The 56459-nt window shown below is 68.7% G+C and carries 51 protein-coding genes, 1 tRNA gene and 1 pseudogene; 19 read left to right on the top strand and 34 right to left on the bottom strand.

The genetic code is table 11. The features are described 5' to 3' along the window. Positions 1-288: 288 nt before the first annotated feature. Entirely contained in the window at positions 289-735 is a 447-nt protein-coding gene (locus QJS31_RS26165; protein ID WP_282786281.1) for a hypothetical protein, read from the top strand. Continuing rightward, the gene (locus QJS31_RS26160) at positions 732-2063 is read left to right on the top strand and encodes an ADP-ribosylglycohydrolase family protein (RefSeq protein WP_306357981.1); all 1332 of its coding nucleotides are present in this window, start codon (positions 732-734) and stop codon (positions 2061-2063) included. The genes QJS31_RS26165 and QJS31_RS26160 overlap by 4 nt, the downstream gene beginning before the upstream one ends. A gap of 553 nt (positions 2064-2616) precedes the next feature. On the opposite strand, the gene QJS31_RS26155 is transcribed toward QJS31_RS26160, so the two are convergent. Further along, positions 2617-3939, bottom strand: a complete 1323-nt coding sequence (locus QJS31_RS26155; protein WP_039818075.1) for an acetyl-CoA C-acetyltransferase — start codon at positions 3937-3939, stop codon at positions 2617-2619. A 161-nt stretch (positions 3940-4100) separates the two neighbouring features. Here QJS31_RS26155 and QJS31_RS26150 point away from each other — a divergent pair, with 161 nt between their 5' ends. After that, positions 4101-5459 carry a 3-oxoacyl-ACP reductase gene (locus tag QJS31_RS26150; protein ID WP_282781835.1) on the top strand — a complete coding sequence of 453 codons (1359 nt, stop codon included), beginning with the start codon at positions 4101-4103 and terminating at the stop codon, positions 5457-5459. Beyond that, positions 5459-6325, top strand: coding sequence for a MaoC/PaaZ C-terminal domain-containing protein (locus QJS31_RS26145; protein WP_282781841.1), 867 nt, complete (start codon positions 5459-5461; stop codon positions 6323-6325). Before QJS31_RS26150 ends, QJS31_RS26145 begins: the two co-directional genes overlap by 1 nt. A gap of 356 nt (positions 6326-6681) precedes the next feature. Here QJS31_RS26145 and QJS31_RS26140 read toward each other — a convergent pair whose 3' ends face one another. The 3 genes from QJS31_RS26140 to gnd form a co-directional block, all read right to left on the bottom strand. Further along, entirely contained in the window at positions 6682-7290 is a 609-nt protein-coding gene (locus QJS31_RS26140) for a TetR/AcrR family transcriptional regulator (RefSeq protein WP_282781834.1), read from the bottom strand. A gap of 136 nt (positions 7291-7426) precedes the next feature. Then, positions 7427-8596 carry a glycoside hydrolase family 3 N-terminal domain-containing protein gene (locus tag QJS31_RS26135; RefSeq protein ID WP_306357980.1) on the bottom strand — a complete coding sequence of 390 codons (1170 nt, stop codon included), beginning with the start codon at positions 8594-8596 and terminating at the stop codon, positions 7427-7429. 202 nt (positions 8597-8798) lie between these two features. Continuing rightward, positions 8799-9827, bottom strand: a complete 1029-nt coding sequence (gene gnd, locus QJS31_RS26130) for a phosphogluconate dehydrogenase (NAD(+)-dependent, decarboxylating) (protein WP_282781839.1) — start codon at positions 9825-9827, stop codon at positions 8799-8801. Between the two features lie 334 nt (positions 9828-10161). Between gnd and QJS31_RS26125 the strand changes: the two genes are divergently transcribed. Then, a complete protein-coding gene (locus QJS31_RS26125) occupies positions 10162-11958 on the top strand; it encodes a VanW family protein (RefSeq protein WP_306357979.1) in 1797 nt (598 codons plus the stop codon). Between the two features lie 239 nt (positions 11959-12197). Here QJS31_RS26125 and QJS31_RS26120 read toward each other — a convergent pair whose 3' ends face one another. Beyond that, a complete protein-coding gene (locus tag QJS31_RS26120) occupies positions 12198-14024 on the bottom strand; it encodes an acyl-CoA dehydrogenase (RefSeq protein ID WP_282781837.1) in 1827 nt (608 codons plus the stop codon). Between the two features lie 403 nt (positions 14025-14427). Between QJS31_RS26120 and QJS31_RS26115 the strand changes: the two genes are divergently transcribed. The 3 genes from QJS31_RS26115 (at position 14428) to QJS31_RS26105 (ending at position 16643) form a co-directional block, all read left to right on the top strand. Next, entirely contained in the window at positions 14428-15057 is a 630-nt protein-coding gene (locus QJS31_RS26115; RefSeq protein ID WP_282781829.1) for an alpha/beta family hydrolase, read from the top strand. Positions 15058-15131: 74 nt separating this feature from the next. Beyond that, positions 15132-15986 carry an alpha/beta fold hydrolase gene (locus tag QJS31_RS26110; RefSeq protein ID WP_306357978.1) on the top strand — a complete coding sequence of 285 codons (855 nt, stop codon included), beginning with the start codon at positions 15132-15134 and terminating at the stop codon, positions 15984-15986. 39 nt (positions 15987-16025) lie between these two features. Next, the gene (locus QJS31_RS26105) at positions 16026-16643 is read left to right on the top strand and encodes a dihydrofolate reductase family protein (RefSeq protein ID WP_195121204.1); all 618 of its coding nucleotides are present in this window, start codon (positions 16026-16028) and stop codon (positions 16641-16643) included. On the opposite strand, the gene QJS31_RS26100 is transcribed toward QJS31_RS26105, so the two are convergent. From QJS31_RS26100 to QJS31_RS26075, 6 genes are all read right to left on the bottom strand, one after another. Next, positions 16640-17332 carry a class I SAM-dependent methyltransferase gene (locus tag QJS31_RS26100; RefSeq protein WP_282781823.1) on the bottom strand — a complete coding sequence of 231 codons (693 nt, stop codon included), beginning with the start codon at positions 17330-17332 and terminating at the stop codon, positions 16640-16642. The two genes, QJS31_RS26105 and QJS31_RS26100, sit on opposite strands and share 4 nt — an antisense overlap. Positions 17333-17442: 110 nt before the next feature. Next, a complete protein-coding gene (locus QJS31_RS26095) occupies positions 17443-18552 on the bottom strand; it encodes a DUF4185 domain-containing protein (protein ID WP_372341773.1) in 1110 nt (369 codons plus the stop codon). 155 nt (positions 18553-18707) lie between these two features. Next, on the bottom strand, positions 18708-19466 hold the full coding sequence (locus QJS31_RS26090) for a crotonase/enoyl-CoA hydratase family protein (RefSeq protein ID WP_282781753.1): 759 nt from the start codon (positions 19464-19466) through the stop codon (positions 18708-18710). A 9-nt stretch (positions 19467-19475) separates the two neighbouring features. Beyond that, positions 19476-20249, bottom strand: coding sequence for an alpha/beta fold hydrolase (locus QJS31_RS26085; RefSeq protein ID WP_306357977.1), 774 nt, complete (start codon positions 20247-20249; stop codon positions 19476-19478). A gap of 35 nt (positions 20250-20284) precedes the next feature. Beyond that, complete coding sequence (locus QJS31_RS26080) at positions 20285-21196, bottom strand: sterol desaturase family protein (RefSeq protein ID WP_306357976.1); 912 nt, start codon at positions 21194-21196, stop codon at positions 20285-20287. A gap of 70 nt (positions 21197-21266) precedes the next feature. After that, positions 21267-22313 (bottom strand): helix-turn-helix transcriptional regulator, encoded by a 1047-nt coding sequence (locus tag QJS31_RS26075; RefSeq protein ID WP_306357975.1) that lies wholly within the window; start codon positions 22311-22313, stop codon positions 21267-21269. 66 nt (positions 22314-22379) lie between these two features. Between QJS31_RS26075 and QJS31_RS26070 the strand changes: the two genes are divergently transcribed. From QJS31_RS26070 to QJS31_RS26060, 3 genes are read left to right on the top strand one after another with little or no spacing between them, the layout of a single operon-like run. Next, entirely contained in the window at positions 22380-22604 is a 225-nt protein-coding gene (locus QJS31_RS26070; RefSeq protein WP_282781745.1) for a hypothetical protein, read from the top strand. After that, positions 22591-22887: a hypothetical protein gene (locus QJS31_RS26065; protein ID WP_282781743.1), complete on the top strand. Its 297-nt coding sequence runs from the start codon at positions 22591-22593 to the stop codon at positions 22885-22887. The genes QJS31_RS26070 and QJS31_RS26065 overlap by 14 nt, the downstream gene beginning before the upstream one ends. A 42-nt stretch (positions 22888-22929) precedes the next feature. Next, positions 22930-23256, top strand: coding sequence for a hypothetical protein (locus QJS31_RS26060; RefSeq protein ID WP_282781741.1), 327 nt, complete (start codon positions 22930-22932; stop codon positions 23254-23256). Positions 23257-23315: 59 nt separating this feature from the next. Here the strand turns inward: QJS31_RS26060 and QJS31_RS26055 are convergent, their stop codons facing one another. After that, on the bottom strand, positions 23316-23618 hold the full coding sequence (locus tag QJS31_RS26055; RefSeq protein ID WP_282781739.1) for a DUF1905 domain-containing protein: 303 nt from the start codon (positions 23616-23618) through the stop codon (positions 23316-23318). A gap of 9 nt (positions 23619-23627) precedes the next feature. Further along, positions 23628-23807: a hypothetical protein gene (locus tag QJS31_RS26050; RefSeq protein WP_282781738.1), complete on the bottom strand. Its 180-nt coding sequence runs from the start codon at positions 23805-23807 to the stop codon at positions 23628-23630. Positions 23808-23980: 173 nt separating this feature from the next. Between QJS31_RS26050 and QJS31_RS26045 the strand changes: the two genes are divergently transcribed. Next, positions 23981-24559 (top strand): bifunctional 2-polyprenyl-6-hydroxyphenol methylase/3-demethylubiquinol 3-O-methyltransferase UbiG, encoded by a 579-nt coding sequence (locus QJS31_RS26045; protein ID WP_306357974.1) that lies wholly within the window; start codon positions 23981-23983, stop codon positions 24557-24559. A gap of 42 nt (positions 24560-24601) precedes the next feature. Here QJS31_RS26045 and QJS31_RS26040 read toward each other — a convergent pair whose 3' ends face one another. Continuing rightward, a complete protein-coding gene (locus tag QJS31_RS26040) occupies positions 24602-24733 on the bottom strand; it encodes a hypothetical protein (protein ID WP_306357973.1) in 132 nt (43 codons plus the stop codon). Between QJS31_RS26040 and QJS31_RS26035 the strand changes: the two genes are divergently transcribed. Next, positions 24723-25013, top strand: coding sequence for a hypothetical protein (locus QJS31_RS26035; RefSeq protein ID WP_282781734.1), 291 nt, complete (start codon positions 24723-24725; stop codon positions 25011-25013). The genes QJS31_RS26040 and QJS31_RS26035 overlap by 11 nt on opposite strands. 186 nt (positions 25014-25199) lie before the next feature. Here QJS31_RS26035 and QJS31_RS26030 read toward each other — a convergent pair whose 3' ends face one another. The 5 genes from QJS31_RS26030 to QJS31_RS26010 form a co-directional block, all read right to left on the bottom strand. Further along, entirely contained in the window at positions 25200-25454 is a 255-nt protein-coding gene (locus QJS31_RS26030; protein WP_282781733.1) for a hypothetical protein, read from the bottom strand. A gap of 303 nt (positions 25455-25757) precedes the next feature. Then, the gene (locus tag QJS31_RS26025; RefSeq protein ID WP_282781731.1) at positions 25758-26186 is read right to left on the bottom strand and encodes a hypothetical protein; all 429 of its coding nucleotides are present in this window, start codon (positions 26184-26186) and stop codon (positions 25758-25760) included. Further along, on the bottom strand, positions 26183-26353 hold the full coding sequence (locus tag QJS31_RS26020; protein WP_282781730.1) for a hypothetical protein: 171 nt from the start codon (positions 26351-26353) through the stop codon (positions 26183-26185). The genes QJS31_RS26025 and QJS31_RS26020 overlap by 4 nt, the downstream gene beginning before the upstream one ends. Beyond that, positions 26350-26523 (bottom strand): hypothetical protein, encoded by a 174-nt coding sequence (locus QJS31_RS26015; RefSeq protein WP_282781728.1) that lies wholly within the window; start codon positions 26521-26523, stop codon positions 26350-26352. The genes QJS31_RS26020 and QJS31_RS26015 overlap by 4 nt, the downstream gene beginning before the upstream one ends. Before the next feature lie 2 nt (positions 26524-26525). Continuing rightward, positions 26526-26777: a hypothetical protein gene (locus QJS31_RS26010; protein ID WP_306357972.1), complete on the bottom strand. Its 252-nt coding sequence runs from the start codon at positions 26775-26777 to the stop codon at positions 26526-26528. A gap of 174 nt (positions 26778-26951) precedes the next feature. On the opposite strand from QJS31_RS26010, the gene QJS31_RS26005 reads away from it, so the two are divergent. Beyond that, entirely contained in the window at positions 26952-28148 is a 1197-nt protein-coding gene (locus tag QJS31_RS26005; protein ID WP_306358020.1) for a helix-turn-helix domain-containing protein, read from the top strand. Here the strand turns inward: QJS31_RS26005 and QJS31_RS26000 are convergent. Together QJS31_RS26000 and QJS31_RS25995 are read right to left on the bottom strand one after the other, a co-directional pair. Further along, complete coding sequence (locus QJS31_RS26000; protein ID WP_306357971.1) at positions 28141-28869, bottom strand: putative quinol monooxygenase; 729 nt, start codon at positions 28867-28869, stop codon at positions 28141-28143. The genes QJS31_RS26005 and QJS31_RS26000 overlap by 8 nt on opposite strands. Before the next feature lie 11 nt (positions 28870-28880). After that, a tRNA-Gly gene (locus QJS31_RS25995) sits at positions 28881-28951 on the bottom strand. 214 nt (positions 28952-29165) lie between these two features. Here QJS31_RS25995 and ctaD point away from each other — a divergent pair. Continuing rightward, positions 29166-30917 carry a cytochrome c oxidase subunit I gene (gene ctaD, locus QJS31_RS25990; RefSeq protein WP_306357970.1) on the top strand — a complete coding sequence of 584 codons (1752 nt, stop codon included), beginning with the start codon at positions 29166-29168 and terminating at the stop codon, positions 30915-30917. Between the two features lie 24 nt (positions 30918-30941). Then, entirely contained in the window at positions 30942-31520 is a 579-nt protein-coding gene (gene dcd, locus QJS31_RS25985; protein ID WP_282781718.1) for a dCTP deaminase, read from the top strand. Positions 31521-31642: 122 nt separating this feature from the next. On the opposite strand, the gene QJS31_RS25980 is transcribed toward dcd, so the two are convergent. Together QJS31_RS25980 and QJS31_RS25975 are read right to left on the bottom strand one after the other, a co-directional pair. Beyond that, entirely contained in the window at positions 31643-31819 is a 177-nt protein-coding gene (locus QJS31_RS25980) for a hypothetical protein (RefSeq protein WP_306357969.1), read from the bottom strand. Between the two features lie 6 nt (positions 31820-31825). Beyond that, positions 31826-32179 (bottom strand): YdcF family protein, encoded by a 354-nt coding sequence (locus tag QJS31_RS25975; RefSeq protein ID WP_306357968.1) that lies wholly within the window; start codon positions 32177-32179, stop codon positions 31826-31828. A gap of 534 nt (positions 32180-32713) precedes the next feature. On the opposite strand from QJS31_RS25975, the gene QJS31_RS25970 reads away from it, so the two are divergent. Beyond that, complete coding sequence (locus tag QJS31_RS25970; protein WP_306357967.1) at positions 32714-34087, top strand: Hsp70 family protein; 1374 nt, start codon at positions 32714-32716, stop codon at positions 34085-34087. A gap of 1220 nt (positions 34088-35307) precedes the next feature. Here QJS31_RS25970 and QJS31_RS25965 read toward each other — a convergent pair. The 3 genes and pseudogenes from QJS31_RS25965 to QJS31_RS25955 all read right to left on the bottom strand — a co-directional run. Next, a pseudogene (locus QJS31_RS25965) lies at positions 35308-36582 on the bottom strand (YibE/F family protein); the annotation flags it as partial. 464 nt (positions 36583-37046) lie between these two features. Further along, complete coding sequence (locus QJS31_RS25960) at positions 37047-38297, bottom strand: pyridoxal phosphate-dependent aminotransferase (protein ID WP_282785682.1); 1251 nt, start codon at positions 38295-38297, stop codon at positions 37047-37049. A gap of 161 nt (positions 38298-38458) precedes the next feature. Beyond that, positions 38459-39472: an XRE family transcriptional regulator gene (locus QJS31_RS25955; protein WP_282785900.1), complete on the bottom strand. Its 1014-nt coding sequence runs from the start codon at positions 39470-39472 to the stop codon at positions 38459-38461. Positions 39473-40055: 583 nt separating this feature from the next. Here QJS31_RS25955 and QJS31_RS25950 point away from each other — a divergent pair. After that, positions 40056-40505 (top strand): hypothetical protein, encoded by a 450-nt coding sequence (locus tag QJS31_RS25950; protein ID WP_282785901.1) that lies wholly within the window; start codon positions 40056-40058, stop codon positions 40503-40505. Positions 40506-40570: 65 nt separating this feature from the next. Here the strand turns inward: QJS31_RS25950 and QJS31_RS25945 are convergent, their stop codons facing one another. From QJS31_RS25945 to QJS31_RS25935, 3 genes are all read right to left on the bottom strand, one after another. Continuing rightward, positions 40571-41332, bottom strand: coding sequence for a copper homeostasis protein CutC (locus tag QJS31_RS25945; protein ID WP_282785902.1), 762 nt, complete (start codon positions 41330-41332; stop codon positions 40571-40573). 647 nt (positions 41333-41979) lie between these two features. Beyond that, positions 41980-42813 (bottom strand): lytic polysaccharide monooxygenase, encoded by an 834-nt coding sequence (locus QJS31_RS25940; protein ID WP_282785903.1) that lies wholly within the window; start codon positions 42811-42813, stop codon positions 41980-41982. 232 nt (positions 42814-43045) lie between these two features. Beyond that, positions 43046-46345, bottom strand: coding sequence for a (Fe-S)-binding protein (locus QJS31_RS25935; RefSeq protein ID WP_306357966.1), 3300 nt, complete (start codon positions 46343-46345; stop codon positions 43046-43048). A 384-nt stretch (positions 46346-46729) separates the two neighbouring features. Between QJS31_RS25935 and QJS31_RS25930 the strand changes: the two genes are divergently transcribed. After that, on the top strand, positions 46730-47404 hold the full coding sequence (locus tag QJS31_RS25930; protein WP_282782664.1) for a hypothetical protein: 675 nt from the start codon (positions 46730-46732) through the stop codon (positions 47402-47404). 366 nt (positions 47405-47770) lie between these two features. Here QJS31_RS25930 and QJS31_RS25925 read toward each other — a convergent pair whose 3' ends face one another. The 5 genes from QJS31_RS25925 to QJS31_RS25905 form a co-directional block, all read right to left on the bottom strand. Then, positions 47771-48613, bottom strand: a complete 843-nt coding sequence (locus tag QJS31_RS25925) for an NRDE family protein (protein WP_282782666.1) — start codon at positions 48611-48613, stop codon at positions 47771-47773. Between the two features lie 158 nt (positions 48614-48771). Further along, a complete protein-coding gene (locus QJS31_RS25920; protein ID WP_282782668.1) occupies positions 48772-50097 on the bottom strand; it encodes a S1 family peptidase in 1326 nt (441 codons plus the stop codon). A 112-nt stretch (positions 50098-50209) separates the two neighbouring features. Further along, on the bottom strand, positions 50210-51574 hold the full coding sequence (locus QJS31_RS25915) for a S1 family peptidase (protein WP_306357965.1): 1365 nt from the start codon (positions 51572-51574) through the stop codon (positions 50210-50212). Between the two features lie 105 nt (positions 51575-51679). Then, positions 51680-52798 (bottom strand): hypothetical protein, encoded by a 1119-nt coding sequence (locus QJS31_RS25910; RefSeq protein WP_306357964.1) that lies wholly within the window; start codon positions 52796-52798, stop codon positions 51680-51682. Between the two features lie 50 nt (positions 52799-52848). Next, positions 52849-56289, bottom strand: a complete 3441-nt coding sequence (locus QJS31_RS25905) for a LuxR C-terminal-related transcriptional regulator (RefSeq protein ID WP_306357963.1) — start codon at positions 56287-56289, stop codon at positions 52849-52851. Positions 56290-56459: the final 170 nt, after the last annotated feature.

The following is a 56459-nucleotide window of genomic DNA, read 5'->3' as shown; positions in this document are numbered from 1 at the left end:
CGTTGGTCCCTGCCTCGAGGGTACCCCGCGACGCGCCGGTTCACCCGCAAGGACGGCGGTGAGTGACACCGTCTCGCGTCGTCCCCGTGTTCTGGGTGTTACCGGCACGTTCGCGCATGCGCACCGGTCGGTACGAACCAGCTGCGGATCGAACACTGTTTGCGAACGATTCACCCAAACCCGTGGCGACCGAACGGGACGGGGTCTTCACTGGATTCGTCGGCCTCGCACCGACGATCGACAATGCCGTCGCCGCGGGAGTATTTCGAGCATCGAGGTGTGTGGATAGTGCGGTTGGAGGAACTGACCACCCCGCAGGACTGGGCGCATGTGTACCGCTCCCTGTTCGGCCTGCCGCATGTCCACGTGACCACGCCGGGGTTCGTGGTGCTACCCCTCGTCGACACCGTCGCGGCGCTGAACACCCCGGAACCGTTGGGGGCGTTGATACTCGGTGAACTGACGGTGCGCGGCATCCCCGGCCCGGTGCTGGTGCGCGAAAAACCGCCGCGCCGGACGTTCCTCGCGGTCTTCGATGGGTACCCCACGGTGGAATGCATCGAACAGTTGGAGCGCAACAGCGTGGATATCGGGCCCCACCGCAGCAATGTCATCCTGCCGACCGGTTTCGGCCGCCACACCCACGAGGGTCGCTGGTGGGCGCGCGCACCCCAACGCGATGAATCGCTGCCGCTGCTGTCGGAGGTGCTGGCCGCCGCGAAAGCGGTGCTGTGAACCCGATCCAGACCGCGTTCTTCGGTCACCACGAGGCCGATCCGCGCGCCCTGCTGCACTACGAATGGCATCAGCGACACGAATCCGGTTGGGCGGTGGACGAGTTCGAGCAGGAGATGCTCGAACTCACCGACACCCAGCGGCCGGTTCCGGCGGCGTGCTGGCGGCTGCTGGACCGCATCGAGGCCGCCGAGCGGGTGCCGGAGTGGCCGTACACGGAGTGGGAGGATCCGCGCGAGCCGGAGCCCGCGGTGCCCGCGCCCGCGCCCGCGGTATCGGTCGCCGAGCTGTCGGACCGGGTGCGCGGCGGATGGTTGGGCCGCTGTGTCGGCTGCACGCTCGGCAAGCCGCTGGAGAACGGATTCGTCTGGACGCCACGACATATCCGCGACTATCTGGAGCCGATCGGCCGGTATCCGCTGCGCGACTATGTTCCGGTGCGGGAGCCGATGCCCGAAGGGTACGAATTGCATTGGACCTGGCGGGAATCCACGCTCGGCAATATCGCGGGCTGTCCGCGTGACGACGACATCGACTACACCATTCTCGGCCTGCACCTGATCGAACGGCACGGCACCGAGTTCACCCCCGACGATGTGGCGGCGCTGTGGCTGGAACATCTCCCGTTCCTGCAGACCTACACCGCCGAACGCGTCGCCTACCGCAACCTCATCGACGGTTACCTGCCGCCCGCGACCGCCACCCATCGAAATCCCTACCGCGAGTGGATAGGCGCGCTGATCCGCGCCGACATCTACGGTTACGTCTGTCCCGGCGAACCGGCCCGCGCCGCCGCCCTGGCCGCCCGCGATGCCTCGCTGTCGCACACCGGCAACGGCGTCTGGGCCGCGAGCTGGGCCGCCGCGCTCACCGCCGCCGCCTTCACCGCCCCCGATCCCGAGACCGCCCTGGCGGCCGCGCAGGCCGTCGTCCCAGCGCGCTCCCGCCTCGCGGTGGCGCTCGCCGAGGTGGCCGACGATCGTGCCCGCGACCTGACCTGGAACCAGGCCGTGGCCGCCATCCACGCCCGCCACGGCCACTACAACTGGGTGCACGCCATCGGCAACGCCTGCCTGATCAGCGCCGGACTGCTCTGGGGCGAAGGCGATTTCACCCGGACCATCGCCCTCACCGTGCAGGGCGGCTGGGACACCGACTCCACTACCGCCACCGCGGGCTCGGTGGCGGGCATCCTCACCGGCGCCCACGCCATCCCCACCCATTGGACCGCCCCTCTCCAAGACCGCGTCCACAGCTCGGTAGCCGGTTACTGCGACCCCCACATCACCGACCTGGCCACCCGCACCCTCACCCTTCTCACACACTGATTCCCGGCCCCCTGTCGCCCCGCCCAGGCACCTGTACCGCTGCGCTTGGGCAGTCTGCGCCAGCGGCGCAGGGTGGGCAAGCGCAGCACACTCCAACCACGCGCTTATCCCCCCGCACAGCTTCGCCCCCCAGCCCACCCGCACAGCTTCGCCCCCCCAGCCCACCCGCACAACTCCGCCCCCAGCCCACCCGCGCAGCTCCAACCCCCGGACCGCCCGTGCGTCCCGCGCGATCCCCGGACCGTCTGAGCGGCTTCGATCCCGAACTGCGCGAGCGTCCCGCGATCCCAGACTGCCTGACCGGCGGTTGGGTTGCTGTCGATCGCGACGCTGCCCTGCTGCGTCGTGGCCATGGCGCTGCCGCTGCTCGGCATGGGCGAGAAGACCGTGGAGATGGATCGGCGGCTGAACGGCTTCGAGCCGACTGCCCGAGTAACCCCGAATCCGGATCGCCGCGCGACCTCGAATCCCGCACCGCGGCACCCGGTCCCGCATATGCGACGGGCGGCCCCGGTTCACCCGAACCGGGGCCGCCCGCGTAACTCCGGACCGTCTACCGCTCGACGATCGCGACCACACCCTGGCCGCCCGCCGCGCAGATGGAGACGAGCGCCCGGCCCCCGCCCTTCTCCTCCAGCAGCTTGGCGGTCTGCGCGATGATGCGCCCACCGGTGGCGGCGAACGGATGGCCCGCCGCCAGCGAGGATCCGTTCACGTTCAGCTTGGTGCGGTCGATCGGCCCCAGCGCGCCGTCCAGGCCCAGCCGCTCCTTGCAGTACTGGTCCGACTCCCACGCCTGCAGGGTGGCGAGCACCACGGAGGCGAACGCCTCGTGGATCTCGTAGTAGTCGAAGTCCTGCAGCTTCAGCCCGTTGCGCGCCAGCATGCGCGGCACCGCGTAGGTGGGGGCCATCAGCAGACCGTCCGGCCCGTGGATGTAGTCGACGGCCGCGACCTCCGAATCCACCAGGTAGGCAAGCGGCTTCAGGTTGTGCGCGGCGGCCCACTCCTCGGAGCCGAGCAGCACCGCGGACGCGCCGTCGGTGAGCGGGGTGGAGTTGCCCGCGGTCATGGTGGCGTCGCCCAGCTTCACGCCGAAGACCGGCTTCAGGGTGGACAGCTTCTCGATGGTCGAGCCGGGTCGCAGGTTGTCGTCGCGGGTAAGCCCGAGGAACGGGGTGACCAGGTCGTCGAAGAAGCCGCGGTCGTAGGCGGCCGCCATGTTCTTGTGCGACAGGTAGGCCAGCTCGTCCTGCGCCTCGCGGGCGATGCCGAACTCCTTGGCGGTGATGGCGGCGTGCTCACCCATGGACAGCCCGGTGCGCGGTTCGGCATTGCGCGGGATCTCGATGCCGACCATGGACGGGCGCAGGCGGCCGACCAGCTTCACGTAGTCGGAGTTCTTGCGGGCGCGGTTGGCGTCGAGCATCCACTCGCGCATGGATTCGCTGACGCCGATCGGCGCGTCGGAGGTGGTGTCGGTGCCGCCGCCGATGCCGGATTCGATGCGGCCCAGCGCGATACCGTCGCCGACGGTCACGATGGACTGCAGGCCGGTGCCGCAGGCGAGCTGCAGGTCGTGGGCGGGGGTGTAGGGGGACAGGGTGGAGCCGAGCACGCTCTCCCGGATCATGCCGTGCTCACCGACGCGCTTGAGCACCGCGCCGCCGACGACCATGCCGAGGCGCTCGCCCTGCAGGCCGTACCGGGCGACCAGTCCGTCCAGCGCCGCGGTGAACATGTCCTGGTTGGAGGCGTGCGCGTACTTGCCGTCGGAGCGGGCGAACGGAATCCGGTTGCCGCCGAGGATGGCGACGGGGCGCGCCTGCTTGGTGTTCTTGGCCGCGGCCTTCGCCGAACGGGCTTTGGTGGTCACTCGAGTCTCCAGTGTCTCGTCGGGGTCCGGCATGCCCGGTCGGTGGGATCGGGCCTGGTTTACATTAAACTTACTCTGGAGTAAGTTCATTGTCGACACCGTACCCGCCCATGTGCGCGACATCGCTTCCGGGCACCGACGAGAAGAGAAGGTAGGAACCAGTGGCTGCCAGCAAGAGCAAGGGCGCTCCCAACCTGTACGGATCGTTCATCCACTCCGCCCCCGGCGCGTTCCTGGCGAGCAAGCTGGGTCTGCCGCAGCCGGAGACCCTGCGCCGCTACCGGGCCGGTGAGCCCGCGCTGCCGGGTCCGGTACTCGTCGGCGGCAAGGGTCGCGTCGCCGACGCCGTGCGGAACCTGCTCTCGGACTACACCTTCGTCGATGCGGTGTCGCCGGGCGTGAAGTTCGGCGCGCTGGTCTTCGACGCCACCGGCATCCGCACCATCGAGGAGCTCGAGCAGCTGTACGAGTTCTTCCAGCCCGCCATGCGCAGCATCGCTCCCTCCGGCCGTGTGCTGGTGGTCGGCACCACCCCCGAGCTGGCCGCGTCCGTGGACGAGCAGATCGCCCAGCGCGCGCTCGAGGGCTTCACCCGCTCGGTCGGCAAGGAACTGCTGCGCGGCGCCACCTGCAACCTGGTGTACCTGCACCCGGAGGCCGCGGCCGCCGCCACCGGCCTGGAGTCCACCCTGCGCTTCATCCTCTCGGCCAAGTCGGCCTTCGTCGACGGCCAGGTCTTCCGCGTCGGCAAGGACGACTCCACCGCCCCCGCCTCCTGGGACAAGCCCCTGGACGGCAAGGTCGCCGTGGTCACCGGCGCGGCCCGCGGTATCGGCGCGACCATCGCCGAGGTGTTCGCGCGCGACGGCGCGACCGTGATCGTGGCCGACATCCCCGCCGCCGGTGAGGCGCTGGCCGAGACCGCCAACAAGGTCGGCGGCACCGCGCTGGCTCTCGACGTCACCGCCCCGGACGCCGCGGAGAAGATCGCCGAGTTCGCCACCGAGCGCTTCGGCGGCGTCGACATCATCGTGCACAACGCCGGTATCACCCGCGACAAGCTGCTCGCCAATATGGACGAGGGCCGCTGGAACTCGGTCATCAACGTGAATCTGGCCGCTCCGCACCGCATTACCGAGGGCCTGGTGGCCAAGGGCGCGCTCAAGGAGGGCGGCCGCGTGATCGACGTGTCCTCCATCGCCGGTATCGCGGGCAACCGCGGCCAGACCAACTACGGCGCCTCCAAGGCCGGTGTCATCGGCATGGTGAACGCCGAGGCTCCGAAGCTGGCGGAGAAGGGCATCACCATCAATGCGGTGGCCCCGGGCTTCATCGAGACCGCCATGACCGCCGCCATTCCGCTGGGCACCCGCGAGGCGGGCCGCCTGCTGTCCTCGCTGCTGCAGGGCGGTCAGACCGTGGATGTGGCCGAGACCATCGCCTACTTCGCGTCCCCGGCCTCGAACGCGGTGAGCGGCAACGTGGTTCGCGTCTGCGGCCAGGCCCTGATCGGAGCATGATGACCGAGACCATCACGCTCACCGAAACCCCGAAGAACAGCAGCCTTTTCGTCAAGGCGGCGCTGGGGGCCATTCCGGTGCCGGGTCTGTCGAACCGGCCGTCCACCCTGCCCGACCGGGTGGTGAAGTTGCGGGGGCTGCGGGTCGATCCCGATCACCTGTCGGCGTACTGCCGGGCCACCGGTCTGCGCTTCGGCGACGCGCTGCCGCTGACCTACCCGTTCATCCTGAGCTTCCCGCTGGCCATGCAGCTGGTGGTGGCCCGCGACTTCCCGTTCGTCGCGGTGGGCGCGGTGCACGCGCAGAACCTGATCGAGCGCACCCGCGACATCTCGGTGTCGGAGCCGCTGGATTTCGAGACCCATATCGAGAACCTGCGCGAGCACCCCAAGGGCCTGCTGGTGGACGCCGTCACCGCGGTGAGCGTCGGCCGTGAGCAGGTGTGGCGGCAGGTCACCACCTTCCTGCACCAGCAGCGCACCTCGCTGTCGGGCGGCCCTAAGCCCGAGCCCAAGCCGGACGAGGTGCCGCCGCCGCCGATGCGCCAGACCCGGGTGGATCAGCAGATGATCAACCGGTACGCCGCGGCGTCGGGTGACCACAACCCCATCCACACCTCGGTGTTGGGGGCCAAGGCGTTCGGCTTCCCGAAGCCCATCGCGCACGGCATGTGGTCGGCGGCGAACGTGCTCGCCAATATCGAGGGCCGTGTCCCCGGCAAGGCCACCTACGACGTCAAGTTCGGCAAGCCGATCCTCCTGCCCTCCACGGTGAACGTCTACGCCGACCAGGTGGAAGGCGGTTGGGACCTGGCCCTGCGCCACCCGAAGAAGGGGTACCCGCACCTGACCGCTACGCTGCGTTGAGTTGCCGGGCGGTCGGATCTCTCGACCGCCCCGCGCGAAGCTCGACCCCGGACCAGGGGGACCGGAGCCGCGCACCGTCCCAACCGAATGTCGGCTCGCAGGGGTATCGACATCCGGTTCGGTGACACGGTGCGCGGCTCTGTGCTTTCACCCCCGATCACAGCGCCTCGCACATCCCGGATCCGGGTCGGAGGCGCTCGCATCACGATCCCGCGAGCGCCGCCCCCGGCTCGGTCGCCCGCTGCCGCTTCGCACCGGCGGCCCGCCCCCGCTCGGGCGCGGTGCCGCCATATGTGCGGCGAGTGCGCAGGCCCGGCCGTACTCGTCGAATCCACACTCCGCTCGGCGGGAACTCGCTACTCGGCGGACGGTTCGGGTTTGCGCCCCGCCAGACCGCGCCAGGCCAGGTTGTCCAGCAGGTCGACGGCCTGGCGGACCTCCACCTCACCGCTGGCGACCCGGTCGGCGATGGCCTCGCCCGCCCCGATCACCGCGACGGACACGATCTCGAAATTGGTGCCCGGTTCGGCGTACTTGGCGCTGGATTCCAGCAGTTTGGCGGTGAGTTCGATGATCCGGTCGCGGCTGTTGATGATGTCCGGCGCGAACGGTTGCTGGTTCAGCGCCTGCCGGTAGAGCACCTGCCAGGACAGCCGGTTGTTGTCCACGTAGGACAGGAAGGCCTCGAGGCCCGCCCGCAACTGCTCGTGCGGGGTCAGTTTGGGGTTGCCCGCCACCGCGACGGCCTCGATGAAGCGCATGCTCTCGCGGTGGATGCAGGCGCGGAACAATTCGTCCTTGGAGCCGTAGTACAGGTACAGCATGGGCTTGGAGATCTTGGCCTCGGCCGCGATCGCGTCCATGGAGGTGTCGTGATAGCCCTTGTGCGAGAACACCGTTACGGCGGCGTCCAGCATCTGCTGCTCACGAACCGCCCGGGGTAGCCGCTTCGTTCCGCCTGCCATCCACACTCCTAGGACATGTCGAAACCCTTATCTTACTCCATGGTAAGTTCCGCGAGCTCAACATTGCGGAAGATTCGCTCGCGATACGCACCGTGCAGCGTCGATAAGGGCTTCTCGGTCGCCGGTCGTCCAGACGTCAGCAGCGCGGCCCAGTGCCCTTGAACCTTGCCATGCGCAGTACCGAGGCATCCACCTGGCTACCCGGCAGACGGCCACTGGCGACCGCCTGCTCGAGTCGGTCGAGCACGCTCGTCACCGCGTCTGTGGTAATCCACAGGGCATTGTCCGCCCCCGCGACCAGGGCGGATTCCACCGCCTCCGCGATCGACATGCGGCTGGTAATGGCCGCCATGCCGCCCAGATCGTCGGTGAATATCACTCCGTCGAAGGGTGCCGCACCGTAGCCGGTACCGGTGCGCAGCAGTGCCATCACCTCGGGACTGATACTCGCGGGCACATTCGGGGTGGTGAGTCCGGGCACATCGAGATGTCCGATCATGACCGCCGCACCGGATTCGATCAGCCCCCGAAACGGCACCAGATCGCGGTCCAGCAGCTGTTCCAGCGGCGGCGTGCGCACCGCGCCGGTGTGCGAATCGCCCGACCCCGCGCCGTGGCCCGGGAAGTGCTTCATGACCGTGCCCACCCCGGCCTCGTTCATGGCCCGGATGAACGCCCCGGCGTACTCCGTGACCACCTGGGGATCGTCGGAGTAGGACCGGTCGCCGATCACCGAGTCGTCGGGCTGGCTGCTCACGTCCACATCGGGCGCGAAGTCCACGGTGATGCCGAGCGCCTTCATCTTCCGGCCGCGCTCCAGGCTGAGCTGGTAGTACTCCTCCACACTCATGGTCTGGGCGACCACCCGCGCCGACGGGGCCGAGCCGATGAGGTCGCGCAGCCGCGACACCCGCCCGCCCTCCTCGTCCACGGTCACCATGAGCGGGGTGCGCGACGCCGCCAGCACCGCGTCGATCTGGTGCTGGGCCAGCAGCGCCTTATCGGTCCAGCCGCCCACGAAGATGCCGCCCACCTGCTCGGTGCGCACCACGTTCTCCGCGTCCGCGGCGTCGGTGACGCCCACGGTGATCAGCTGCGCCAGCTTCTGCCGCAGCGTGAACTGCGCCAGGTAGCCCGCGGCGCAATCCTGTTGCGCCGCAGTGCTGGTCGTTTCGGTGGTGGTGTCGGTGGCACCGGTGGTGGTGGCGGTCCGGTCTGCGGCGGTCTCGCCACCGCCACCGCCACCGGAGCATGCGGTCAGCACGACCGCGGCCATGGCGAGCACGATCCCGGGGAAGATGCGCATGCCCCGACGGTAGCCGCCACCGGCACGGCCGCCCACCCCGACTCCAGGGTGCTGTCGCGCGTCGGTGGGGTCGAGGTGGCGCGCGCCGCCGTATCCACCCGAGCCGAATGCCGGGTACGCGGGGACGGTCGGCGCGACCGCGGTGATGTGTCGGCGGATGTGCGGGGCCCCGTCGGCGCGACCACGGTGATCCGCGTGGCGGCTACTTCCCGGGTAGTTCATGGTGCCCGCCGAACGCCTGGCGCATGGCGGAGAGCACCTTGTCGGCGTACAGCGATTCACCGCGCGAGGAGAAGCGCTGGAAGAGCGCGGCGGCGAGCACGGGTGCGGGCACCCCCTCGTCGATGGCGGCGTCGAGGGTCCAGCGGCCCTCACCGGAGTCGGAGACGCGACCGCCGAAGGAGTCCAGGTTCGGGTCGGCGTGCAGTTCGGCCGCGGTGAGGTCGAGCAGCCAGGAGGCGACCACCGAACCGCGCCGCCACACCTCGGTGACCTCGGGGATGTCGATGTCGTAGCAGTAGTGCTCGGGATGTTCGAGCGGCGTCACCTCGGCGGAGTGCTCGACATCCCGCTGCTTGCCCACATTCGCCTTGTGCAGGATGTTCATGCCCTCGGCGTAGGCGGCCATGGCCCCGTACTCGATGCCGTTGTGCACCATCTTCACGAAGTGGCCCGCGCCCGCTGGGCCGCAGTGCAGATAGCCCTGCTCGGCGGGCGACGGTTCGCCGGTGCGGCCGGGGGTGCGCGGTGCGGCCTCGACCCCGGGGGCGATGGACTTCAGCAGGGGTTCGAGGTATTCCACCTGTTCGGCCTCGCCGCCGATCATCAGGCAGAAGCCGCGGTCGCGGCCGAACACGCCGCCCGAGGTGCCGATGTCCAGGTAGTGAATCCCCTTGGGCCGCAGCGCTTGCGCCCGTGCGATGTCCTCGTGGTAGCGGCTGTTGCCGCCGTCGATGATGATGTCGCCGGGCTCCAGCAGGTCGGCGAGCTGGTCGATGACCGCGCCGGTGGCTCCGGCGGGGATCATCACCCAGACCACGCGGGGGGTCTCCAGCATGGCCACGAACTTCGGCAGGTCGGTGGTGCCGGAGAAGCGGTCGCCGAGTTCCGCGCCGAGCTCGTCGACATGCGGGCCGTTGCGGTCGTATCCCACCGCGGTGTGCCCGGCGGCGGCGATGCGGCGCACGATATTGGCGCCCATCCGGCCCAGGCCGATCATTCCCAGCTGCATACTCATCTCCCTCGAGTCGTCTCGATCCTCGGCGTGGCCGAGCGCTGCGGTAGCAACCTCCTCGATTGTCCCGCTCGCCGGTTTCGGGTTTTTTCCGGGATTCCCGGGCGCGGGGTGTAACGCATGCTGACGGGGCTCGATAGAGAGGGTGGCTCCGTGCTGTTGCCAGACCCCCGACCCGGCAACCGCACGGGGCTCTTTCCTTGTTCAGTGACCTGTTGCACAGGGTTTGCCGTGGGCCAGGGAATCGTCGGATGCCGGTGTCTCCCACTATGGTGTGCGGTGAACTCGCGTGCGCGGGTGCCCTTTTCTCCGACCATCGGGAGGGTGGTTCGTGACCAGCGGATCCAGTACCGGCCGCCACACGCCGACTCGGAACACCGGTCCGGAGCCCGCGCCCGGTACCCGGTTCCTCGACTCGGCCACCGCCCGCCGCGCCGGAATCGCAGCCGGTGTGCTGATGGCGCTGTCCGGTATCGCCTACGCCGCGGACTGGGCGATGTCCTCCGGCGAGGTGCCGCGCGGGGTCCAGGTGGCGGGCATCGATATCGGCGGCATGGACCGCGCCGCCGCGCAGTCGGTCCTGGAGCTGGAGCTGAACAGCCGCGCCACCCAGCCGCTGACCGTCCGCGTCGGCGACGAGAGCGCGACCTTCGTGCCCGCCAATGCCGGTCTGGGGGTGGACTGGACCGCCACCTGGGACCGGATCGGCGGCCAGCCGCTCAACCCGTTCGTCCGGCTGGCGTCGCTGTTCACCGATCGTGCGGTGTCCCCGGTCGCCGATGTCGACGACGCGGCGCTGGATCGGCAGGTGCAGGAGCTGCGCGCCTTCGATCTGCAACCGGTCGAGGGCACAGTGCGTTTCGAGGACGCCAGACCCGTGCCGGTGTATCCGGTGCCGGGTCGGGTACTGGACGCACCGGCCGCCCGCACCACCCTGCTCGAGCACTGGGCCGACGGCGGCGTCCTGGACCTGCCGGTGATCTCGACCCGCGCGGAGGTGACGCGGCAGGGCGTGGACACCGCGGTGAGCACCCTCGCCGAACCCGCCGTGCAGTCACCGGTGACCTTCACCGGCAAGGGCGGCAACGGGACCCTCGAACCCGCGCAGCTCGCGACCGTGCTGCGCTTCACCCCCGACGGTCACGGTGGTCTGGCCCTCGCCTACGACAACGATGCCGCGATCGCCGCGCTCGCACCGCAGCTGGCGCCGACCGAGGTGGAGCCGAAGGACGCCACCTTCGAACCCGGCGGCAACCGACTCACGCTGGTGCCCGCCGTGGTGGGCGACAAGATCTCCTGGCCGAAGACCCTCGAGGCGCTCCCGCAACTGGTGAGCGCCACCGGTGAGCGCACCGCGGCGGTGGTCTACGAGCCGGTGCAGCCCGAGCTGACCACCGAGGCCGCCGAGAAGCTGGGCCTGGTCGAGGTGGTGGGCTCGTTCACCACCGGCGGATTCAGCGGGCCGTCCGGCGTCAATATCCGCACCGTGGCCGCCAAGGTGAACGGTGCGATCGTGCTGCCCGGAGATACCTTCTCGCTCAACGGTTTCACCGGTACCCGCGGGGCCGCCGAGGGCTATGTGGAATCCGGAATCATCGACAAGGGCCGCCCCAGCACCGCGGTCGGCGGCGGTATCAGCCAGTTCGCCACCACGCTCTACAACGCCGCCTACTTCGCCGGTATGGAGGACGCGGGGCACACCGAGCACAGCTACTACATCTCGCGCTATCCGGCCGCGCGTGAGGCCACGGTCTTCGACGGCGCGATCGACCTCCAGTTCCGCAACAACACCCCCTACGGCGTCTACATCGAGGCCAGCGCCGACAGCTCCACCGTCACCGTGCGCCTGTGGAGCACCAAAACCGTTGATGTGGAATCCATCCCGGGTCCCCGCACCAAGGAGACCGAACCCACCACCATCACCCTCCCCAAGGGCGACGACTGCATCGCCACCGAGGGCGCGCCCGGTTTCACCACCTCCGACACCCGCGTCATCCGCGACTACCGCACCGGCAAGGAGATCTCCCGCCACACCCGCACGGTGAAGTACGACCCCATCCCGGTCGTGAAGTGCGTAGCGCCGGGCGAGGATTCGGGTGAGGACGCGGACGAGGATTCGGGCCGCTGACCTTCTCTCCTGCCGAATATCTCCACGGCGCAACACCATCGGGTTATCCACCAGCTGTGGATAACCCGATGCACAGCTGTGGATAACCGATGTGAGTTGTTACCTGAGGTAACCGAATCGACATATGCCGTTGGTCTTTTCGACAGGCACGGCCCGTGCTGGGGACAACGCCCCGCACATAGCACAACGGCCCGGGATCACCGGGCCGTTGTGTTGTCTTCCGGTATGGAAGGGCTACGTCAGAACGCGGCCTCGTCCAGCTCCATGATGTCGTTGTCGAGGTTCGACAGGACGGTGCGGACGGAGGTCAGCTCCGGCAGGACATTGCGGGCGAAGAACTGCGCGGTGGCAACCTTGCCCTGGTAGAAGGGCTCGGTCGAGCCGCCGTCGAGGGCCTTGATGGCGACCTCGGCCTGCGCCAGCAGCTGCCAGCCGATGAGCAGGTCACCCACGGCGAGCAGGAAGCGCACCGAACCCAGGCCGACCTTGTACAGCTCCTTCGGATCCTGCTGGGCGCCCATCAGGTGCCCGGTCAGGGTGGCGGCCATGGCCTGCACATCCTCGAGGGCGGTGGCGAGCAGCTTGCGCTCGGCCTTCAGACGGCCGTTGCCACCCTCGCGCTCGATGAACTTCTGGATCTGACCGGCCACGTGGGCCAGCGCCACACCGCGGTCGCGGGCGATCTTGCGGAAGAAGAAGTCCTGCGCCTGGATGGCGGTGGTGCCCTCGTACAGCGAGTCGATCTTGGCGTCGCGGATGTACTGCTCGATCGGGTAGTCCTGCAGGAAGCCGGAGCCACCGAAGGTCTGCAGCGATTCGGTCAGGTACTGGTAGGCGCGCTCGGAACCGACACCCTTGACGATGGGCAGCAGCAGGTCGTTGACGCGGAAGGCCACGTCGGAGTCCGCACCCGAAACCAGCTGTGCGACATCCTCGTTCTGGTGCGCGGCGGTGTACAGGTACACGGCGCGCAGGCCCTCGGCGTACGCCTTCTGCATGGCCAGCGAACGACGCACGTCCGGGTGGTGGGTGATGGTGACGCGCGGCGCGGTCTTGTCGGTCATCTGGGTCAGGTCGGCACCCTGCACACGAGTCTTGGCATACTCGAGGGCGTTCAGGTAGCCGGTCGACAGGGTGGCGATGGCCTTGGTGCCGACCATCATGCGAGCGTTCTCGATGACGTCGAACATCTGCGCGATGCCGTTGTGTACCTCGCCGACCAGCCAGCCCTTGGCGGGCACGCCGTGGCCGCCGAAGGTGACCTCACAGGTGGCCGAGACCTTGATGCCCATCTTGTGCTCGACATTGGTGACGAACACGCCGTTGCGCTCACCCAGGGTCTGGGTCTCGAAGTCGAAGTGGTACTTCGGCACGTAGAACAGCGACAGGCCCTTGGTGCCCGGTCCCGCGCCCTCGGGGCGGGCCAGCACCAGGTGCATGATGTTCTCGAACAGGTCGTCGGAGTCACCCGAGGTGATGAAGCGCTTGACGCCCTCGATGTGCCAGGAGCCGTCCTCCTGCTGGACGGCCTTGGTGCGGCCCGCGCCGACGTCCGAACCGGCGTCCGGCTCGGTCAGCACCATGGTGGCGCCCCAGTTGCGGTCGGCGATGACCTGGGCCCACTTCTTCTGCTCGTCGGTGCCGTTGTTGTAGAAGACCTGCGCGAAACCGGCTCCGGCGGCGTACATCTGGGCCGCGGGATTGGCGCCGAGGATCATTTCGCCCAGCGCCCAGCCGATGACGCTCGGGGCGCCGAGGCCGCCGAGCTCCTCGCGCACCGGAACCTTGGACCAGCCGCCGTCCTCGAGGGCGCGGTAGGACTTCTTGAAGGACTCCGGCAGGGTGACGGTGTGGGTGGCCGGATCGAAGGTCGGCGGGTTGCGGTCGGCGTCGGCGAAGGACTCCGCGAGCGGGCCCTCGGCGAGGCGGCGGACCTCCGCGAGCATTTCCTTCACCGTGTCGGTGTCGAGATCACCGTAGGCGCCGCCGTCGAGGAGGCTGCCGATGCCGAGCACCTCGAAGAGGTTGAACTCGAGGTCGCGAACATTGCTCTTGTAGTGACCCATGGCCGTGTACTCACTCTCCATTGAGATGGGTGCGGTTCGGTGGTTGCCGTTCCCGCCCGTCGGTCCTCCGGCTAGACAGCGTAAAGGCAGGCTACTAGCGGGTAACTTATGCGCCATGTTACCCACGGGTAGGGCCTCCGCCAAGAACATCTCGGCCCAATGTGACGAGAAGCACGCGGGTTGCTGATCGCCCGCGGCCGCCTTGCGCCCGAGGGATTTCCGTTGTCGCAGCTAGGGGGCCATCCGGGCAGGTGGGGGCGGGTTGCCGCGCACCGTGCGCGATCATCCACGGTGAGGTCGGCGGGGCGGGGAATCGGACGTATCGGACCCATCGGCACTTGCCACGCAGCGCCCCGGGGTGTGGCGCGCGCGGGTCGGCCGGGCGGGTGGATACCGTGCGTTCATGCGCATCGAGACGAGTGCCGGACCGGCCGAGGTGGAGATCGCCCGACCCGCGGGGAAGGCCGCGTTCCTGCTGGTGCTGACGCACGGATCCGGCGGCGGCACGGATGCGAAAGATCTTCTCGCCGTGCGTGATCGGGCACTCGCACTGGGCGGGGCGGTGGCCCTGGTGACACAGCCCTACCGGGTGGCCGGGCGGCGCGCACCCGGCTCGGCCGTCGCCCAGGACGCGGCCTGGCAGGAGATCGTCGCCGCCGTGCGCGCGAAGTTCGCGAAACTCCCCCTCGTCCAGGGCGGCCGCAGCAACGGCGCGCGCGTGGCCTGCCGCACCGCCGGCGCGGTCGGCGCGCGGGGCGTGGTGGCGCTGTCGTTCCCGCTGCATCCGCCCGGGAAGCCGGAGAAGTCCCGGCGCGAGGAACTGCTCGCCCCCGGGGATATCGAGGTCGTCGTGGTGAACGGGGCACGGGATCCCTTCGGCATCCCCGAGCCCGGCGACGCCGCCGAAGTGCGGGTGATCCCCGGCCAGGCACACTCCTATCGGGCCGGTTTCGACGACATCGCCGAGACGGTCGAGACCTGGCTGCGCCGCTGGACCGCGGCCGACCCGACCCGGTCCCGGGCGCGCCGATGAATTTCGGAACGCACCGCCGTCCCCATCGGTGTTCGCCGCACACAGGTGCGCGAGCCGGACGAAAGGAATGACCCGTGGAGACCATCACCACGCCCGCCGGAATCACCCTCGCATTCGATCGGTACGTGGGCGGTGACGCGGGCACGGTGATCCTGATCGGCGGCGCGTTCGGCTATCGCGAATTCCCGAAGATGGTGGAGTTGGCGCGGCGGCTGGCCGACGAATACGGGCTCACGGTGATCAATTACGACCGGCGCGGTCGTGGCGACAGCAGTGACGTGCCGGGGATCTACAACGTCGAGAACGAGATCAACGACCTGCTCGCGTTGCTGGAGGCGGTCGGCGGCAGCGCGACCCTGCTCGGCTGGTCCTCGGGTGCGGTGCTGGCGCTGCGGGCGGCGCATTCCGGTCGGGTGCCGGGCATCACGGGTGTGGTGGCCTTCGAACCGCCGGTGGTGGCCACCCGCGACCACTACGTTCCGCCCGCCGATCTGGACAAGAAGCTGCACGAACTGATCGCGGCCGACCAGCGCGGCACGATCGTGCGCTACTACATGGTCAGGGCCATGGGGGTGCCGCGCATGTTCGTCGCCGCCATGCGTCTGTCCGGATTCTGGAAGAAGCTGACCGCCACCGCGCCGTCGACCGCGCACGACTGGGCGGTCATGGCTCCCTTCATGCGCGGCACCGCGCTGCGCCCCGCCGACTGGGCCGGGGTCACGGTGCCGACGCTGGTGATCTCCGGCGGCCGCAGCGGCGCGCTGTTGCAGGCCGGGGCACGGGCGGTCACCGAGGTGCTGCCCAATGCCCGGCACGTGGAGATCCCCAAGCTGAGCCACGATCCGGATATCTCGCTGCTGCTGCCGCCGGCCGGTGAATTCATTTCGGGTACAGGCGAATATGCGGATTGGTCACCCGCGAAACCGTAGGCTCGCGACCGAGTCCGATTCATCCTCAGGAGCTATCCGATGCGAAAGATCACCGCAGGACTTTTCATTTCCCTCGACGGCGTCATCGAAGACCCGCAGGACTGGCATTTCCCGTACTTCGACGACGATATGGGCGAAGCGGTCGGCGCACAGCTCGGTGGTGCCGATACGTTGCTGCTCGGCCGCAATACCTACGACAGTTTCGCCGGTGCCTGGCCGGAGCGCGAGGCCGCGGGCGGGGACGACGCCGTCTTCGCCAAATCGCTCGGTGACGCCCGCAAAGTCGTTGTCACACACCGAGAGCTGGATTCGGACTGGCGCAATTCCGAGGTGCTGAGCGGTGACCTGCTCACGGCCGTGCGGGCGCTCAAACAAGAGCCCGGTGCGACCGATATCGCCATGAGCGGTTCACCGTCGGTTGTGCGTCAGCTGCTCGCCGCCGGTCTGCTCGACGAACTGCACCTGATGGTGCATCCGATCGCGGTGCGCAAGGGAATGCGGCTGTTCGACGAGGGCGATCCGATTCCGCTGAAACTGCTGTCGGCGCGCACCTTCTCCTCGGGTGTGCAGTACCTGGTGTACACCTCGGCGGACGCTCCCGTGGACGGCGGATACGAGCAGGCGAAAACCCATCTCCCCCATACGGAGCAGGGCTAGGACTCCAGTTCCTTCGAAACCTCCGGCGCGGGGGCGGGCTTGGTGGCGATCACCAGGGCGTCGATGGCATCGCGGTGCTCGGTCGGGCGTTGCAGCCGCTCGGCCACCCGCACTCGGATACGGTCGCCGGCCGGGGCGAGATCGGCCACGATGTCCTCGGCGGTGAACAGCAGCGCCGGATCCGATTCGCCGCCATAGCCTTCGGTGAGATTGCGGGTGTCGTGGCCGAGGACCAGCAGCACACCCTCGGGCGAGAGCATGTCGACGGCGCGCAGCAGCAGCGACCGCCGCTGCTCCGCGGGGAGATGGACGTAGGCCAGCAGCACCAGTTCGTAGGGGCCGGTGATCCCGAGGGCGTCGAGATCGGTGATATCGCCGTAGCGCCAGTCGATGCGGTTGCGCACCGACCGCGACAGTCGCGAGGCCACCGTGCGGCCCTTGTCGATGCCGACCTGTGCGAAATCGACCGCGTCCACCTGCCAGCCGTGGGTGGCCAGCCACATGGCATTGGCTCCCTCGCCGCAGCCGAGGTCCAGCACCCGCGGCAGTTCGGGGCGCGGCTCGCCGGGGCCGCCCGGCGGGAACCGCCGCTCCAGCCCGAACACCTGCTCGACCACGGTCGCGCTCGGCGGTGCGCCCCAGACCAATTCGGTGCTGGCGTACTTCTCGTCCCACGCGGCGGCGTCCATACCCCGAGTCTATGAGCGCACCCGGCCCCGTCGGTGGGCGGCGGTCCGTGACCGGAAACGAGAACGGCCGCGACCACACCGTGGTCGCGGCCGGAGATCGGGGGCGCGCGCTACAGCCTGGTGCGCATGAGGAGCACGTTGTACTGGCTGTGCACCGTGGTGAGGAAGTACAGGTCACGCCCGGTCTGGTACGGGAAGATCGACGGCGCGTACGCGGTGGGGAGTTCCCGCGCGTCGATCAGCACCTCCGGCCCGCTCCACGGCCCCTCCGGACTGGGCGCGCGGTGCATGACCACCGAATTCCACGGGTCGGTGGTGAGCATGATGTATTGGCCCAGGTAGTCGTTCCACATGACCGACATCTCGGCCACGCCGCCGCCGATCACCGGGGTCGCGGCGTTCACGTCCTCGCGCACCCACTTGCCGTCCGCGAAGTACTCGTACTGCGTCAGATCGCCGATGGCGGCCTCCGGCACTCGTGCCAGGAAGGCGGGGTTGTCGCGGCCGGAGGCGGTGCCGTACTCGTAGACGAAGCCGTCCGCCTTCAGGAAGGCGTTCATCTGGAAGTTGGCGTTGCCGCCCTCGTCGGGCCGCCGGGTGGCGGGCAGTTCCACCCAGTTCTCGCCATTGTCGCCGGAGACCGCGAGGCCGGAGAAGTTGGTGGTCCATTCGCCGGGTTCATCCCAGCTGTGCACGGACATGAGGCTCATGTACTGCACCCCGCCCACCGAGATGCCCGCGGTGGGAATGCGGCTGATCTCGATGAAGGGGATCTTGGGGCTGGGGATGAGGTCGCGCGCCTGCCCGAACCAGTCCCGCACCACCGAGTCGAAGTAGATGCCGTTCGACGGATCCTTGGTGTGCGAGCGCACCAGGATGTTGGAGCGCCAGGCCCAGGTGCTGCCGACCAGCAGGTTGGGGAAGCCGAGTCCGGCGGTATCACCGAAGGCGGTGAGCATCTCACCGTGCCCGTTGTCCCACATGATGCCCAGATCGGTGCCGAGCACGTTGTAGGACTGGGTGTTGTTCGGGCTGGCCATACCGGTCACCTGGAACACCGCCTTGGTGCGTCCGGGCAGGTTGGGTAGGCCGTGGGTGCCGTTGAGCACCGGAATGGGGTTGATGGCGTTCGGGTTGGCCGCAGCCGGTGAGGTCGCGGTGAGGAGCAAGGCCGTGGTTCCTGCCAGGGCGGACATGAGCAGGGATGCGGTCTTCGTCAACGCGGACAAACCTCCGGTTCTCGCCGAACAAGTGCGCGGGCCGTGCCCAACCTACGGACCACGCGGTCATTCGGCTCGCTGGCAAAGTGTGAAGATGCTAACAGCGCGACCGGGGCGGGTGGGATCGCAAACCGACTTGTTTGCTGTGAATTGCCTTACTTGTTGTCTTTCCGGCCCAGGGCTTGACGCAGGATCAGCGGCAGTTGGGTGGCGCGCTCGATGGCGAAGGTGCGCCGCAGCGACGACTCCCAGGAGCGGTCGAACAGCCGTTTGGCGCTCGCCACCGCGTGCGGGGAGCGCGCCGCGATGCGGTCCGCGAGCTTCTCCGCCTCGGCCCGCGGATCCGCGGCCACCTCGGTGACCAGGCCGATGCGCTGGGCGTAGGCGGCGTCCACCGGATCGGCGGTCATGGTGAGCAGCAGCGCCTGATCGATGCCGACGAGCCGGGACAGCGTCGCCGCACCGGTCATATCCGGGATGAGACCGTGCTTGGCCTCCATTACCGCGAATTCGGAATCCGGTGTGACGAAACGGAAGTCGGCGGCCAGGGCGAGTTGCAGCGCGCCGCCGTAGCAGCGGCCGTGCACCACCGCGATCACCGGTTGCGGCAGTCGTCGCCACGCCCAGCAGGCTTCCTGGAAAGTATTGGTGCCGCGCCAGGGCAGCGGAATGAAGTTGGGCACGATCGACATCGGATTGCCCATGGCCTTGGCGACATCGAGGCCGCTGGAGAAGCTGGGTCCGTTCCCGGACAGGATGACCGTGCGAATATCACTGCGCCCCTGAATGGTTCCGGCGACCCGGACCAGTTCCCGCAGCATCTCGACGGTGAGCCCGTTGTGCTTGTCGGGCCGGTCCAGGGTGACGTAGGCGCGATCGCCCTCGAAGGTCAGCTCGATATTGTCGCGTGCCATGCTCATTCCTCACTTCTGGTCCAGGAGCAGCCGCGCACAGCCCTCCGGATCGTCGTAGAAGGGTGTGTGGCCGCTGCCGCGCAGGGTGACGTGCCTGGCGGTCGGGAGCAACTGCCGGGCGCGGCGGCTCTGCGTGGCGTAGGTCAGCAGAATGTCACGATTTCCCCAGGCGATGGTCACCGGGATATCGGGCAGCGCCTCGGCGGTGACCGGCCGCACCCGGGTGAACGAGGCCAGCGCCGCGTCGAAACCGCCCGCGCCGAGCAGTCCCTCCACGGTGAGCACCGCGGCGTCGGCGGGCAACTGCCAGGGTTTGCCGAACACCAGGCCCATGAGGGCGCTGCGCCCCGCGGTCGTGCCGAGCAGGGTGGGCACGGCCGGGCGCAGCAGCTGACAGAGGTTCTTGGCTCGGCCCAATGCCTGCTGACACCAGATGCGGCCGGGGGTGTCCCAGAATCCGATGGGGGAGTAGGCGGTGACGCTGCGCGCCAGTCCGCGCGCGGCCAGGTCGAGCACGATGTGGCCGCCCATGGAGTTGCCCGCCAGATGCGGCCGCTCGATGCCCTGCTCGGTCAGGAAGTCGGCCAGCGCATCGGCGAGGGCGGGCACATCGGTGCGCGGAAGCGGCTGACTGGTGCCGAATCCCGGCAGGTCGACGGCGATCACCTCGAACGACCCCGCGAGCAGGTCGATGGTCGGCCCCCATACCTGCCACCGGCTGCCCACCCCGTGCACGAGGACCAGTGGATCGCCCGCCCCCGCCCGGTGGTGGTTCAACGTCATGGCCAACCTCCCGTGAACTGCACCGACGCCTCACCCTAACAACGCGGCGCCTCCCGCCAATCGAGATTTCCGGCCGTCTCCGCGCGGTCGGTGGGGACGCAGGCGCCGCTGGCCCGGAAGGGTTCGACCAGCTGGGCGAGGTAGCCCGCGGGGTAGTTCGGTTTGGCGGCCATGCCGAGGTCGGCGCTGGTGAAAGCGCGGCCTGGGTCGTAGGAGTAGGTGCGCAGCGCGTGATCCCAGATCAGGGTGAACAGACCGAAATTCACATCGCCGATACCGGCCCATTTGAGGTGATGGAAGCGATGCGCCTGATTGAGGGCGAGCACCGCGCGCAGCGGTCCGACCCGATAGTCGACATTGGAGTGTTGCAGCAGCAGTTGCACGGCGACGGCGAACGCCAGCGCGGCGGCCACGTCGCCGGGCAGACCCAACAGGATGAGCGGCGTGACGCCGACGACCGTCTCCAAGGTCTGGTGCAGCGGATGTTTCATCAGGCCGTTGAAACCGTAGGACCGGGTGATGCTGTGGTGCACCGCGTGCAGCCGCCACAGCGCGGGGACCTTGTGGCTGGCCAGATGGGTGAGGGTGATCCCGAGGTCGGCGACCAGGATCGCGATCAGGACCTGCACCACGAAGTGCAGGTCCCGCGGCCACACCCCCTCGAACGGGATCAGCGCGGCCAGCAGCGGAAGGGAGGCAACGCTGGCCAGCGTGAGCAGTTCGTTGACGACCGCGTGGGCGATATCGCGTCGGTCGTCGTCGTGGTCGGTATTCCAGTCGTCGAGGTAGGGCAGTGCGCGTTCGGCGGCGAAGGAGACCCCGATCGCGAGCAGGAGCAATGGCAGCAGCCACAGCTTCGAACGGCCGGTGGCGAGCATCGCGAAGGCGGTGCCGTTCACGGCCAGCAGCATGAAGGGCACGTAGCCGTAGCGGACGAGAGTGTGCATGCGCCAACCCTGCTGGTCACCGGCCCACTTCGACTTGAACGGATTCGCTACGACCGCTTGAACGGATTCGCTACGACCGCACCAGCGCCACCCGCCGCACCAGTTCCGACGGTGCCAGCCCGAACATCTCGTGACACACCCGGGTCAGGTGGGCACTGTCGGCGAACCCGGCGGCATGCGCCGCGGTGGTCAACGTGCCGCCCAGCCGTGCATGCTCCATGGCGTGGCGCAGGCGCGCCCACCGCAGATACGGCGGAAACCCCATCCCCACCTCCTCGGCGAACAGATGCCCCAGCCGACTCGCGGAAATCCCCACCGCCTCCGCCAGGTCGCGCAATCGCACCGGCCCGTCCAACATCCCCGGCAACAGCGCCAGCGCCCGCCGCAGCGCGGGATGCTCCGGTCCCGCCCCGCCGCCCTCGGCGCCGACCAGCCTCGCCAGCAGATCCGCGGCCAACCCGCTGTCCGCGGGCAACCCGCTGTCCGCGGGCAACCCGCTGTCCGCGGGCAACCCGCTGTCCGCGGTCGGCGTGCCCGTGGTCGACCCGCCTGCGGTCGGTGCGTGTGTGGCCGGTGCCGCTGCGGCCGCGTGCGCCGGAGGTCCGCCCACCGCGGCACCGTGCCTGCTTGGGCAGGCTGCGCCAGGGGCGCTGGGTGGGCAAGCGCAGCGGCACGCGCTGACCGGCGCACCCCTTTCCGCCGCGCTAACGCCACTCGCATTCCGCGTGGAACGCGGTGTGTCGGCACGCGGTGGTTCGCCATGGGGGTGGAGTAGTGGCGTGCGATCCAGCGGCGCGGCGGCTCGCACCCAGGCGGCGGCGGAGCCGAGCGGCAGGCCGGTCTCGCGCACGCGGGTGTTCAGTGCCCGCCCGAGCGCCGAGGATGCGTCGGCGAAGATGAGCAGACCCGTTGCCGCACCGATCATCTCGTGGGTCTGCCCGGCCGGGATCAGCGCCGCCCGAGCCTCTTCGAGGTTCCCGTCGGCATCCCGCACGCCGATCCGGCCCGCGGTCGCGAACACCAGTTGCGCCGCCGCGTGGTGGTGCCGGTGCGCGTGCCCGATGCGCCCGGTGTAGGTCAGCGTTCCCGGCCGCAGCATGGCCGTTCCTTCCCACATGGGCATTTCTCCTGTCCCCGCCCCATCGGCCTTCTCATCGGCCTTCTCATCGGTACGATAAAAGGTATGGCAACCCGTAAGGTGACTTTGTCGCTGGACGAGGCCGCCTGGTCGTACGCCGAACAGGCCGCCGCTCGGGCCGGTATGTCGCCGTCGGCGTGGATTTCCCGCGCCGCGCGGCGCGAAGCGGTCCGGACCGGCTGGGGTCCGGCGCCCGACCCGGCGGAACTCGCCGCGATGGACGAGGCGGAGTTGGCGGCCGCCGAGAAGGAGTTGCGTGCGCAGGGGTGAACTCTGGGTCTACCACCCGCACGGCACGCCCCGACGCCGCAATATCATCCTCATCAGCAGCGACGGCATCAACGAGTCGCCGCGCCCGTGGCTGATCGCCGCGGAGGTGCTGGATGAGGATCCGCTGGATATTCTCGCCGTGCCCATTCCTGGGCACGGCTGGGTGCACGCCGGGAATCTGGGCCGCATCTATCGCCCCTGGTTGGCGGAGCGCATCGGCGCGGTGGACACCGAGACCGAGGAGCGCATCGACACAGCCCTGCGCGCGGCCATGGATCTGTGAGAAGGTTCCTCCGGCATTCCGCTCGTGAGAATCGAGGTACCCGTGAGGATTTCCCTGCTCGCCGCCGCGTTCGTCGCCCTGCCGCTGCTCGCCGCGTGCGGTAGCGACAGCGACGAGGCTCCCGCCGTCACGCAGGCGGACCTGTCCAAGGCACTGCAGGACAGCGGCCTCAAGGACACCGCCCTGGCCGACTGCGCGGCGAAGATCTATGTGGATCAGGGGATCTCGCAGGAGGGCCTGCGCGTCATGATCGACAAGGAAGCGAATGTGACCGGCTCGGTGGAGCCCGAGGAACTCGGCATGAGCAAGGAGGACTCCGACAAGGCCAAGGCCGCCACCAACCGCATAGTGTCGGAGTGCCTGCAATAGTCGACGGCGACGGTCGGCGGCAGCGAGTCCGGATGGGCCGGTATGCGACCCATCCGGACTCACACCAGGACCGTGATCTCCACCCGCGCCGAATCCCCTGCGGACAACCCCTCTGATATCCGCACGGGCTTCTTCACGGGCAGTAGATACGTTCCTCGCTTCTTGTCCGGGAACAGCGATGTCGCCCACCGGCTCGCGCCGATGACGACCTCCACCCGAACCGACCCGAACCCACCGACCCGATGCCCGTACATCTCCTCGATCTCATCGGCGATCGCCTCCGGCACGTCGAGGAAGTACCAGGCGGCGGGCCCGTCGTACTCCCAGAGTTCGGCGGTGAACGAGTAGTGGTCGTGGGCCATGGCGCGAGATTATCCGGGGGGACCGACAGGCGGTCGGTGCGCGCTGGGCGTCGATGTCGTTGTCGGCGAGGAGAAGTCCTGCGGCGGCGTGGGATCGCAGGCATGGAACGCGAGTGCCAGGACGACGAAGGCCGCCCCGGCGATCAGCGCGCCGTTGCGCGAGGTGTGCGGGTTCGGGGGAGAGCTCATGTTTCCTACGTGCCTGGGTGCAACTCGAAAAAGGGCATGGCGAAAGAGAGTCCGGCGGGGACTCGAAATAACAAGACCGGTTAGTCGAATCGAATTGATACCAATCGGCAGGGATTGGTACAGGATGGATCGGCGCCCCGTGCCCGCGCGTTACCGCCCGTATGCTCGCGGGAGTGCGTGACCCGTACTGGAATCACAACACCTACTACCACCCCTGGCTGCTCGCCCAGCTGCCGGACGCCGCTCGCACCGCCCTGGACATCGGCTGCGGTGACGGTCTGCTGGCCCGCAAACTGGCCCGGCGCTGCCCCAGCGTGCTCGGCGTGGACATCGACGCGCCGGTCCTCGCCGGTGCCGCCCCTGCCCCGAACGTCACCTACCGGCAGGCCGACTTCCGCGATCTCACCGGCACTTTCGACTACGTCACCGCCGTCGCCAGCCTGCACCACGTGCCCGTCGACGAGGGCCTGACCGCCCTGCGCCGCCTGGTCGCCCCCGGCGGCACCCTCGCCGTCGTCGGCCTCTGGTCCATGCGCCTGCGCGCCGACTACGACTATCTACTCCGCTACCCCCTCATCAGAGCCGTCGACCTGCTCCACCGCAAGAGCGACCCACCCGCCCCGGTCCACGATCCAGAGGAAACTCTGGACCGCATCCGACGATCCGCCGCCGAGATCCTCCCCGGCGCGACCATTCGCAAGCGCCTGCTGTGGAGATACACCCTGCTGTGGCACAAGCCCGCCGCCGAATAATGCTGCGGCGCGCGCTCACCGCGTCCGTCCGGGCCGAGTTCGTCACTTTCTCTCCATTGCCGGTACGACCCGAGTTCCACAGCCTTCAAGAATATCGTGGGCGTCATCGCCGGTACTGAGGCGACAGAATACGTTGAACGTGGTATCGAAACCGACTTGGTCGATGTCGGCCACGACGACTCCTGCTCCCGCTGAGATCAAGCTCGACGAGGCGTCCCGGATCGTGGCAGAGAACTTCACGCTGATCTGGCCAGAACCGATTCGCCGCGAACCCGATCAGGTCCAACGTGGCAGCGGCTGTCGCACCAACCCGTCGACCCTGATGCCCGAAGGGCCTCCCTGGAGTCCCAGTACCAGCATCACAGTCTTCAATCCGTCGCAGGAATTCATCGACAAGGCGCTAGCCAACCTCGAAGCCACCTCTACTGACCGCTTGGAGCGGGCGCGCGGGTAAGGACCAACGCATCGTCGGTCTCGCGCACGAGGTGGGAGGATCGCTGGTATGGGTGTCGCCACAGCGCCGGTCCCGGAAACATCGTGTACGCCCTCGTGCGGGCTGGAACGAGAACACGGCTGCTGAACCGTGAAATACAGAGCGCACCAACCGGAGTCGATTGGTGCGTTTTCGTCGCGACCAGGCCTAGCTGGACCCGAAGCTGCCAGTGGACGGCCTGCTGTCACGCGGTTCGTCGTAACTCACGTAATACCGGTCACCGTGGATGTGGTAGCAGCGGGCACCGGTATAGCCCGCGTCCCTATACATCTTGGCGACGCGCTGGCACTCCTCGCGGCCGATGATGGTGTCGGTCTCCCCGGCTGTCGCGGTACCGCCCGCAGTGACGATGCCGAGGGCGGCGATGGTGGCGGCGATCCCGGCGTACACAAAACGCTTCATTAACGCTCTCTCGAGAAGGGTGTGTGCGACGTGGCAGCTCTGGGTCTGCGGCTCCCCCAAGAGGGGCCGTCGCGTCAGCGAATCATCCTCGCCCGCACTGGTTTCCGCCAGCGACCGATCGGCATCTGGCACGAATGGTCAGCTCTCCCGCCTCGCTGTCTCGGGCATCCCGCTCGCGTGCTTCGCGCACCCGTGCCCGCGCGTGGCGGCTTCCTGCCGTTCATGCTCGTCGAGTTCGGGGCACACGTGGTGGGGGGCTGCGCGGGCGCAGTCTTGGCCATGTGCACGATCGCCCGCGGGTCGTCATTGCGTTCGGCCGGGCGAGCGATCTCGGCGGCGTCCGGGCTGGTCCATCGGCACCCGGGCTTCTGGGCCGTCGACAGTTGAGGTTCGGTTGTCCCGCACGGTCTCGGGCGGGTGCGAATGGCGGCGGGTGGCTTCTGCCAGCCGCGTGAACACCGTGCTCGGGTCCAATCCCATCTCGGTGAGTTCCCGGGCCGGGATGGCGGCCGGGTCGTAGAGCATGTGCAGTAGCAGATGCTCTGCTCCCATGCGAGTGGCCCCTTCGGCGGCGGCCATTGTCAGGCCGTGGTGCAGCAGCTGCCACAGCCGATGTCCGCATTCGACAGCGCCCGCGACGCGGTCGGATTCCATCTCGTAGTAGCGGCGCATGCGGTCGCGGCTGACCTGTTCCCATTCCTCGTCGGTCCTGCGCGGCAACTTGTCGGTCATGCGCGGCCTGAATCCGGGACGAGCTTGCCCGCGTCCACCAACGCCCAGTAGGCGGCGGCCTTGGTGGCGCAGATGTCGGGGTGGCAGTCGATGTGGACTTGCATGGCGAGGTTGGGGCGGCTGCGGCCCCACTCGTGGTTGTCGTGGCGGAGGTATTCCAGGCTCATGACGGCCATCCCCGTACCGGCAGGTAGGTGCGTTGCGCTTCTGCTTCCAGGCGGGCTTGGAGGTCGGGCCATGACAGGCCGTGGCGGTGCCGCGCGGTGGGCTGGTGGCCGGAGGTCGCGGCGAAGACGATCACGCCGCTGACGAGCAGGAGCATGCCGAGGAGGTCCACGGTCAGACTCCTGCCGGGACGTCGAGGAGGGCGCGGCCTGTCGATGTGGCGATGTAGGCGCGGCCTCGGCGGCTGAGCGTCCAGGTGTCGCACCACAAACCGACACCGGTCACGATCAACCCCAGGTAGGCGAGGCGGTCGATCGCGCGGTTGGCTGCTCTGAGGGTGATGTCTGCGCTGTCCGCGATGCGGTCGGCGGTCAGCTGGCCGCCGGGTGCGAGGGCCGCGAGGACGCGCGCCTCGGTCATGTTCATACCCGGTTCCTCCGGTGTGCCGTGGCAGGTAGTGGGGTGTGGCTGACCAGTATCGGAGGGCGTCGAGTTCCCGATACCGGAGGCCACGTGATCAGGCTGCGGCACAATCCGCACACGAACTGACACAGTTCGTGTCACCCTCGAAAGAGCGGTTCCGGTGGAATAGAGGACGTGATGGCCGGAGAATCCCAGGGAGTTGGCGACCGTATCGCCCAGGCTCGCAAACTACGAGGATGGAGCCAGGGACGGCTCGCCCAGGAAGCGAACGTCTCAGCCTCGCTGGTGACGAAAGTGGAGCAGGGTCGCCGCGCCGCGACGTCCGCCTTCGTCGCTTCGTGTGCCAAAGCTCTGCGCATGAGCGCGGCCGACCTACTTGGGCAGCCCCTGCCAGCGAAGTCGAGTGCCGATCGTGACGTACACGCCGCGATCGCGATTATTCGAAACGAGCTGGCCGCCTACGACGTTGACGCACCCGACATCCGCGTACGCCCGATGGCCGCGCTCGCTGACGGTGTCGAGAACATTCGACGCTACCGGCGTGCCGCTGCGGCGCCGAAGCTCGCCGCCGCGTTGCCGCCGCTACTCGCTGAGGTCCGGGCGTCAGTGCATCGCGCCGAAGGACTGCAAAGAGAGCAGGCGTTGAACCTGTTGTGTGAGCTGTACTACGGATCGCACAGTCTTGCCCACAAGTTGGGGTACACCGACCTCGCGACCATCGCAATCGACCGGATGGCGTGGGCGGCACGCGAATCCGGAGATCCGCTGTGGACGGCTACCAGCCAATTCCATCGCGCAGCGCTGCTCACGGCGGGCGGAGACTGGAACGCCGCATTGACTTTCCTCGAGCGCTGTCGTGCCAGCATCGAACCCCGCCTGGCCGCCCAGGCGGAATACGACCTGGTTGCTTGGGGCGGCCTCCACCTGCAATCCGGTCTGGCGGCCGCTCGAAAAGGCGCACGCGATCTCGCAGATTCTCACCTCAGGGAAGCCCGCGACACAGCCTGTCGGCTCGGGTCTGACACCGATCCGATCCTCTCCTTCGGCCCCACCAATGTCGGCATCTGGAATATCGCCCTCGCGGTCGAGATGATGGACGGAACAGAGGCATTGAATCGGGCACGGGGATTCGCCATGCCGCCTACGACGCCACGCGAACGGTCAGGGCACTATCACATCGACATGGCGAGAGCCTGGCTCTTGCATGGGCAGCGCGGCAAAGCGTTCGACTCGCTCCTCACCGCCCGCAGGATCGCCCCCTCGCAGACGCGCTATCACCCGATGGTGCATGAGACCCTCCTTGTCCTGGCTAGGGAGGACGCGCGCAGTACGGAGACGTTGCGTGGATTCGCGGCGTGGTGTGGCCTCAGCTAGTGCCGGGCAGCCCCGTGGCCGCGCCGGGAGTCAGGAACTCCACGCGGACTGCGCGTGTGTAGTCCTCGCGGGCGGCTAGGAAATGCCGTACGTGCGGCTGCCGCTCGTGCTCCTCGAAAGCTGCTCGGTCGGCATAGACCTCGTAGAAGATGCGCGCCAAGGGCTCGCCTTCAACTTCGTGAGTGGAGTACACCAGCGTGCCGGGCTCGTTCTCGCTGATCGCCCCCACTGTGTCGGCGACGAGTTGGTCGAAGTCGTTGGCAGCCTTGGCATCGCGTAGGTCGAACCTCACCACAAGCGCGAACATCGCTTGAGCATATCGCTCACGACTTCGGCAGGCAGTCTCGGCGGTGCGCACGCAGTAGCGGTCGTCCGCACCTGGCGGCACCTCGTCCTCGTCGCCTTCGAGGCGCGACTCGATCAGGTCGAGGATGCGGGTGATGGCGATGTCCGCGGGCTCGCCCGGCTGATCGTTCACGGTCTCCAGGTCGAGTATCCGGATCGCGGTCGTGATGACGTCGCTGGGCGGCGGGGTCGTCGGATTCGGAGACGTCGAATCGCCGATGACCTGTTGGAGATGGCGTGGCGCTGCCGGGAAGGGCGTAAGGGGACGTAATGGCACGTGTGTGGCACGGCGGGGTATCGGCGGCGTGGCCGAAAGATCGTGCAGGGCGACGAGGAAGGGCCCGGATGGTGGCGTGAGCTGCGCGGGGAATCGCACGGGGGAAAGAGAGCCGGTGACGGGAATCGAACCCGCACTCTCAGCTTGGGAAGCTGATGTTCTACCACTAAACTACACCGGCCGGTGCGCGTAGACGCTCCGCGACTCTATCAGAACCGGGGTCGTCGGATGCAAGTTGGCGGAAAGCGGGTCGGTGGGGGATTCGGCGAAGTGGGGGTGATCGTCTACGGGCGGTCGTAGACTGATCATCGGGTCGAAAGCCCGTCCACCACAGTGACTTTGGATGCGCTGGGCGTTTGCTGATCGCGGTTCGGTGTGTCCTGGAGGAGGACGCGATGACCGCGGTGCCCTCGAAGGATGTCCCCCAGCTCGAGCCCGCGCGGCCGTATCCGGCGCGGATGGCCCCGAAGGGGTCGTATCTGTGGCGCATCGTCACGACCACCGATCCCAAGCTGCTCGGGATGATGTACATGGTCACCGCCATCTCGTTCTTCCTGATCGGCGGGTTGATGGCGCTGCTCATGCGGGCCGAGCTGGCGCGGCCGGGATTGCAGTTCCTGTCGCCCGAACAGTACAACCAGCTGTTCACCATGCACGGCACCATCATGCTGCTGTTCTATGCGACACCGATCGTCTTCGGATTCGCCAATGCGATACTGCCGCTCCAGATCGGCGCCCCGGATGTGGCGTTCCCGCGGCTGAACGCGCTCAGCTACTGGCTGTACCTGTTCGGCGCGACCATGGCCACGGCCGGATTCGTCACCCCGGGCGGGGCGGCGGACTTCGGGTGGACCGCCTACACGCCGCTGAGCCTGGTCGACCACTCGCCAGGGGTCGGCGGAGACCTGTGGATCATGGGGCTGGCGGTCTCCGGTCTGGGCACCATCCTCAGCGGCGTCAACTTCATCACCACCATCGTGTGCCTGCGCTGCCCGGGCATGACGCTGTTCCGGATGCCCATCTTCACCTGGAACATCCTGGTCACCAGCATTCTGGTGCTGCTGGCGTTCCCGATCCTCACCGCGGCGCTGATGGCGCTGGCCGTCGACCGGCATCTCGGCGGGAACATCTACGACCCGTCCAGCGGCGGCACGATCCTCTGGCAGCACCTGTTCTGGTTCTTCGGGCATCCCGAGGTGTACATCATCGCGCTGCCGTTCTTCGGCATCATCTCCGAAGTGCTGCCGGTGTTCTCCCGGAAACCGATCTTCGGCTACACCACCCTGGTGTACGCCACCCTGGCCATCGGCGCGCTGTCCATGGCGGTGTGGGCGCACCACATGTTCGCCACCGGCGCTGTGCTGCTGCCGTTCTTCGCCATGATGACCTTCCTCATCGCGGTGCCGACCGGGGTGAAGTTCTTCAACTGGGTCGGCACCATGTGGCGCGGGCAGCTCACCTTCGAGACACCGATGCTGTGGGCGGTCGGCTTCCTGGTGACCTTCCTGTTCGGCGGCCTGTCCGGCATCATCCTCGCCAGCCCGCCGCTGGACTTCCACGTCACCGACTCGTACTTCGTGGTCGCGCACTTCCACTACGTGCTGTTCGGCACCATCGTGTTCGCCACCTTCGCGGGCATCTACTTCTGGTTCCCCAAGATGACCGGCCGGATGATGGACGAGCGGCTCGGCAAGCTGCACTTCTGGAGCACCTTCTTCGGCTTCCACCTGACCTTCCTGGTGCAGCACTGGCTGGGCGACGAGGGCATGCCGCGCCGCTACGCCGACTATCTGCCCGGTGACGGGTTCACCGCGCTCAACATGATCTCGACCATCGGCTCGTTCGTGCTGGGCCTGTCGATGGTGACCTTCGTGTGGAACGTCTTCAAGAGCTACCGCTACGGCGAGGTGGTGACGGTGGACGACCCGTGGGGCTACGGCAACTCCCTCGAATGGGCCACCACCTGCCCGCCGCCGCGACACAACTTCTACGAATTGCCCCGCATCCGTTCCGAGCGGCCCGCCTTCGAACTGCACTATCCGCACATGGTCGAGCGCATGCGCAGCGAGGCCGAGGTGGGCTGGGCGGCGCGAAGGCCGCAGGCCGTCTCGGAGACCGTGGACGACAGCCCTCCCACCGCGGGCTGACCACCTGGCACTACGCTCTTGCGCGTGCTGCTTTCCGATCGCGACATCCGCTCCGAGATCGCCGCTGGCCGCCTCGGGCTCGACCCGTTCGACCCGAACCTCGTCCAGCCGTCGAGTATCGACGTGCGGTTGGACAGCCTGTTCCGGGTGTTCAACAACACCCGCTACACCCATATCGACCCGGCGCAGCGCCAGGACGAGCTGACCACCATGGTCGAGCCGACCGCGGGGGAACCCTTCGTGCTGCATCCCGGCGAGTTCGTGCTCGGCTCCACCCTGGAGGTGTGCAGCCTGCCCGACGACCTGGCCGGTCGATTGGAGGGCAAGTCGAGCCTGGGCCGCCTGGGGCTGCTCACCCACTCCACCGCCGGGTTCATCGATCCGGGGTTCAGCGGGCACATCACCCTCGAACTGTCGAATGTGGCGAATCTGCCGATCACGCTGTGGCCGGGGATGAAGATCGGCCAGCTGTGCCTGTTCCGGCTGTCGAGCCCGGCGGAGCATCCCTACGGCAGCCAGGCGGCCGGGTCGAAATACCAGGGACAGCGCGGGCCGACGCCGTCGCGGGCCTACCTCAACTTTCCGTCGTCCAACGGGCGCTGAGCGTCGATTCGGCCGCGGCTCATTTCGCGACGGATGCGGCCGGGCGGCCACACCCTGCGAAGGCCACGCGTCCGCGCGGGTGACCACCGCCGGATCGTCCGCAGGTCGGCGGGAACGCGGGCTCAGCAGTCCTCGGTGAAGGCTTTCAGATAGGCCGCTGTCTGATAGGCGTACTGGTACACCCAGCGCAGCGGGCCGATACGCGGGCGGGCGTCGATGACGAGCAGCTCACCGTCCCAGCATTTTCCGAGGATGTAGCGAGTCCGGGATATGTGCGGGGTGAAGGTCACCACGATCACCCGCCGTCAGCTCTCCGCGCGGGCGCGCTCCGCCAGATAGCGACCCTCCCCGCGCGTGGTGCGCGGTTCCGGATCGAAGCACTCCACCGCGAAGCTGTAGCCGCCGTGGCAGATCCGGTTCACCAGCGGGCTGTGCTCGTACGGATCGGAGATCAGCACCCGGGGCGCGACCCCGTCGTGGGCGAGGCCGAGTCCCAGCTCCTCCCGGCCGTCGTGGGCGCCGCCGAGCACCAGAATGGCGTCGGCCGGGCGCGGGGTGTCGACGCGCGGACGCACGAACACCGGCCAGAGCGCACCGATGTACACCGACACGGCACACAGCAGCGCGACCACGGTGACGGTACGACGGGACAGGCGCACGCCGCCGATGCTAGAGCCCGCGCACCGCGATCCGGCACCGCGATCCGCACCGCGTGGCGCCCGCGTCGCCCGGCCGCAGGAAGCCGACCGCCCTTACCTGAAAACGGCGGTCGGTCTCGAACCTCTCCCGTCGGTGCGCGGGTGAGCCCGGTGCGCGAGGAGCGTGGATGTCGCCGCCCGGTCGCCGGTGACCGCGGAGGGTGCGCGGGCATGGCGGCGCGGGCGTGGATGTCGCCATCTGGTCGCCGGTGACCGCGGAGGGTGCGCGGGCATGGCGGCGCGGGCGTGGATGTCGCTCTCGCCCAGTGGGGTACGCCCCGCCACCGGTGTTCGCATCGCCGCCCGCGGGCCCCGCGCGGCTGTCCCGAATGCGCCGAACCAGGTGGTCGTAGGCGGGTGTACGGAAGACGCGGCAGGCCGTAGTGTGTCACCGACAGGTACAGTGACCCCACCGCAAGTGTGACGCGACGCTGGCCATCCGCAGGCGGCGGCCCGCTCGCACGTCGTGGGAGCGTGAATCGAGATGGGCTGCAGATGAGTTCGGTACTGGGAGTGTCGGTGGGGGTGAGCGCGGTGCGCGTCGCGCGGCCGCTCGCCGAGGCCGATGCCTACTCGCGCGCCGGATTTCAGCAGGCCGAGCCGTTCCACGACGGGTATCGCGGTGCCCCGCAGACCTTCGACACCCAGGACATCCCGGTCGGTGAGCAGCGGGTGGAGGAATTGGTGGCGGACGCGGTCGGCGCCGTGCTCGCCGCCGATCCGTCGATCACCGCCACCGCCATCGCGTATCGGGACGAACAGCACGCCCGCGGTATCCGCGCGGAGCTGGCCCGCCGCCAGCTCATCAATTACGAGCTCATCCCGGATGTGGTGGCGGCGCTGGAATTCCTGGAGTACTCCGGTGATATCCAGGGTTTCGGCACCGTCGCCGTCTACGACCTCGGCGCATCCGGTTTGTCCATTACGGTGGTCGATACCGCCTCCCGGCAGATCCATCACACCGAGCGCACCAGCGATATCAGCGGCGACTATCTGGACTCCCTGATCCGGGAACAGCAGATCGCCTCCGGACGCATCGCGCATCCGCCGGACGCGGCCGGGCTCGCCGCCATGGACGAACTGTGTCGCAAGGCCAAGGAACAGCTGTCCACCAGCACGGCGGTGGCGCTGCCGTCGCCCGAGGGGCTGGTGCTGCTATCACAGGAGAATTTCGAAGCCCTCATCATGCTGGCCGTGGAGTCCTCGGCGCGCATGGCCCGCGATGTGATCCTGCGCTCCGAACAGCCGGTGGAGGCGGTCGCCGTGATCGGCGGGTGCGCCCGGATTCCCTTGGTGGCGCGCGTGTTGCGGCGTTGGCTCGGCATTCCCGTGGTGGTCGCCGACGGTCCCGAGACCGCCGCGGTGCGCGGCGCCGCCATGCTGGCCCGCCCGGTGCGGCAGCGGCAGCCGCTGGCCCAGCCGCAGCCTGACTTCGACGAACCGGCTCCCCGGCCGCGGTCCCAGTCCACTCACACCTGGCTCTCCGGCACGGAGCCGGGGGAGCGGTCCCGGCGTCGCCGGGAGATCAGCGTGGCCGGGGTGGCGGTCGGCGCGCTCGTGGTTGTCTCCGCCATCGGCGTGACCCTGGGCTGGCGGCCGACGGCCTTCGAACCCGATTCGCAGAGTCGCGATTCGAGCACCACCGCCGAAACCACCTCGACCGCGCCGCGCACCACCTCCGCGCCCGCGCCGACCACCGAGGCGACCAACGAATCCGTCGCCGCCCCGCCCCCGCGCTACAATCCCACCACCACGAGCGAGGAACCGCCCCCGCCGAGCGCGAACACCATCACGGTCATCCCGGGCCTCCCCCCGATCGTGGTCCCCACCATCCCCCCGCTGTTCCCACCCGCCCCGGCCGGCCAGTAGAGCGCCCGGCGCACGCCCGAGCTGCCTGGGCCGGACGATAGCCGCCCGAGTGCCAGCGACCAGGCAAGGGTCCGGTCAGCCCTTCCCGGGCAGCGAAAAGCTCGTGCCGAGTTCGGACGAAGCGGTGATGTGCCCCGCTCTGTCGATCAGCGCTACGTCGTCGAGTCGACCAGCAGTACCTCGGATTCGCAGGTTGCCGCCCGGTCGAGACGTGGCCGCACCCCGACTGCGTGGCCTGTTGGCCATGTCGGTACCGCTCGCGCCTGCGACCGCTCGAGCGCGGATGGCGCGGCACCTCGGACGTGGGAGCGGTACCAACTTCCGCCGGGCGGCCACGGCGCGGATGCGCGCGATGGCGGTGCGCGGGACGCAGTCTGTCGAGATGCCGGGACGGTTACTCCTCAATCCAGCATCGGCGTGGCGTGGGCGGCGTGGTGGGTCGGGTTGTTCCGGAGTGGGCGGCCAGGCGCGCTGTTCGCGGGTCAGCGGCAGCCGGAGTTCGCGTTCCGTTCGTCTCGTGGCGCGCACGCCCGTCTCGCGGCCGGAGTCGTGGTGCCACGACCCGTGCTCTCCCGGACGATCGCGGGTTGCGCCGTGCTCTCCCGGACAATCGCGGGTTGCGCCGTGCTCTCCCGGACGATCGCGGGTTGCGCCGTGCTCGCGCGGTGTGCGGGTCGCGGGTCGAGACGCCGGGGTGGTTACTCCTCGAACCAGTCCTTGGCGTGGCGCGGGCGGCGTGGTGGGTCGGGCTGTTCCGGAGTGGACGGCCACGCGGGCAGTTCGCCGGTCAGCGGCAGCCGGAGTTGGGGATCGGTGGGGTATTCGTCGGTGTACGGAGGCTCGGGTGCGGCGGGCACCGCCGGTTGGGCTCCGCTCTGGGCGGCGAGGGTCCAGGACGGCTGCTCGCCACTCGACGCCGTGGACGTGCGTGGCACCGTGGTCTGCTCGCCGGTGCCGGGACTCGACTGCCGGTGGGCGTGTGCGGGCTGTTCGTCGCCGTTCGGCCGGGCGGACGGCTGTTCACCGGTCGCGGGTGCCGCGCCCCGTCCGGGAGTCGCCGACGGGTCGCCGGTCGCGCGCGCTGAGTTCCGCGCGGTGGCCGCCGGTTGTTCCCCGGTGGCCAGGGCCGAGTTCCGTCCGGACACCGCCGGTTGTTCGCCGGTGCGGGTCCGGCGCGCGGCGGGCTGCGCACCGGTGCGGCGCGCGCGGGCGGCGGGACGTTTGCCTCGCGATGCCGGTCCGGTGGGGGCGGTGCGGTGCATGTGGAAGGGCCGGGCGAGCATGACGGCGATGCCGGTGGTCAGCGGCACCGACAGGGCGAGGCAGATGCCGCCGACGGCGGAGCGGGTGATCTCGATGGCGACCGCGTCACCGGTGAGGACGTCGCGGATGGAGCGGCCCGCCACGCTGAACAGCAGCAGCAGCGGCAGCGCGCCACCGGCGTAGGCGAGCACCAGCGTGTACACGGTGCTGGCGATGTGGTCGCGCCCCACCCGCATGGTGGCGGCGAAGATGTCGCGCCGGGACGCCTTGTCGTCCAGCGCGGCGAGTTCGAAGGCGGCCGCCGCCTGCGTGATGGTCACATCGTTGAGCACACCGAGCGAACCGATGATGAATCCGGCGAGCAGCAGCCCGGTAATGCTGACGTGTTCGATATAGGTCGCCACATTGGTGTTCTGCTCCTCGGACAACCCGGTGAGATGGGTTATCTCGATGGCCACCCAGGACAGCACGGCGGCCAGCAGCATGGAGGTCAGCGTGCCCAGCAGCGCCGAACTGGTGCGCAGATTCACCCCATGCGCCAGGTACAGCACGGCGTAGAGAATCAGCGAACCCGCCACCAGCGCAACGGGAATGGCGGGTTTGCCGTCCAGCAGCGCGGGCAGCAGGAACATCACCAGCACCCCGAATGCGAACCCGAGCCCGAGCAGCGCCCGCAACCCGCGCCACCGCGCCACCGCCACGATGACGATGACGAATGCCAGCACGATCAGTGTGAGCGGCAGCCCGCGCGCGTAGTCCTCGAAGGAGTACATGGGCGCACCACTCGGATCGGACTGGCGCACCAGCCGGATCTTGTCCCCGGCGTGCAGCTCCGGCTGCCCCGGTCCGGGCGCGATCTCGAACAGCGTCTTGTTCCCGGCGTGCGGCCCGGAGTCGATGGTGATGATGCTGCGCTGGCAGTCATAGGTATTGGCGCGCGGCGGCGCGGGATCGTCCGGGAACACCCGCCCCAGCGACGGACTCCCGCACGGCCCCCACTCCTGCATGACGACGGTCCCGGCCTCGGTCGTCACCGCCCCGCCACCCGCGTTCTGCATGGGCAACGGAATCTCGACATGCTGTTTGCTCGGCCACAACCACACCAACCCCACCAGCACGGCCACCCCGATGACCACGAGCAACCCCACCACCACCCGCGCGGCCGTGTCTCCGATCTCGAGCGGCCCGGAGTGGCTATGGCTGTGGCTGTGGCCGTGATGGTGATCGCTCACCCGCGCGAGCCTAACGAAAACCGTTTCCGGCCGTATCCGCGAGGGCACTTAGCAGCCGACAAGCCAGCAGAAAGACCCTCTCGACCTGACGTCTGCCAAGGTGACAACTGATTTCGCACCGTTCGGGGTAACTCACCGGGAACCCCCAGAATCGTTTCGCACCCTGACCGCCGGCACGCGTACACAAGTGACAACGACTCTCAGCTGTGCGCTGAAGTCGCGGGGAGGCGGGAATGGGCGGGTTGAGGGGCGGCGGAGAGCAGGGGGATGTCTCCGCCGCCCGGGGATCGGCGGCCCAGGGGGGTAGGCCGGCCAACCCAGGGCTGGACGGCCCAGGGGGGGTAGGCGGTCCAGCCGGGGCACTCTAGGTGCCGAGGACTACTGTACACAAAAGGGGGATCTTTGCGCTAGCTAAGTCTCTAAAAACCTGACTTTTTCGAACTCATGGTCTGTTTCGTTTGGAACTACTGCCGGTAGCTCGCGAGGAAGTTGCCAAATCTTTCGATCGCGACGGCCAGATCCCTGGCCCACGGCAGCGTGACGATCCGCAGGTGATCGTGATGCGGCCAGTTGAACCCGGTGCCCTGCACCATCAGGATCTTCTCCTGCAACAGCAGATCCAGCACCAGCTTCGAATCATCGTGGATCTCATGGACTTCCGGATCCAGGCGGGGGAACGCGTACAGCGCGCCCTTGGGTTTCACACACGACACGCCCGGAATCGAGTTCAGCCGCTCCCACGCCACATCGCGCTGCTCGAGTAGTCGTCCGCCCGGCAGGATCAGATCCTCGATGCTCTGATGCCCGCCCAGCGCCACCTGGATGGCGTGCTGCGCGGGCACATTCGGGCACAGGCGGGTGGAGGCCAGCAGGTCGATGCCCTCCAGGAAGCCCGCGGCGTGCTCCTTCGGTCCGGTGATCACCAACCAACCGGCCCGGTACCCGGCCACCCGGTAGGTCTTGGACAGGCCGTTGAAGGTCAGGCAGAGCAGATCCGGCGCGAGCGTGGCCAGCGAGATGTGCTTGGCATCGTCGTAGAGGATCTTGTCGTAGATCTCGTCGGCGAGCAGCAGCAGCTGGTGTTTGCGCGCCAGATCGACGATCTGCTGCAACACCTCCGTCGAGTACACCGCACCCGTGGGGTTGTTCGGGTTGATGACCAGCAGCGCCTTGGTCTTGTCGGTGATCTTGGACTCGATATCGGCGATATCGGGCTGCCAGCCGTTGGACTCGTCGCACAGGTAGTGCACCGGGGTGCCGCCCGAGAGCGAGGTCATGGCCGTCCACAGCGGATAGTCCGGAGCCGGGATGAGCACCTCGTCGCCGTTGTTCAGCAGCGCCTGCATGGTCATGGTGATCAGCTCGGACACGCCGTTGCCCAGGTAGACGTCGTCGACGTCGAACTCCGGGAAGCCCGGCACCAGCTCGTAGCGGGTGACGATGGCGCGCCGGGCGGGCATGATGCCCTTCGACTCCGAGTAACCCTGCGCGTACGGCAGCGCCGCGATCATGTCGCGCATGATGACGTCGGGCGCGTCGAAGCCGAACGGCGCGGGGTTGCCGATATTGAGCTTGAGGATGCGATGCCCCTCGGCCTCCAGCCGTGCCGCGTGCTCGTGTACCGGTCCTCGGATCTCGTAGAGGACGTTCTGCAGCTTGGTGGACTGCTCCAGGGTGCGCGGCGCGCGGTACGGATGGTTGCTCACCCGGCTCAGTCTAATTTGCCCTTCGCTTCGCTCCGGGCGCGGTTCGCGGCGCTGGAAGTCTCGGTTCTTCCCTCCCTCCGCTCCTCCGCTTCGCTCCCCCGCTCCGGTCAGTCCAGAACCGAGACGCGCCGCGAACCACGAGGCTGTGCTCGGTGAGTGAGGGGCTGAACTCACTGGGTGGGGGAGCCCGGTGGGATGCCCTTCGCGGCGGTGGTGCCGCAGAACTCCTCGATGCGTTCGTCCAGGCGACGGGCCTCGATCGCCTCGCGGAAGGTGGGGCCGGCCAGCCGCTGGCGTAGGCCGGTCAGGCGTTCCTCCAGCTGGGCGATGCGCTTGTCCTCGTCGAGTTGCAGGACCGGTTGCAGGGCCTCGGTGGCCCCGTCGAGACTCCCGTTGATGAGGTGCGCGGCGGCGCTGTCCACCCGCGCGAGGGCCTCCGCCCCGTAGGAACGCTGCTCGGTCGGACCGTTGGCGTAGAGCTCGATGGCGCGCCTGGTGGCCTGGAGCGCGGGTTCGGCCTGACCCAGATGGATGTAGGTCGCGCCCGCGTAGTACTGGCTCTTGGGTTCGTTGAATCCGAAGACGCCGCCCACCTCGTCGTGCAGCGAGTCGTTGGCGCCGCTGGAACCGCGGGCGGCCTCGGCGGCGCGGATGCAGTTCTCGGTGTCGGCGCTGCTGCCCAGCCGCGACCAGATGCGCGCCTCGATATTGTGCAGCCGCACCTGGGCCGTGGTGGATTCCGCGTACTCCTGCCCGTTCTGCGCCAGCAGCACCGCGCGGCGCGGCCGCTCGGACCAGTACTCGATCAGCGCCTGCATGCCGCGCGTCCAGGCCCGTAATCCGTTGTGGCCGCACAGCTCCGCGTAAGCCCAAGCGGCCCTGGCCTGTTCGCCCGCGGCATCGTAGTAGCCGAGGTCGGTGCTGGCATTGGCGAGCAGTCCGGACAGGGTGCCCGCCAACAGATACAGGTGCGAGGTGTCGGCCGGTCTCTGATGCCCCTCGAGCAGCCGGTACACCCGGCGTCGCACGCGCAGCATCTCCACCATCATCGGGACGGGAGGCACGTGCACGTAATCGTTCGCGATGCGCGTGACATCGGCGTCGAGCTGTTCCAACGTGGTGGCTCCCACGTTGGTGCTCTCGGCCCGCCCGGCGTGCTCACTTGCTTCATGGGCAGCCGCCATGATCAGATCCCTCTCCGAAATCGCCGCTAACGCATCGCCCCTCATCGCACCCGCATCCACGAGTGACAGTAGTTCCGCGTCGCTGGAATAAATGGCCTGCGCCGAACTGCTCTGGCGCGCACTGAAACCGGGCCCGGGACGGTCGATCAGAGGCTGATCGATCAATGCCGCGAACCGCGCCCGCACAACGTCGTCGGACCTGGCCAGGGAGGTATCGAGGGCGGCCTGATTGATGGGTCGGGGATGCACCCGAATTCCCCCGGCCTCCCATTTCGACACCAAGCGTTCGTGGACACCGAGATGCGCCGCGAACTCTCGGATACTCATCCGCTTGGCATCGCGAAGGGCGCGGGCCTCTTTACCTGACCAGTGCCGGACCACGATGTCCATCCCTTCCGAACGAACTCCGATGTCCAGGGTACGAGCGTGTCGTGACATGGGCCACAAGCGAAACCGAGCTGGTATCACCGGGTCTACGCGCCGGTAACAGTGGCGGCGGAAGGGCAGCGTAAGGAGGGCGTGCGGGCGTTCTCACACCGCCGGCTCGGGGGCCACCCTGGATTCAGCAGGCAAGGAGTTCGGGGTGAATGCGGACAAGCTGAGAACCGTCGGGGACTGGGTGGCGTTCTACCGCCACGAGTTCGGTCTCCCGGTGATCGAGCGCGGCGGATTCGTAATGCTTCCGATCACCGGGCGCACAGGAGTTATCCACCTGCCGGTGGTGCGGGCCGAAAAAGTCCGCGCCGCACTCGAACAGCAAGGGGAGTCGGCGCCCATGCTGGCTCGCCAGATCCGCTGGAGTTTTCTCGTGGCGCCCGATTCCCGGCCGGGCGAACAGATACTCCAGGTGCTCAACCGTCTCGACATCGGCATACCGCCCGTCGGTTCCGCCGTCATGCTGCCCACCGGACTCGGGCAGTGGACGCGCGAGGGCTGCCACTGGGTGGTGCCGCCGAGCCGAGACAGCAAACTCCCACCGCTGTCGATGCTGATCACGACGGCTCTGGCGGTGGGTTCGGGTAGCGAGGATTGACGCCACCTCGCAACCCGCCGGGTCCGCCCCTTTCCTGGCAGTCGACGGGGCGGACCCGGCGGGAGTCACCCGCGCGAACGCGCGACCTCGCAGAGCGCGGCCACCCCGGCCGCATCCGTTGCGAAATGATCGAAACCCTGTGGTGCACCGGGTTCGGCGAAGGACACCTCCGCGCCCTCGACCTCCAGTCCCGGCACCGGAATGCGGACGGCGGCGTGCAGATCGCGCACCCCGGTACGTTCCAGCACCTCGGCGGCATTGTCGGCGCGCAGGCCACCGCACGCCATGACGTCGATGCGGCCCTGCGCTCGGGTGACGAGTTTCGCGATGAGCGTCGCGCCCTCGACGACCGAAGGCTGCCGTCCCGAGGTGAGCAGCCGCGTGAATCCGAGCTCCATCACCTGCTCGAAAGCGGTGTAGGGATCGGCGCAGACATCGAAGGCGCGATGGAAGGTGACCTCCATATCCTCCGCGGCCTCGATGAGCGCGGCATTGGCGGCCATATCGACCTGGCCGTCGGCGTCCAGCACACCGAACACCACCCCCGCCGCGCCGAGTCGGCGGACCTGGCCGATATCGGCGCGCATCAGCGCGACCTCCGCGGCGGAATAGCGGAAGTCGCCGGGACGTGGGCGGATGAGCACGTGCACCCGGGTGCTCGAGGTGAGTTCGAGGGCCGTGGCGACCAATGCCGGACTCGGGGTCAGCCCGCCCGCGCAGAGTCCGGTGCCCAGCTCGATGCGATCCGCACCGGCGCTCTCCGCCGCCTCCACACCGCCCAGCGTCTCCACCGCGATCTCGACCCGAACACTTCCCGCCTCCGCCATACCTATCAGTATTGACCAGCTCGCGCGCCTTCGCTTGCTGCCGGTTAGCCGACGTGCGTCTGTAGGGTGGACCGGCATCGCGGTCGTGGACCGGTATCGCGATCGACGGCTGCGGCCCGTGCGCACATCGCCGCGCGGATGGCCGCGAGGCGTGCGTCGCTGCCGCAGCGGCCATCGGCGCGCTTCGCGGGCGGCCCGAAGCACTCGGATGCCCCGAGCTGGCGCTGCCGTGTGGCCCCGGGGACTGCGGTCACGGGGCCGGTGGGTACCGCCGAAGTGCATGGTGGTCACCCCCTGCGCGGGTGGCGGCGGGTCGCACGCGTGATCGCCGGTCGGCGCAGGGAGAGTTGTGGATATCGCAGCGTCGGGCGATGCGACCGCTACTCGGCACACCGCTGGGCTCGATGACACGATCGCGCTCGACGTGACCGCTGGGTACGACAACGCCGCTGCGCCGACTGTGAAGCGGCTCGTCGGTCGTGGCAGCTGTGCCGCCCGAATCGGTCACGCCGGGAGGTGCCGGCGCCGCGCGCTCGTCCCAACGGGTTTCACGGTGTGGCAGTAGATGTGGGATGGGCTCGGTCGTCGCGCCGTGCGGGGCGAGGTGGCGGCGTCGGCACCTCGCCCGGTGCACCACCCGCGTGCGGCTACAGGCGCTGCCAGAGGGCCGGGGTGTTCGGCGGGGTCCAGTTCGGGTCGTGGACGGTGTGGGCTTGGCGGCAGCTGTAGTGAATTCCGTTGTAGGACACCACGTCACCTATGCGGTATGTGGCTCCCTGGCGCCAGGACTCGGCGGTGGGTCGGTCGGTGGTGGGGTGCTGATGTGGCGGCGTGGTCGGCAGTGGAGCGGTCGTGGTGGGTGGGCGCGTCGTCGTGGTCGTCGGGGGCGTGGTGGTGGACGGTGCTGCGGTGGTCGGTGCTGTGGTGGGCGTGGGATGCGTTGGGCCGGTCGGGGATCCGCCGTCGTTGATATCCAGGTCGATACAGGAGTAGAACGCATTCGCGGTGTCCCCGATGTTCCAGACGGCGAGCAGCCGGTGCCGCCCGGTGAAGTTCCCCAGATCGACACTGTGCGTGAAGGTCTGCGGCGGCGGCTCGTTGCCGCCGTCCACGAAGCCCACCCGGGTGTCGCCGATGTAGTACTCCCAGTTGGCGGTTCGGTGTGGGGCGGTGACCTTCCAGGTGAAGGACACGGTCCGCCCGACCGGGTGCACGCGCCAGCCCTTGTCGTCGTCGTCCAGCTCCGCGAAGCGGCCGACGCCGCCGCTGCAGCTGCGTAGGCCCTTCGGTCCCTCCGCACTCTGCGGTTCGTACCTGATATCCCCGCAGCTGACGACACCCTGGGCGCACTGTGCCTGCCTGCTGGCCGGGGACGACACATACCCGTGGGCGTGGGCGACACCGGCGGGCATGATCGCGACGATGATCGGCGTGATCCCGGTGAGGGCCGCGACCGTGGACAGCACTCTGCTACGTACCACCTGAATCTCCTTGTGAGACAAGAGGGCAGCGGAGGCCGGCATGCTGTCCTGAACGGATCTGTGACGTGATCCGGACCACTTTGAAGCAAAAGCGTGCTCTAAAAGGTAGGTTCCGGCAACTCTTCAGTCAAGGGCATGTCCCAGTTCAGCCATTAAAGTTTGCTGGCCAGCAAACATTTCGAATGAAAAGAGCCCGGATCCCTAGGGATCCGGGCTCATTCACCAGCGGTGATCAGCTCTTGCGGCCGGGGGCCTTCGCAGTGGACTTGAAGCCCAGGCCGCCCGGCTTGGCGGTCGGCGGCTTCACAGCGCCGTTGCCCTCGGACGCGCCCTTGCCCTCGGCGGTGCCGTTGCTGTCCGAACCGCTCTCGGCGGCCTCCGGCTCGGCGGGCGCGGCGGCCGGAGCGCCGGCTTCCGCCGGAGCCGAATCAGCCGCAGCCGCAGGCGCTTCGGCCGCCGGGGCGGCCTTGGCGCCGGGAGCCTTCGGCCCGGGTCGCTTCAGCCCGGACTTCATGGCCAGACCCTTGGGCGCGATGGAGGGCTTCGCCTCGGCCGGTGCGGCAGCGGCTTCGCCCGCCGACTCCGCCGGAGCGGGCTCCGCCGAAGCGGAATCAGCCGGTGCGGCGGTGTCTGCGGCGGGAGCTGCCTTGCCGGGGGCCTTGGGGCCGGGTCGCTTCAGGCCGGACTTCATGGCCAGGCCCTTGGCGGCGACGGTCGGCTTGACCTCTCCACCCGCGGGCGCGACCGGCTCGGCATCCGCGGCCGGTTCGGGCGCGGCGGATTCGGCGGCGGGCTTGGCGCCCGGGGCCTTGGCGGCGCCCTTCATGGCCAGACCCTTGCCGCCCGGAGCCTTGAGGCCGCCCTTCATGGCGAGCCCGCCCGGCTTGGCGCCCGGGGTGGAAGCTTCCGTGGCGGGAGCGGATTCGGTCTCGGCGGATTCGGCCGGGGCGGCCTTCGCGCCGGGAGCCTTCAGTCCGCCCTTCATCTGGAGTCCCTTGCCCGGTGCCTTGGCCGGACCCTTCATGGCCAGACCCTTGGCCGGAGCCGCAGGCGCTTCGGAAGCCTCGGCGGGAGCGGCGCTCTCGGCCGGGGCGGCCTTCGCGCCCGGGGCCTTCAGGCCGCCCTTCATGGCCAGGCCCTTACCACCGGGAGCCTTCGCACCACCCTTCATGCCCAACCCACCACCGGCGGGCTTGGCCGCGGCAGGAGCCGTCGCGGCCTCGGCCGTGACCGGCTCGGGTTCGGGCTCGGCGACCGGCTCGGGGACCGGCTCCCGCTTGGGCTCCTGCACCACCTTCAGATTCTCCGACAACGTCGCGGGCTCGACCCGGTCGATGGCCTGCAGCATCAACTGCGCCACATCCACCACCTCGACACCCTGACCGACCTCGCCACCGTCCTTGCGCGCGGTCACACCATCGGTGAGCATCACCCGACAGAACGGGCAGCCGGTCGCGATCATCGACGGCTCATTGCCGCCCTTCAGCGTGTCCAGGGCCTCGTCCACGCGATCGATATTGATCCGCTTGCCGAGCTGCTCCTCCATCCACATCCGCGCACCACCGGCACCACAGCACATCGACCGCTCGCCGTGACGCGGCATCTCCACCAACGACGACCCCGACGCCTCCATCAACTCCCGCGGCGCGTTGTAGATCTTGTTGTGCCGCCCCAGATAACACGGATCGTGATAGGTCACGTTCTGCGCCACCGGCGACACCGGGATCAGCTGCTTGCCCCGCACCAACCGGTTCAGCAACTGCGTGTGATGCACCACCTCGTAGGTGCCACCCACCTGCGGGTACTCGTTGTTGAGTGCGTTGAAGCAGTGCGCACAGGTGACGACGATCTTCTTCTTGGCCTGCTCGACACCCTCGAACACCGAGTTCAGCAGTTCGATGTTCTGCATCGCCAGCTGCTGGAACAGGAACTCGTTGCCCGCGCGGCGCGCCGAATCACCGGTGCAGGTCTCCTCCTGGCCCAGCACCATGAACTTCACCCCCGCCGTGGCCAGCAGCTCGGCGACGGCCTTGGTGGTCTTCTTGGCGCGGTCCTCATACGCGCCCGCGCAGCCGACCCAGAACAGGTACTCGTAGCCGTCGAAGGACTCGGCGTCCTGCCCGAAGACCGGGATGTCGAAGTCCATCTCGTTGATCCAGTTGAGCCGGTCCTTGGCGTTCTGGCCCCACGGATTGCCCTTGTTCTCCAGGTTCTTGAACAGACCCGCGAGCTCGGAGGGGAACTCCGATTCGATCAACACCTGGTAGCGCCGCATATCGATGATGTGATCGACATGCTCGATATCGACCGGGCACTGCTCCACGCACGCACCACAGGTCGTGCACGACCACAGCACCTCGGGGTCGATGATGCCGTGCACGTCCTCGCCGCCGACCAGCGGACGGTCGGCCTCGGCGCGCGCGGCCTCGGAGATCTTGGCGAGCTTGGCCTCGTCGGGCTTGCCCTCGCCGTCGACCAGGCCGATCTCGTCGCCGCCCATATCCTTGCGGCCACCCGCGAGCAGGTACGGAGCCTTGGCGTAGCCGTGGTCGCGCAGCGACATGATCAGCAGCTTGGGCGAGAGCGGCTTGCCGGTGTTCCAGGCCGGGCACTGTGACTGGCAGCGACCGCATTCGGTGCAGGTGGTGACGTCGAGGATGTCCTTCCAGGAGAAGTCCTCGAACTTGCCGACGCCGAAGGTGTCGTTGTCGGGGTCGGCGGTCTCCATATCGATGGCCTTGCCGCCGGACATCATGGGCTTGGCCGCGCCGAGGGCGACGTCGCCGTCGTCCTCACGCTTGAAGTAGATGTTCGGGAACGCGGCGAACCGGTGCCACGCCACACCCCACGTCAGGTTGCGGCCGACCAGCAGCAGGAAGAGGCTGCCGGACATCAGCTTCACGAACGCGAAGATGGAGATCATGACCCCGCTCGCGGGGAGCAGTTCGGCGACTCGCATGGTGAAGAAGTCGGTGGCCGGGTTCGCGTGCCCGTAGGTCGCGATCTTGCCCGCCTTCACCAGGATCATGCCCAGGCCCTCGACCAGGACGATGGCCTCGATGGTGTACGCCGGACCGAACTTCGAACCGCTGAACCGCGACAGCCGCTCCGGCATGCGCGGGTGGTTCAGCTGGCGAATGACGATCAGCGTGACGATGCCGACGACGGTGCCGATGCCGAGGATCTCGTCCCACAGGTGGTAGACCGCCCAGTCGCCGAAGATCGGCCAGTGGAATTCGGGGTTGAACGTTTGTCCGTACGCCTCGAAGAAGAGGATGAAACCGCCGAGGAAGCCGATCATCACCAGCCAGTGCGCCCAGCCGACGGTGCGGAATTTGTTCATCCGCGTGTGGGCCAGGAACTCGACGAGCATCTGCTTGAAACGCGGGAAGAACGGCCGCCAGCGATCGGGCGCGGGCTGGCCGACCATGACGGTGCGTGCGATGTTTGCCACACCGCCGACGAACGACGCCCAACACAAAAGACTGAGCGTCGCTCCGATCGCGCCCAGCGTCACTGTCAGGGCATTCATGTCGCGACCTTTCTTCGGGCTACGAGCCTGCGCGGGGTTGGCCTGCTCCAACTCCGGTGTGCACGTATCTTAACGAACGGTAAGTTACCCGCCGGTAACTTATTCGTCCAGAGCTTTCCCGCACTGTAAATCGCGACAAATCCGGAACCCAACCAAGGGTCGGCTAACTTACACAGCTCACAACCGTCGCCGAGAAAGGAATGTCGCATATCACCACTTGTTGGACTAAGCTCACGCTGTCCGTTGTGCTGTGCGCATCTTCACACTGCTCGGGGAGGTTCTCGCTGACATTCGCGCCCCACGCGCGAACGTGTCACGAGGGAAGCGTGAGCTCTCGCGGTGAGGATGCGGCAGCGGAGACCTGATGATCGATTGGATAACCGAATGAAGTTTCGCGGCACCATTGCGGCGGCTGCCCTGGCGATCGGCGCATTGACCGTCGGTTCCACCGTCGCACATGCCGAAGAGGCGCCCGCGCCTCAGGATGTGAGCTACTCCGTCAAGCTCGTCGACAAGACCATTGTCGCCACGCTGAAGAACGGCACGTTCGAGCTCACCGAGGTCGCGGTCGAGGGTGGGGAACCCGAGGACAAGCAGACGATGGTGAACGTCAAGGACACCCAGGGCGCCACCCTCATCTCGTTCCCGCTGGCGTTCGATATCGCCGGTTCCGAGGTCGAGGTGAAGTCGGAGCTCAAGAACGAGGACTCGGTGCTCGAGGTCGTTCCGGAGGCCCCGGCCGGCTTCCAGCCCGGCACCCAGCCGCTCACCGTGCAGCCCATCGCGTCGCCGATGGAGGATCAGCGCGCGATGAACAGCTTCTCGAGCCAGTTCGGTATGGCCACCGCCATCGGCGGCTTCGTCGGCACCGCCATCGGGGCCATCATCGGCTGCATCGTGACCATCCCGGCCATGTGCGTTCCCGGCCTGGTCGCGGGTGCGGGCATCGGCGGCATTCTCGGCACCATCGCGGTGGGTGGGCCGACCCTGATCGCCGCGGGACTGGAGCTCATCCAGACCCTCCAGGCGGCCCCGGGCACCACCAAGTGGGCCAACTGACACCGCATCCGTAATACGCGTACGGCCCCGTCTCCCCGCGGAGACGGGGCCGTACGCGTTAGCACGCACCTGCCGTGCGGTGGGTCGCCCTCAGACAGACGAAACCCCTTATGGTCTGCGGAATTCGCACACCATAAGGGGTACTCCCCGTGGTCGGGTCGAGGCTAGGCGCCCCAGTTGCAGGAACCGGCGGCGCCGCCCGCGGAAATGGTGCACATGGACTGCAGGAGCTTGAGCAGCATTCCCGCGACACCGGTATCGCCTGCGATGAAGAGCATGAGGTACCTCGAAAGTTCGTATGTGCAAATGACTCTGGCGCGTACAGCGCCAGCGAATCGGTACCTTACCTAGATTTCGGGTTTTCGCCTAGTTCGGGTCGAGACCGATGCGACCGCTGTAACTCCGGGTGTCCCGTTCGCGGCCGAACCTGCCGAAGCTGCGTTCGACCATCTCGAAGCCGCCGTCCTCGCGCACCAGCAGCACCGTGCTGCACCGGGTGCCATGCACGGTGTGGGCGATGAAGCGGGCGGAGGCGGTGCGCTCCATGCGGCGGCCGAGGCCGGTGTCGGGGAGTTCGGTGTCGAGGGCGCGGGTGCGGTCGGCCAGGACCCGGAGATACCCCTCGATATCTCCGGGCGTGGACTCGACCACCGACCGCAGCGCCCGGACGCCCTCGCGGACCTTGGGCCACGCGGGTCGTTCGGTACCGGTGCGGATGTCGCGGGAATCGGGTTCGGCCGAACCCACCACCGCGTCGTTGGAGATACCGTGGAAGCCCGGGGCGAGCTCCCGGGGCGCGGACCCGCTGCGATTGCTGTGCCACCACAGCGTCTCCAGATCCGACACCACCAGGTTGTAGCCGTTGTAGTCGTCCGGTTCCGCCGCCACCGCGCGCACGGTCTTCTCCGGACCGACCTCGCCGCGCAGGTAGTCCATCAGCAGCGCGCCGCGGGAACGGACGTCGGTGCGGTTCTCGCCGGGGCGCCGCACATTCGTCACCGTCGCGAACCGCCGTCCCGCCGGAGACACTCCGAGCCAGGTTCCGGGGATCTCACCTCCGGCTCCGAGGTCCCGTCCGGCCAGCAGGTCCGGAGCCTCCGGCCACCAGCGCAGCGTTTCCGTTGCCCGCGTGTAGAACTCATCCCGATTCGCGGCCACGATCAGCCGATACTCCGGATGCGCTCGCCACCCGACCAACACCAGACACATATCCCCAGCATGCCGCACGACGGCGGGTCCGGCCTACCGCCCGACGACGCCGATTCACCCCGGAGCGCCGCCCCTGCGCCGCCACTGGGCACCACCTCCCCCGCAGACACGAAAGGCCGGTAGCGCAAGAGCTACCGGCCTTTTCGGGCTTGCCGAGATCAGTTGCGGACGCGCAGCCCCGGGTTGTCGGAGAGCACGACGCTCACCGGCTGGGCGAACAGCTGCGGGGTGTTGCCGGTCAGCAGGCCGATCAGGTTGGGGATCTCGCAGATCGGGTAGTCGGCGACCGAGGAGGCCGAGGAGATGCCCAGCGCCAGGGTGCCGGTGACGATCGGACCGCCGGAGTCGCCCGGGAGGGCGCAGATATTGGCGGAGAAGCTCTGCGTGAGCTGCCGGTCGCCGACCTGCACCACCTGATCGATCGCGTTCACCACGCCGCAGCTGAAGCCGGTGCGCGATCCGGACTTGCAGACCGGAGCGCCGACGACCGGAACCGCCACGCCGGTGACGGCGATCGGGTTGTTGCCCGGCACCCGCACCAGGTTGTTGTCGAAGCGACCCCGCACCTGATCATCGATGGACAGGATGGAGTAGTCCTGGTTGCCCAGCACCGACTTCTGGAAGGTGCCCAGCTTCACGCCCGGTTCGTCGCCGGGCAGCAGCTCGTACGCGCTGGGCGAGTTCGCGCCGCCGGTGGCCGGGATGTTCGGGTTGCAGTGGCCCGCGGTGATGTTCACGGTCCGGCCCGCGCTGTCGGTGCCGTTGAAACCCAGCGAGCAGCGCAGCGACATGCGGCCCGCCACCGACGCGTAGCCGTCACCGGCGGCCAGCGGTCCGCCCGTGGCGTCCGCGATCTCCCCGGCCTTGCGCACGTCGGCCTCCTCGCCCGCCACCGGCGGGGCGGGCATCACGATGACGCGCGCCGGATCGACGAAGCTCGGCAGCGGCAGGTCGGAGGTGTCCGCCCGCACCGCGATGCTGTTGTTCACGGTGTCGATGGCCACGCCGCGCACCAGCTTCGACACCGCCTCCGGCTGCTGCTCCAGCCAGCGCTGGAAGGCGTTCTTCTCACCGCGCAGCACGGCCTCGCTCTTGGCCACGTCGCGCACCTGGAAGCCCGCGTCGGCGGCGGCCTGGCGGGCGGCGTCGAAGTTCTCGCCCTGCGCCAGCGCCACGACGCCCTGTCCGGCCTCGTTGAGCCAGGCGCCGCCGAACACCTGCGGGAACTGCCGCTGCGCGGTGGTGGCGAAGGCCGCCACCTGCTGGGCCAGATCGGCGCGAGCCAGGTACTCCTGCGGGGAGATCTTCAGATCGCGCTGGACGGCATTGATCAGCTCCTGCGGCAGGTTCGGCGCCGGTTCCGCATGGGCGCTCGCCGCCAGGGGTCCGGCTGTCAGCAGCGCAGTGGCCGCGATCGCTGCAGTACGGACGAGGGCGCGCGGTCGACCCGCGGCAGGCGAAAAACGCATACGTGGCAGGAGCATGAGCCGACTATATGGTGTCGAGCCCGTTATGCCTACTTATCTCGGGGTGACGTTTCGGTATTCCGCAGGCTAACGAACGGCGTGTCGGCTTCAAGATCACAGCGTGTCGCCCTCACCCGACGTTCGGGCGGGTGCGCACCTGGATACCGCTGCCCAGTCCGCCGCCGGAATTGGCGTCGATATCGGCCAGAATGGCGCGGATCGGAATGCCCAGGGTGGCTGTTCCACCGTACTGCGCCAGCGCCGTATTGGCCTCGTTGCAGTTCGGCGCGTCGGCGGCATTCGAACCACTGGTGATACCCAGGGCCAGCGTGCCGGAGACGATGGCGCCGCCGGAGTCGCCGCCCAGCGTGCACGCGCTGCTGGCGAAACCGCGAATGATCTTGGAGTCGCCCTCCGCGGTGTACAGCTGCGTCTCCACCCGGTCGGCCACCACGAAACCGCAAGTGAACGTGGAGGATTGACCCGACTTGCACACCGGCGCGCCGACGATCGGATCCGCCACCCCGGTGATGGTGAGCGTGGTGCCGTTCGAGCCGCGCACCGACGGCTGGTCCATGCCGTTGCGCACGGCCGCGTCGTTCAGCTTGATGACCGAGTAGTCCAGCGAGCTGCGCCCGCCCAGCTGCGAACTCACGAAGGTGCCGACCTGCGGGCTGGCCGCCAGGTCCCGCACGTTCGGCAGGTACACATCGGCCTGCTGATCGGCCTTGCCGAAGTTCGGATTGCAGTGTCCGGCACTGATGTTGAGGGCATTGCCGCCCGTGTCGGTGGCGTTGAAGCCGAAGGAGCACACATCCACGCTCTGCAGCGAGGAGTCGCCCAGCGAGGTCGGGGCGCTGATATAGGTGTCGCCGCCCATGGGACGCCGTTCCACCGGGCCGCCGCTGCCCGGGGCGAGCATCACCTTGATATTCGCGATGAGGGTGGGCAGATTCAGCAGATGGCCGACCGGGGTATTGGCGACCGACAGCACCAGCTGGCTGTTGAGGAAGTCGATGGCCACCGAATTGATGGCCGAGGACAGATCCATGGGCAGTTCGGCGATCCACGAATTCAGCTGGCCCATGGCGAATTCCAGATTGTCCGCGCTGACCGGAGCCAACCGGGTCTGATATCCGGCGTCGGCGGCGATCTTGGCGGCGTCCACCGAGGTGACCGCCACGACGGGTTTGCCGTCCTGGCCGAGCCACGCGCCCGCGAATTCCTCGGGCCGCTCGGTCCGGAAATCCCGTGCGTAGTCCCGCAATTCCTGGGCGCGCGTGGAGCGATCCAGATACTCGGCGGGCGTCATACCCAGATCACGCGCAATGGCCTGCGTCAGTTCCGGAGGCAGCTGATCGGCCGAGAGCTGCGGCGATACCGCCTCATCGGCGAGCGCGGGTGCCGCGGCGAACAGGGGGCCGACTAGAACGGTCGAGGTGAAAGCGATGGTGGCTGCTCGAACCGCGGCGCGACGCGCCAAGAACTTGCGCATGGAGTCCCTTCGTAGTGCACCAGCAGACCGCGACACCCCGTGGTGAGGGTTACACCGGTCAGCGCATCACTTTATGCCATAGCGCACAGAAGGTCGCCACTTGTATCAGTTCTCGCCGAGCGACCACGGATCGCTGAAAATGGGCGGCGGCGGGATCTGGAGGGTGGGCAGCTCCGGCGGCCGGTAGATGTACGGCGGCACCCGGGTCGTGGTCGACGGGCGTGTCGCGGTGGAACTCGGCGGCGTCTCGGTGGTGGTGGGCGGCGGTTCCGGCGCCGGCGGCGGGGCGGGTTCGGTTGTCGGCGTTGGCACTTCGACGACCGGCGGCGGGGCGGGAAGCGGGAGCTCCTCGGACGGCGTCGGCTCCGGCGGCACCGCGCCCGCGGTGGCGAAGGGTTCGGACCGCACCTCGCCGCGCGGCGGACCCGGCTTCTCCTCGTCCGGACGCAACACCGCGGCGACGCCCAGGCCACCCAGCAGCAAACCGATCAGGGCCGCCGCGACGGCGATCAGCAGTGGTCCGCGATGGCGGGTGGGCGGCTCCGGGGCCGGCTCCTCGGCCTCCGCCTCGACGGCCGGTTCGGTGGTGGTGGCGGCGGGAATGGCGACCGAGTACGCCTGCGCGGGCGGGTCCGGCACCGGAATGGTGGGCAGCACCTCGGTGACGTCGGAGTAGTTCTCGGTGACCGTGGGATCGGGTGGGGTGACACCCGCCGGAGTGGAGAGCACGGCGGCGAGGGCGGCTCGCGCGGCCTGATAGGCGAGGGACTTGCCGGTGTCGGAGTCGGGCGTGGGTAGGTCGCGCTCGCTGACCAGCACCACCGATTTCAGCCCCAGATAATCCAGCGCCTCGCGGACGGCGCGGATGTTCTCCTCCGGCCATGCGGTCGGATGCGTCGCGTAGAACTCGGCGGGACCTTCGAGATATTCTGCGGCCAGATTGATCAGGCAGAACGCGGCGGTGGCCCACAGATCCTCGGCGCGGTAGGCCTCGCCATCATCGACCGGGATGCCCGCCGGGTCGCCGACGGCGGCGGCGAATCCGCCGATGGAGTGCGTATGGCCGGTCGGCTGCTCGCCGCCCAGTTCGGCGTCACCGTCGTCGGACATGTGCAAGCGCGACTCGCGGACGATGTAGTGCACCGGGAGGGTGGCATCGTCCCCGGTCACGATCGCGGCGACGCATTCGTCGTCCGCGATCCGCAGGCCCACCCCAGTGGCCATCCTCGTTACCTCACTCGGTGCGTGCGGGTCTGGCGTCCGCGCCCCGAGGCTCACACGAGTAGGGACCCGTGGCCCATGGCGCGGAGCATTGACAATAACTCCGATCGCGACCCGGCACCGATTCGACGTCGTATCCGCGCCACATGGTGCTCCACCGTCTTGGCCGAAATATAGAGGCGAGCGCCGATCTCACGGTAGGTGAGACCGAGCAGGACCAGTTCGGCCACCTCCCGTTCACGCTCGCTGAGCACGGCGTCCGGCGCCGGGTCGGGGCGCGGGGCCGGGGTGGGCAGCGGGCGGATGGGCTGCTCGGGCGGGCGGGACTGCACCCGCACGGTCCGGGCCAACTTCAACAGGGCCGTCGCGGTGCCGGAGTCGTCGGCCGTCAGCGCCGCCTCGCTGGCGAGCCGGGCGGCGTCCCAACTGAGACCCAATCCCGCGAGCCGCCGCACCGCCGCCTCCACGGGGACGCGCTCCACCTGGCCGCGCAACACCAGCACCCAGGTGCGACCCGCGTCGGCCAGGGCGGCGGCCTGGGTGTCACCCGCCTCCGCGGCCGCCTTCAACCGGTGCGCGTGCGGCAGCAGCCGGTCGGGGCGCTCGTGCGCGATGGCGGCCTGGATGGCGTACCAGTGGAAGGAGTTCGCCCAGGCGGGCGGATCGCCGAGGCGGCGCAGCAGCCGCCGGGCGTCGTCGACCAGCGCGGACACCCGGCTCTCGTCCCGCAAGCGGATTCCGGCCAGCCACAGTTCGCCGATCGGCAGCAGGGTCAGCAGGTCGGCGCCCACCTCGTCGAACAGGGGTGCGGCGGCCTGCCAGGCCAGGGTGAGCGCGCTGTGATCGCCGCCGCGCCGCGCCAGGCCGACGATCACCGCGTGCGCGAGCAGCCGGTCCCGCGGATCCAGTGCGGCGATATCGAGCTGGTCGACCGCCTCGGCCGCCGCCCGCTCGTCGCCGCCCAGCATGGCCACCCATGCCGCCAGCACCCGCCGCTGCGGATCGGTCGAGCCGCCGCGCAGGGCATCGGCCGCCCGCCTGGGCTCCCCGATGCTCAGGCACAGCAGGGTGGCAATGGACACTGCCGAACAGGGCAGGAACCGATCCCCGCCCGCCTCGGAGGGCGCGAGCCCGGAATGCGCCGCGTGGATGAGCGCCGACACCGCGGCCATTGCCGCCCCACGCCGCGTGTCGGTGTGCACCTGTGGGAAGCCCAGGGCCGCGGTCTCCGATCCGGCGGCGTCCGCGGGTTCGGTTCGAGTGTTCCGGGATGCCCCGGTCGGCCGAACCGGTGCCACGGGTGCGCCGCTTTCCGGGAAGCCCGGCCGTGACTCGCCGCCGGTGACATCCGGCCGCCCGGTAACCGCGTGCGCGGCACTGGACTGTGCGGCCGTGAACGGTTCGACGGTCCGGGCGGTCTCGGACGGTGCGGCGGCCCGTCTGGGTGACGCGGTGGTTCCGGCGTCGCGGAACGATCGTGCCGCGCCGCTGCCCGGGATCGTCTCGGTGAGCCTGTCCCGCTCCGGTGTCGTGAAGGCGCTGTCGTCGCGTGCGGGCATGGAGCTCGCGCTCGAGACCTGGCGTGCGGTCATCGCGTCGCCGCCGGTCGTGGCGTGCGTGCGCACGGAATCCGCGCCGGTCGTGGCGGCGCCGGTTGTGCTGCGGGCGCTCGTGGTGTCGGTGGTCGTGGTGTCGGTGGTCGTGCTGCGGGCGCTCGTGGTGTCGGTGGTCGTGCTGCGGGCGCTCGTGGTGTCGGTGGTCGTGCTGCCGGTGCCCGTGCTGCCGGTGCCCGTGCTGCCAGTGGGCGTGGTGGCAGTGGACGGCGAGCCATCTGCGTGCCGTCGTATCGAATCGTCGTGGAGATGTACTGCTGCCCAATCGGATTCGGCGGCGGATGAGCTGCGAGCCGGGTGGTGGCCCGCCACTGGTTCCTGCGGCGTCGCGGTTTCGGGTGCCAGCTCGGCTTCGGAATGTGCTGTGCCCCCGGGCGGTACCGACTGCTCGGGAACGGCCGCCGCGGATACTCCGGCCCGCGAAGTGCCGGGCGAACCGTGCGTGGGTCGCGGGGCGCGTGGGCCGGGTTCGACCGACTTGGCCAGGGCGGTGGCGATGGTGGCGGCGCGGGCGGTGGCCTCGGTGGGGGGCCAGCGGTCGGCGGAGGCGGAGAGGGCGCGGGCCACGGCGGGGTCGCCCGCGAGGTAGAGCACCGTGGCGCCGACGGCCCAGTCCGCGCCGATGCGGTGTGCACCGAGCCAGGTATAGAGCTGGGCGGCGCGGGAAATGAGGCCCCGGCGGGTCCAGACCCCCGCGCAGATGCGCACGGCGGCGGCCAGTTCCGCGGGCGCGATATCGTCGCGGGCCAGGGCGGGTTCGGCCAGCCGCAGGGCGGTGTCGCAGTCGCCGGCTCGTGCGGCGGCATCGGCCCAGCGCACGGCGATGGTGTTCGGATCGGCTCCGGCCGCCGCGACGGCCGCGTAGTAGCGCGTCGCCTCATCGCCAGCTTTTTCCGCTGCGGCGCAGAGGAATTCGGCGAGGCGCGGATCGCGCACCCCGGATTCGGCCAGCAGCAGCGCGGTGTGGTCGCGCAGCAGCCCGGCGTCGAGGCGGGCCCGCAGCAGGCGGCGCTGCACGCCCAGGAAACGGCGGTCGCCGACCAGCGTGCGCAGCGGGGTCACGGCGGGCGCCAGCAGCAGGTCGGCGTCGGTGATGAGGGCGCTGGCCCGGGCGCGGTCCACCAGATCCTGTGCGGCCCTGAGGTTCACCTCCAGCACCTCGGCCAGCTCACTGGCGTCCAGACCCGCGCCGATCGCCGCCACCACCAGGGTGTCGAGCAACTCCGGATCGGCGTCGTCGAGACGGGCGCGCGCCCAGGACGTGACAGCGCTGTCGACCGCGCCCATGCCGGCGTCCATGCGGGTGGCGCAGGCGGCGGCCAGGGCCGCCACCACACCGCCGTGGATGCCGCCGGTCTGGCGGTGGATGTGCTGGGCGATGCCGCGCGGCACCATCATGCCGAGTTCCCGTGCGAACGGCGCGATCTCGGCTACCGCGAGGGCGCGCAGGTCGACGACGCGTCCGCGCCGAGACACCAGATCGGTGAGGGCGCGCAGGCGAGCGTCGTGCGGGCGCGGGCGGGTGGCGATGACCACCGTGCGATGTCCGGATTCCGCTGCGGCGCAGAGGGCTTCGAACGCCGCATCGGACAGTGTGTGGGCATCGTCCACCACGAGAGCCGTGCGGGCGATCCGGCCCGAACCGGGATGGGTTGTGGTGGCGGGCGATCCGCCGCCCTGGCCGTCGTGCGGGTTGTCCGTCGGCATGGTTCCCCGCGTCCGCAGCCGATTGCGAATGGCCGACAGCAGCGTGGACTTGCCGGTGCCCGAGCGGCCCCGGACCAGGTACAGCAGGGGAACCGAATCCTCGGAGTCCAGTTCCCGGAACAGATCTCGCGTGTAGGGCAACGAGTCGAGCGCTATGGGTATGTTTCCGGCCACGACGATCAACCCCTAGCCGCCCGTGTGGGGGAGGATCTGCTTGGGCGCGTCCAGCACCGAGCCGACGGTGTCGTCCACCCGATCGATGACCCCCGGCAGGATGGGCACGGAGGGCGGCTGCGGCGCGGGCTGCTGCGTCGGCTGCGGCGCTGGTTGCGGCGCTGGTTGCG

Origin of the sequence: Nocardia sp. CC213A, assembly GCF_030766805.1 — a bacterium.
Lineage (GTDB): Bacteria > Actinomycetota > Actinomycetes > Mycobacteriales > Mycobacteriaceae > Nocardia > Nocardia otitidiscaviarum.
Note: the sequence above shows the minus strand (reverse complement) of the source record. Positions and strands in the feature narration are given on the sequence as shown.

Bases quoted from the DNA above. Each gene is read 5' to 3' on its own strand.
- QJS31_RS26035 (WP_282781734.1), top strand. From the start codon at position 24,723: ATGTCGGCCACGACGACTCCTGCTCCCGCTGAGATCAAGCTCGACGAG.
- QJS31_RS26140 (WP_282781834.1), bottom strand. From the start codon at position 7,290: ATGGCAGGCGGAACGAAGCGGCTACCCCGGGCGGTTCGTGAGCAGCAG.
- QJS31_RS26135 (WP_306357980.1), bottom strand. From the start codon at position 8,596: ATGCGCATCTTCCCCGGGATCGTGCTCGCCATGGCCGCGGTCGTGCTG.
- QJS31_RS25925 (WP_282782666.1), bottom strand. From the start codon at position 48,613: ATGTGTCTGGTGTTGGTCGGGTGGCGAGCGCATCCGGAGTATCGGCTG.
- QJS31_RS26050 (WP_282781738.1), bottom strand. From the start codon at position 23,807: ATGAGCTCTCCCCCGAACCCGCACACCTCGCGCAACGGCGCGCTGATC.
- QJS31_RS26120 (WP_282781837.1), bottom strand. From the start codon at position 14,024: ATGGGTCACTACAAGAGCAATGTTCGCGACCTCGAGTTCAACCTCTTC.
- QJS31_RS26025 (WP_282781731.1), bottom strand. From the start codon at position 26,186: ATGACCGACAAGTTGCCGCGCAGGACCGACGAGGAATGGGAACAGGTC.
- QJS31_RS26145 (WP_282781841.1), top strand. From the start codon at position 5,459: ATGACCGAGACCATCACGCTCACCGAAACCCCGAAGAACAGCAGCCTT.
- QJS31_RS26090 (WP_282781753.1), bottom strand. From the start codon at position 19,466: ATGGCACGCGACAATATCGAGCTGACCTTCGAGGGCGATCGCGCCTAC.
- QJS31_RS26105 (WP_195121204.1), top strand. From the start codon at position 16,026: ATGCGAAAGATCACCGCAGGACTTTTCATTTCCCTCGACGGCGTCATC.
- QJS31_RS25945 (WP_282785902.1), bottom strand. From the start codon at position 41,332: ATGGCGGAGGCGGGAAGTGTTCGGGTCGAGATCGCGGTGGAGACGCTG.
- QJS31_RS26115 (WP_282781829.1), top strand. From the start codon at position 14,428: ATGCGCATCGAGACGAGTGCCGGACCGGCCGAGGTGGAGATCGCCCGA.
- QJS31_RS26085 (WP_306357977.1), bottom strand. From the start codon at position 20,249: ATGACGTTGAACCACCACCGGGCGGGGGCGGGCGATCCACTGGTCCTC.
- QJS31_RS25930 (WP_282782664.1), top strand. From the start codon at position 46,730: ATGAAGTTTCGCGGCACCATTGCGGCGGCTGCCCTGGCGATCGGCGCA.
- ctaD (WP_306357970.1), top strand. From the start codon at position 29,166: ATGACCGCGGTGCCCTCGAAGGATGTCCCCCAGCTCGAGCCCGCGCGG.
- gnd (WP_282781839.1), bottom strand. From the start codon at position 9,827: ATGCAGCTGGGAATGATCGGCCTGGGCCGGATGGGCGCCAATATCGTG.
- QJS31_RS26020 (WP_282781730.1), bottom strand. From the start codon at position 26,353: ATGAGCCTGGAATACCTCCGCCACGACAACCACGAGTGGGGCCGCAGC.
- QJS31_RS26030 (WP_282781733.1), bottom strand. From the start codon at position 25,454: ATGAAGCGTTTTGTGTACGCCGGGATCGCCGCCACCATCGCCGCCCTC.
- QJS31_RS25935 (WP_306357966.1), bottom strand. From the start codon at position 46,345: ATGAATGCCCTGACAGTGACGCTGGGCGCGATCGGAGCGACGCTCAGT.
- QJS31_RS25955 (WP_282785900.1), bottom strand. From the start codon at position 39,472: ATGGCGGCTGCCCATGAAGCAAGTGAGCACGCCGGGCGGGCCGAGAGC.
- QJS31_RS26100 (WP_282781823.1), bottom strand. From the start codon at position 17,332: ATGGACGCCGCCGCGTGGGACGAGAAGTACGCCAGCACCGAATTGGTC.
- QJS31_RS25910 (WP_306357964.1), bottom strand. From the start codon at position 52,798: ATGGCCACTGGGGTGGGCCTGCGGATCGCGGACGACGAATGCGTCGCC.
- QJS31_RS26080 (WP_306357976.1), bottom strand. From the start codon at position 21,196: ATGCACACTCTCGTCCGCTACGGCTACGTGCCCTTCATGCTGCTGGCC.
- QJS31_RS26075 (WP_306357975.1), bottom strand. From the start codon at position 22,313: ATGTGGGAAGGAACGGCCATGCTGCGGCCGGGAACGCTGACCTACACC.
- QJS31_RS26010 (WP_306357972.1), bottom strand. From the start codon at position 26,777: ATGAACATGACCGAGGCGCGCGTCCTCGCGGCCCTCGCACCCGGCGGC.
- QJS31_RS25915 (WP_306357965.1), bottom strand. From the start codon at position 51,574: ATGCGCAAGTTCTTGGCGCGTCGCGCCGCGGTTCGAGCAGCCACCATC.
- QJS31_RS26070 (WP_282781745.1), top strand. From the start codon at position 22,380: ATGGCAACCCGTAAGGTGACTTTGTCGCTGGACGAGGCCGCCTGGTCG.
- QJS31_RS26005 (WP_306358020.1), top strand. From the start codon at position 26,952: ATGGCCGGAGAATCCCAGGGAGTTGGCGACCGTATCGCCCAGGCTCGC.
- QJS31_RS25920 (WP_282782668.1), bottom strand. From the start codon at position 50,097: ATGCTCCTGCCACGTATGCGTTTTTCGCCTGCCGCGGGTCGACCGCGC.
- QJS31_RS25970 (WP_306357967.1), top strand. From the start codon at position 32,714: ATGAGTTCGGTACTGGGAGTGTCGGTGGGGGTGAGCGCGGTGCGCGTC.
- QJS31_RS26055 (WP_282781739.1), bottom strand. From the start codon at position 23,618: ATGGCCCACGACCACTACTCGTTCACCGCCGAACTCTGGGAGTACGAC.